This is a genomic window from Micromonospora cynarisoli (assembly GCF_030518815.1).
In the GTDB taxonomy this organism is placed as follows: domain Bacteria; phylum Actinomycetota; class Actinomycetes; order Mycobacteriales; family Micromonosporaceae; genus Micromonospora; species Micromonospora wenchangensis.
The window spans coordinates 2,749,522-2,806,296 of sequence record NZ_CP130426.1 but is presented as its reverse complement, the minus strand read 5'-3'; the positions used below and the strand labels follow the sequence as shown (position 1 = coordinate 2,806,296).

The following is a 56,775-nucleotide window of genomic DNA, read 5'->3' as shown; positions in this document are numbered from 1 at the left end:
GGCAACCCGGACGGCACCTGCACGGTGACCTACACGCTGGAGGTCGAGTTGTCGGTGGGCATGCTCGGCATGTTTCGCCGCAAGGCCGAGAAAATGATCATGGATGCGGCGTTGAAGCAGCTCAAGCGCCGGGTAGAAGCAACCGGTGCGGCGTAGCGACGCGACGGCCGGCGACACGACGGAGGAGCCGACCATGGGCGCAACGGAACCGGGCTCGGCCCGGGAGGAAGCGGAACGGCTGGTCGCCACGCTGCTCGCGACGGCCCGGCTGGCGTCCGCCGGCGGCGGCCCGGGTGCGGGACCGTGGGGTCCGCTCGGTGGGATCGTCTCGGGTGTCCTCGGTCACAGTGCCGGCGCGTCCCGGTCGACCGGCGGCAACCACCGGGCGGAGGGTTTCGCCACCGGATCGCCCGAGTGCTGCATCTGTCCGATCTGCCGGGCGGTCGCCGCCCTGCGCGATCCCAGTCCCGAATTCGCCGAGCGGCTCGCCACCGGGGCGGGGGATCTGGCGGCCGGCGTCGCCAGCCTGATGCGCGCGTTCGGCCCGCCCGGAGCGGGGGAAGCGACCCCCGGGGCGTCAGGTGACGCCGCCGCGCCGACCGGCCCTTCCAATTCCGGAGCCGATCATGTGTGGCGCGAGGCCACCCGCACCGGGCATGATTCTGCGTCGGCGCCGGAGCGGGACGTCTGGTCCGCCGCCACCCGGGCGGAGGACGCGGTCGAACCGGCCGCCGCCGCACCGCCCGTCGACGACGCCGGGCCGGCCGCGCCGGCCCAGCAGGTCCGGCCCGTGGCCGACGGTCCCGTGGTGCCCACCTCGCGCGCGCCGGCCGGCGCGGACGGGGACGCACCAGGCGACGGGGCCTGACCACCGGACATCCCGGCAGCGTACGGCCGGTTTCGGCCGATGCCGGGCAGCACAGCAGAGGGGAGTGGCCGCGGTGACGCTGACCATCGGAGTCGACGTCGGTGGCACGAAGGTGGCCGGCGGTGTCGTGGACGACACCGGCAGGGTGCTCGTGCAGGCCCGGCGGGACACCCCCGCGGACGACGTCGGCAAGACCCGCGACGTCATCATCGAACTGGTCACCGAGCTGTCCACCGGCCACCGGGTCGACGCTGTCGGGATCGGCGCGGCCGGCTGGATCGACGCGTCCCGCTCCACCGTGCTGTTCGCCCCCAACCTGGCCTGGCGCGACGAACCGCTGCGCGACTACGTCGGCGCCGCCACCGGGCTCCCGGTGATCGTCGAGAACGACGGCAACGTGGCGGCCTGGGCCGAGTTCCGGCACGGCGCGGCCCGCGACGCCGACGACTCCATGGTCATGTTCACCATCGGCACCGGCGTCGGCGGCGGCATCGTCCTCGGCGGCGAACTGGTCCGCGGCGCCCACGGCATCGCCGCCGAGCTGGGGCACATGCTCACCGTCCCCGACGGCCACCAGTGCGGCTGCGGCCGGCTCGGCTGCATCGAGCAGTACGCCAGCGGCAGCGCCCTGGTCCGGTTCGCCCGCGCCGGCGCCCGGCAGGAGCCGCAGCGCGCCACCGCCCTGCTGGAGCTGGCCGGCGGCGAAGCCGAGGCGATCACCGGCCCGATGGTCACCACCGCCGCCCAGGCCGGCGACCCGATCTCGGCCGAGGCGTTCGCCCAGATCGGCCGCTGGCTCGGCACCAGCCTCGCCGACATGGCGCAGATCCTCGACCCGCAGGTGCTGGTGGTCGGCGGCGGCGTGGTCGACGCCGGTGACCTGCTGCTCGGCCCGACCCGGCGGTCCTTCACCGACGCCCTGGCCCAGCGCAGCCGGCTCCCGGTGGCCGAGGTACGCCCCGCCGAGCTGGGCAACAGCGCCGGCGTCATCGGCGCCGCCGACCTGGCCCGCCGCCGATGAGCGCCGCGCCGACCGGGCCGGAGCCCACCGCCGTCCCCGAGCCGACGGCCGGCACCGACCCCGTGGCCGGCCGGGTGCCGCTGCGGGTGGTGTCGTACAACATCCACAGCCAGCGCGACGACACGGCGGCGCTGGCCAGCGTGGTCCGCGAGGCCGCCCCGGACGTGGTGATCGTGCAGGAGGCACCGCGCCGGTTCCGGTGGCGGCAGAAGTCCGCCGCGCTGGCCGACTCGTTCGGCCTGGTGGTGGCCGCCGGTGGGCTGCCCTCGCTGGGCAACCTGCTGCTGACCAGCCTGCGGGTCCGGGTGACCGGGACGCACTGCCAACGGTTCCCGCTCACCCCGGGCCGGCACCTGCGCGGCGCGGCGTACGCCCGCTGCCAGGTCGGCGGGGCCCGGTTCCTGCTGGCCGGCTCGCACCTGTCCACCGACCCGGCCGAGCGGCCCGGCCAGGCGGCGCTGCTGCGGCGGGAACTGTCCGCGAGCGACCTGCCGGTGGTCTTCGGGGCCGACCTCAACGAGGGGCCCGACGGCCCGGCCTGGGCCACCGTGGCGGCCGGCCTGACCGATGCCGCGATCGCCGCCGACGCGGCCGACCGGCACACCTACTCGTGCGCCAACCCGCGTCGCCGTATCGACGCCCTCTTCGTCGACCCCCGGGTCGAGGTGGTCGGCTACGACGTGGTGGACACCCCGACGACCCGCCGGGCCAGCGACCACTTCCCGGTCCTGGTCGACCTGCTGCTGCCGGTCGGCGACTGACCGGCCGGCAGCGTCCCCGGGCCGGCCCTCGCGGCCGCCCGGGGGCGGGTTCGCGTCGCGTCGCGACACCCCCGCGAGCCGGGCTGGACAACGGGTCGGGGGCCCGGAAGGATGCCGGTCGAACCGGCGTACCTGGCCGCACATAAGGAGATTCCCGGTGTCCCCCTCCACCGAGCACGGCCGGCCCGAACCGGAGCCCACGACGCTCCCCGCGAACCGGGACGGCCGCCCGGTCTCCGACCGGGGCGACACGGTCTGCGTGATCGGGGCCGGGGCCAGCGGCCTCACCGCCGTCAAGAACCTCACCGAACACGGCTTCGGCGTCGACTGCTACGAACGCGAGACCGGCGTCGGCGGCGGCTGGAACTGGCGGCACGACCGCAGCCCGGTGTACGCCAGCACCCACCTCATCTCATCGCGGCCGTTCACCCAGTTCCCCGACTTTCCGATGCCGGACTCCTGGCCGGACTACCCGCACCACAGCCAGCTGCTGTCCTACTTCGAGCGGTACGCCGACCACTTCGACCTGCGCCGGCACATCTGGTTCGGCACCGAGGTGGTGCGGGTGGAACCGGTCCACGGCGACCGGTGGGACGTCACCACCCGCAGCACCGGCGGGTACGGCCCGGAACGCACCTCCCGGTACGCCGCCGTGCTGGTCGCCAACGGGCACAACTGGTCGCCGAAGCTGCCCCGCTACGAGGGGCTGGAAGAGTTCCGGGGCGAGGTCATGCACGCCTCGTCCTACAAGGACCCCGCCCAGCTGCGCGGCAAACGGGTGTTGGTGGTCGGGGCCGGCAACACCGGCTGCGACCTGGCGGTCGAGGCGGCCCAGCAGGCGTCCCGCTGCTGGCACTCCACCCGCCGCGGCTACTGGTACGCCCCGAAGTACGTCCTCGGCCGCCCCGCCGACCAGGTCAACGACGCGCTGCTGGCGCTGCGGGTGCCGCTGCGGCTGCGACAGTTGCTCTACCACTGGACGCTGCGGCTGACCGTCGGCGACCTGACCCGGTTCGGGCTGCCGAAGCCTGACCACCGGGTCTACGAGACGCACCCGATCGCCAACAGCCAGCTGGTCTACTACGTCGGCCACGGCGAGATCACCCCGGTGCCGGAGCTGGCCCGGTTCCACCCCGGCGGGGTGACCCTCACCGACGGTCGGGAGATCGACCCCGAGCTGGTCGTCTTCGCCACCGGCTACCTGCCCCGCTTCGAGTTCCTCGACCCGGGCGTCCTCGGCGACGCCGACGGTTCGGGTCGCCCCCGGCTGTGGCTGCACGCGTTCCCGCCGGGCCACCCGACGCTGGCGGTGGCCGGGCTGTTGCAGCCCGACTCGGGGGTGTTCACCCTGGTGCACTGGCAGACCGTGCTGTTCGCCAGGTCGCTGCGGCTGCGCCGGGAGCAGCCGCAACGGGCCGCCGCGTTCGCCTCCCGGGCGGCGGCCGGCGCGGGGGAGCGGTACGCGGGGAAGGTCAAGGACAGCAGCCGGCACTGGTTCGAGGTGGGCCACGTCGACTACCTGCGCGCGGTGCAGCGCGCCCTCGACGAGCTGGAGGGCAAGTGACCGGCACGACCGATCGGCGGGTCCGGATCATGCGGGGCCGGGAGTGGGCCCACCCGGTCCGTCCGGCCCGCCGCGAGGTGCTCGGCGTCGACCCGGAGCTGGAGGAGGGGCGTCCGCCGCTGTTGTTCGTCCCCGGGTTCGGGCACGGGGCGTGGGCGTTCGCCGAACACTGGCTGGAGCACGCCGCCTCGCGCGGTTTCCCCGCGTACGCGATGAGCCTGCGCGGGCACGGCGGCAGCGAACCGGCGCCGGGGGCGACGCTGCGGGCGTACACCCACGACGTGGTCCAGGTGGCGGCGGGGCTGCCCCGGCAGGCGGTGCTGGTGGGGCACGGCGCGGGCGCCCTGGTGGTGTCGCACGCGTTGGCGCGGTACCCGGCCCGGGCGGCGGTGCTGGTCGCGCCGGTGCTCGGCGGCGCGGCCACGGCCGGCGCGGCGCTGCGGGCCAACCCGCTCGGCACGCTGCCCGCCCTGTTCGGTGGCGCGCTGCGGCTGCACCGTCGGCAACTGTTCAGCCGGGAACTGCCCGAGGCGGACGCCCGCCGGCACCTTGCCCGGCTGGGTCGGGCCGGCCGGCGGGCGCAGTGGCAGTTGCTCGCCGGCCGGGCGGCGGAGCCGGCGGTGGGTCGCCCGCCGGTGCTGGTGCTGGGCAGCCCGGACGACCGGGTCGTCCCGCCGGCCGCGCTGACCCGGGCGGCCCGCCGGTACGGCGCGGCCCCGCTGCTCTTCCCCGGCATGGGGCACGACCTGATGCTCGACACCCGTTGGCGGGAGCCGCTGGACGCGCTCCTGGACTGGCTGGTCAAGGAGCCGGCACGGAGCTGACCGTCGGCATCGCACCGGGCGGCGACCCGCCACCCGGTGCGGTGCCTGTCGGCGGTGTGGTCAGCCGCTGCTGCTGAGCCGGGTGAGCAGCGAGCCGGTGTCGTCCAGGGCGCTGAGGTAGGAGCGGGCCCAGGCCCGGATGTCGTGCCGGTGCAGGTGGTTGCGCATCGCCCGCATCCGGTCGCCGAGATCGGCGGGTCCGGCCCGCAGCGCCGACAACAGTCCCTGCTTGAGCCCCTCCAGGTCGTGCGGGTTCACCAGGTACGCCCGGTCCAACTCGGCCGCCGCCCCGGCGAACTCGCTGAGCAGCAACGCGCCGGTGTCGTCGACCCGGGCGGCCACGTACTCCTTGGCGACCAGGTTCATCCCGTCGCGCAGGGGGGTGACCGCCATGACGTCGGCGACCCGGTAGAGCGCCGCCAGCTCGGCCCGGTCGAAGGGCTGGGTGAGGTAGTGGATGGCCGGTTCGCCGACCCGGCCGAACTCGCCGTTGATCCGGCCGACCTCGCGTTCGATCCGGTCCCGCAGGATCTGGTACTGGCCGACGCGTTCCCGGCTCGGCATGGCGACCTGCACCAGCACCGTGTCCCGGACCTTGACGTCACCGCTGGCGAGCAGTTCGCTGTAGGCCTTCAGCCGCTGTTCGATGCCCTTGGTGTAGTCCATCCGGTCCAGGCTGAGGACGACCCGCTCGGGATCACCGAGGTCGTGCCGGAGGCGGCGGGCCCGCGCGGTGACGTCCGGCCGCGCGGCCAGCGCCGCCATCTCGGCGGTGTCGATCGAGACGGGGTACGCCCCGATCCGCACCACCCGGTCCTGCACGCCGATCCGCCGGTCGGTCGCCGGCAGGCCGAGGACCTTGGTGGCGAGTTGGGCGAAGTTGTGCGCCGCCTGGGCCCGCTGGAACCCGATCAGGTCGGCGCCGAGCATCCCGCGCAGCAGTTCCGCCCGGCGGGGGAGCTGCATGAACAGCTCCGGCGGCGGGAACGGCACGTGCAGGAAGAAGCCGATCCGCAGGTCGGGTCGCAGCTCGCGGAGCAGGCCGGGGACCAGTTGCAGGTGGTAGTCCTGCACCCAGACCACCGCGCCCGGGTCGGCCGCCTCGGCGGTCGCCTCGGCGAACCGCTGGTTGACCCGCTGGTACGCCTCCCACCAGCGGCGGTGGTACTCGGGCTGCTCCACCGCATCGTGATAGAGCGGCCAGAGCGTCGCGTTGGCGAAGCCCTCGTAGTGGTCGCGCAGGTCGTCGGCGCTGAGCGGGACGGTGCGCATGTGCACACCGTCCACGTCGGGCAGCACGGGTGCGGGTCCGGTGCCGCCGGCCCAGCCGACCCAGGTTGCCGGGGTCTGCCGGAGCAGGGGGTGCAGGGCGCTGACCAGCCCGCCGGGGCTGCGCCGCCACTCACAGGCGCCGTCGGGCGCCACGCTGTCGTCGATGGGGAGCCGGTTGGCCACCACCACCAGTGAACTCTGTCGCATCTCGGGCATTCCGATCGGCAGGGGACCGACCACGCGAGCAAGGAACAACCGGGCAGTCGGTGGGTGAAGTGACCTACAGCGGTATTCCTACTGACCGTAAGTTACACCACTGTTACGTCAGGCGTGAGGGCTGTGGTGTCCCGGGATGCGGGCGGGCGACGGCGGCCCCGGCGGGTGCCGCAGCGAGTCAGACGACCGCGCCGTCGTCGGGGTCGTGATCGTCCTCGTCGCCGGGGCGCAGCCGCCAGATCAGCGTGACGAACCCGGCGAGGATGCCGGTGAAACCGAGCAGGGTGACCACCGAGGCGTCCACCGGCAGCAACGACGGGTTGAGGAAGAGCACGAAACCGAGCACGATCCCCAGCACCCCGACCACCGCGTACTTCGAGATCCGGGGCAGCGGCGGAGGCGGCGGCGGGGTGTAGCCCTCCTCCGGGTCGTCCGGCAGGTCGGCCCCGAAGGTGTCCAGGCCGTCCAGCAGCGACGGCTCGTCCTGCTGCCGGCCCCGGGGGGTCACCGAGATGCCGGAGATGTCGGCCGCGTACGGCAACCGGCGTACGTCGGTGGCGGTCGGCCCCGTCGGCTCGTCCGCCCTGGTCGTCGGGCCACCCGCGCGGGCGGCCGGGTCGGCCCCGTCGTCGATGTCCTCGGACGCCGGCCAGGGGTGGCTGCCGGCGGCGGGCGCGGTGTGAAAGGCGGCGACGAGGCGTTCCCACTCGGCGTCGACGTCCGGCTCGGCGCGGGCCGGCTCCGGCGTCGCCTCCTCGGCGAGCTGGGTGAGATAGTCCCGGGCGGTGGTCAGGTGCGAACGGTCCACGTAGAGCCGGTCGACCGGCCGGGACGGCACGGTGGTGGTGCGGGTGATCGGGTTCAGGTCGGCGGAGGGCTGGAGGTAGGCGGCGATCCCGCCCGCGGCGAGCACGTCGAGCAGGTGCTCACCGACCCGCGGGTCGACGTCGCCCGCGACGGCGTACTCGCTCGCGTCGAGCCCGTTGTCCCGCCGTCCCCGGCGGGCGCCACCCGCTGACACCGGACATCCTCCTCCGCGCACCTGCCGGTGCGGTCGTGTCGGCGCCCCGTACGCCGTGCTCTGAATCGTGACACGTCGGCACCCCGTTCCGGGAGTGCGTTGTGGCGTGCCGCTCGTGGTTCGTCGGCTGCGCCGTCGGCGGCGGGGCCCGACGGCGGCCCTCCGGCCGGCCCCGCCGCCACCCCCGCGACCTGCCCGGACGTCCCCCTTCCGGGGCCGCCGGCGGTGGGCGGGGCGGGAATCCGGTGCCGTACCGGCTGGTAGTGCCGCTGACCGCCGGTCCACCGCATCCGCCGGGCGCACCGGTTCCGGCGCGCGGGGGCCGGAGCTGCCCGCCGACGGGCCGGTGCCCCGGGCCGGTGGTCGGCCCGGTCGCCGCCGCCCACCTAGCACCCGCCCCTCACCCGCAAGAAGTCACATTCCACGCGAAAGCGGAATACCCCTCGGGCGGTCCCGGGGGCGGGCCGCCGGCCCGGGTGGCGCGTCGCGAGCGGGTGATCGACTCCTGTGGGCCCGAACAGCGCTGTCGGGTCTGCGGGACACCGCATTGTCGGCCCAGGTGAGTCGATCACCGGCTCGGTCGGCTCCGGTCGGGCGTCGCGCGGGTGGCCAGCCGGAGCAGACCGGGCATGCCGTTACGGTCGGCGAAGTCACGTACCCGGTCGAGGGTGGCCGCCGCCTGCGCGGGCTCGGCCACGGTCAGGGCCGGCACCGACAGCGCGGTGGTCAGCACGTGGTCGGTGGTGTCGGGCATCCGGGCGTAGCCCTGCGCCGCCGCCGCGAACAACCGGGCGGCCCGCCGGGCGTCCCCGTCGCCGAGGGCCAGGGTGGCGTCGGCGGCCCGCCCGGCCGCCTCCACCCAGGGGGTGATCCGGGGCGACCGGGCGAGCATGTCGTGCACCAGCCGGGCGGCGTCCGGGCCGAGCACCGCGGCGACGTGACCCACCGCCGGCACCCACTCGGCGAACGGGATCATCCGGGTCCGGCTCCAGTCCTCATCCAGCTCCACCAGCAGTTGCATCGCCTCCTCCCGGCGGCCCCCGACGGCCCGGCAGAGCGCCGCGTGCGCCAGCGTCGACTGCAGCACCCGGTGGAAGCCACTGCGCCGCGCGGCGACCAGCGCGTGCGCCACCAGATCCTGCCCCACCGCCCCGCCGACGGCATCCGCCCCGCCGGTCGCGCCCGCGCCGGCCACTCCTGTCCCCGCGTCGGCCGCCCCTGGGTCCGTCGCGCCCGGGTCCGGTCCGTCCGGTGCCGTCGCGCCCGGCGTCGGCGTGCCCGGGTCCGACCCGTCCGTCGTCGGTGCGGAGTCGGCCCGCAGGGCGCGCATCCAGCCGGAGACCGCCACGATGTGCAGGTCCCACTCGGCGGTCGGCAGCCGGGTCGACTCGGTGCCCAGCTCCAGCGCCGCCACCCAGTCCCCGGCGTAGTACGCCCGCGCCCACTTGTCGGCGAAGCTGGTCGCCAGGCTGTGCCCGCCACCCGGATCCAGCGAACGCCCCTCGTCGACCAGGCGGGCCGACCGGGCCAGGTCACCCTCCTCCTGCGCCGCCCAGGCGAGGTTGTGCACCGCCCGGCGTCGGCTGACCAGCCGGTCCACCCGGCACTGTTCGGCGACCTCGGCCAGTTCCGCGTACGCCTGCTCCTCGCCGGCCATGTAGCGGGCCACGGCCAGGGTGATCCGGGCGTTGGCCCGTACCTCGGGCAGCCGCAGCCGCTCGGCCAGCTCGGCCGCCGCGGAGGCGGCGACGCAGGCCGGATCGGTCTCGGCGTTGAGCATCCGGACCCGGGCCAGTTCCAGCAGCGCCTCCGCCTTCTCCTCGGACTCCGGCAGCTCGGCGTAGATCGCGTTGGCCCGGTCCAGGCAGCGCAGCGTCTCGGACCGGTCGGCCCGGCTCCAGGCGGCGGTGGCGAGCAAAGTCCAGGCGCGGGCCGCGCCGGAACGGTCCCCGACGGCGGCCAACCGTTCGGTGAGCCCGGTCAACGCCTCGGTCCCCCCGTCGACCAGGAACGCGTCCCCGTCCCGGAAGAGGGCCAGCTGGGCGGCGAACAGCTCCAGCCCCGGGTCGGGGGCCCCGCCGACCTGCAACGCCCGGTCGACCAGCGTGGCCGCGTTCTCCAGCGCGTGCAACTCGTACGCCCGGCGGGCGGCCCGGTGCAGCGCGGTGCGGGCCGCCACCGCGTACGGCGTGGGGTCGAGGCCGACCGTCCGGGCGATCTCGTGGGCGGTCCAGCGGTGGTTGGCCAGCACCTCGGCCAGGTCCTGCTGCCCGGCCTGGGTGAGCTGGGCCAGCCAGTCGGCGGTGCGCTGGTGGCGCAGCACCCGTTCGGCCCGGGGTAGCCGCTGGTAGCACACGTCGCGGACCAGGATGTGCCGGAAGCGGTACTCCGGCTGCCCGGTCATGGTGGAGGTGGGCAGCTCGACGACCATGTCCCGGCGCTGCAACCGGTCCAGTGCCCGCTCCACCCACTCGACCGTACGGCCGAGGGCAGCCGCCACGGGCGCCGGCCAGAACTGGACCCCGACCACGGCGGCGGCCTGGAGCACCGCCCGGTCGGCCGGGTCGAGCAGGTCGAGCCGGTTGGCGATGACCGCCTGGACGGTGCGCGGCATGTCGGTGGTGCCGGCCGGATCGAAGGCGACGCTCGGCTCCAGCAGCCCGCCGTCCATCAGCATCCGGGCGTACTCCTGGGCGTAGAGCGGGTTGCCGTCGGCGAACTCGATGAGCGGTGCCCGCGACGCCGCCGGCAGGGTGGCCTGGCCGAGCAGCAGGGAGTAGAGGGTGTCGATGTCCGCGTCGTGCATCGGTGGCACCGAGATGGACATCGCGCCGCTGATCGTGCCCGTCCAGGCCGGCTGCCGCTCCCGCAGCTCAGGCCGCGCGGTCGCCACCACCAGCAGCGGTACGCCCCGGGCCGCCGCCCCGAGCTGCTCGACGAAGGTGAGCATCGCCTGGTCGGCCCAGTGCATGTCCTCGAAGACCAGCACCGTCGGGCCCCGCCCGGCGAGGGTGAGCAGGAACCGTCGCCAGGCCGCCTCGGTCTCACCCGGGTTGAGCCGTTCCCCGGTCATCCCCAGCAGCGGCCCGAGCGCGCCGGCCAACCGCATGGCGTGCGGGTCGTCGAGCTGGCGCAGCCGGTCGCGGAGCCGGTCGCGCAGCGGTTCCGGGTCGTCGGTGTCCGGTGCGCCCAGCCACCCCTTGACGATGTCCGCCAGCGCAGCGTAGGTGACGTTCTCGCCGAACGGCGGGCACTGCCCGACCAGCCAGGTGACCCGCTGACCCGGCAGGTTGGCGGCGTGCCGGGACAGCTCACGCAGCAACCGGCTCTTGCCCACCCCGGCCGGCCCGAAGACGGTCACCAGCTGGGAGGTGCGTTCGGTGACCGTCCGGTGCAGGGCGCTGACCAGCAGGCCCCGTTCGTGTTCCCGGTCGACCATCGGGGTCAGCTCGGCGGCCTGCGGGTCGGTCCGGGGCCGGGCCCGCACGGCGAGCCAGATCCGGCTCACCGTGGAACGTCCCCGCAGGGTGACCGGCGGCCGGTCGACGTAGTCCAACTCGTGCCGGGTGGCCGACCAGGTGCTCTCGTCGACGACCACCCCGCCGGTGGGGGCCAGCGCCTGCAACCGGGAGGCGGTGTTCACCACGTCGCCGGTGACGAACGCCTGACCGCCGTCGCGGGTGGCGGAGAGGTCGACCAGCGCCTCGCCGGTGGCCACGCCGACCCGGAAACCCAGCGGCGGGTGCGGGCCGGCGGCCTGCCGGGCCAGGTTCCGTTGCAGCTCCAGCCCGGCCCGTACGCAGCGCAGCGCGTCGTTGTCGGTGGCGACCGGGGCACCGAACAGCGCCATCACCGCGTCGCCGATGTACTTTTCCACCACCCCGCCGTACTGGTGGACCAGCTTGCGGACGGTGGCGAAGTACGCCTGCTGGAGGCTGCGTGCCTGCTCCGGGTCGGCCCGTTCGGCGTACGTGGTGAAGTCGACGATGTCGATGAACAGCACGCTGACCTGGCGGCGGTCCTCCTGCACGGTGACCGCGTGGTCGCGCAGCGGCTGCCCGCAGTTGGTGCAGAAATTGGCCTCGGGACTGTTGCCGTGCCCGCAGGAGGCACAGGTGAGCGTCAGCGCCTGTCCGCAGCCGCCGCAGAAGCGGTCGTCCGGGCCTGCCGCCCGAGAGCAGTGTCCACACTTGAGGTCGATGACGAACTCCGTACGTGAGGAGATCCCATTATCCCGCCGCGGAGGGCCAGTCGGGTACCCGACGTGCGGGCGGACCCTGCGGCTGGTCGGCCGCCACTAGTGTTCCTCACGAGGAAAACTCACTGTCAGGAGAGTGCCGTGCAGGTGCGATTGTCCGCCTACTGGACCGATCCGGACGGTACCGTCCGGTCCCCCGGGGAGACGGTCGACGTCGACGCGGTCACTCTCGCCAGAATGGAGGAGCAGGGCATGGTGGAGAATCCCGACAGCAAGACGACTTCGGACGCCGGCACGACCACGACCACCACGTCGAAGCCACAGAAGATCGGGCCCGGGCCGGGTACACCGCCGGACCAGATCGGGCCGGGGCCGGGCGCCCCGCCTGCGGACGACAGCGGCAAGTGAACGACCGGCGCGGCCGGCGGACCGAGGTCCGCCGGCCGCGCCGCTGTCCGTCCCCGTTCACCCGCCGGGGCGTCGCCGCCCGGGGAAACCCCTGGTCAGCGGTCGCTCATGCCGGCGCGTCGGCGCAGCGCCGCCACGTCGGTGACCACGATCCGACGACCTTCGGTACGCAGCCAGCCGCGGCTGGCGAAGGAACCGATCGCCTGGTTGACGCTCTGCCGGGAACCGCCTGCCATCTCGGCCAGCTGGCTCTGGTTCAGCTCGATGGTGATCATCGGGGCCTGGCTCTCACCGGCCAGCCGGACCAGCGTCTTGGCCACCCGACCGGGCAGGTCGAGGAAGACGTGGTCGGCGTTCTGCTCGGTGAGCCGCCGGATCAGGCCACCCAGCGAGCGCATCACCGCGTCCAGGATGCGCGGGTTGGAGTGCACCAGCTCCATGAAGGCCGGGCGGGACAGGGCGAGCGCCGCGCAGTCCTCGATCGCCTCGGCCGAGGCGGAACGGGTGGAGGCGTCCAGCAGGGACACCTCGCCCAGCACGTCCGGTGGTCGGACGACCGACAGCACCGCGCGTTCCCCGGTCGGCGCGGTGCGGAACACCGCCACCGCCCCCCGGCGGAGCACGATCAGCGACTCACCGGGATCGTTCTCGACGAAGAGCAACTGGCCTTTGCGATAGGTGCGCGGCACGGCCGCGGCGATCACCCGCTGGCGCACCTCCGGCTCCAGCCCGGCGAACATCTCCACCCCCGTGAGGGCGTCACCCGGCTCCGGCAGGCGCATGTCCACGGCCCCACCCCTCCCCGGTCACGGACCACAATTTTCGCTCACCGGGTGAACCCTGACGGCCACTGAAGAGGTGAACTGACACCGCTTCGGCGTCCGGTAGCGGTACACATCAGATCATGACGGCCCGGTCGCTTGCTGTACACCCCTCTAGACCTTTCCGTGACCCTGCGCAAGCTGCGGCGGACCACCGGGTCGGGGGTCGGCGGGGTGCCGTGCGGGCGGTGCCGTCGGTGCCCGCCCCGCCCGCCGACGGTCACCGGGGGTGGGCGAGGATGGACGGCGATGGTCTACCGCTATTTCTACGACTGCGAATTCATCGAGGACGGCCGGCTGGTCGACCTCGTGTCGATCGGCGTCGTCGACGAGTACGGCCGCGAGTTCTACGCGGTCTCCACCGAGTTCGACGACTCCCGCGCGGTGCCCTGGGTCCGCCGCAACGTGCTGGACAAGCTCCCCTCGCCGGCCGACCGGGCCTGGCGTTCCCGAGCCCGGATCCGGGACGACCTGCACGAGTTCCTGCTGGAGCCGATCCGGGACCGGCCGGGCGAGCAGCTGGAGCTGTGGGCCTGGTACGCCGCGTACGACCACGTGGTGCTGGCCCAGCTCTGGGGGGCGATGCCGGCGCTGCCCCGGGAGATCCCCCGGTTCACCAAGGAGCTGCGGCAGCTCTGGGACGACCTCGGCCGGCCCCGGCTGCCCGAGGCGGCGGCCGACCGGCACGACGCGTTGGTCGACGCCCGGCACAACCTGGCCCGCTGGCAGGCGATGACGGCCCGTCCGGGGTGATCCCGGCGTCGTCGGTCCGGTGCCTGTGGGTCCGGCCGTCGGTGCTGACAGCCCGTGACGATCGGCAGGTTTGACAGGTGCCGTCCGGGGCACCGGATCCGGGCGAGCCGATCAGAGGGAGTGCGCCATGGCCGACGACGCGACCACCATCACCGACGCCCGGCGGCGGGTGACCGAGCTGATCCGGGACGCCCGGATCTGCATGTTGACCACCATCGGGGTCGACGGCCGGATGCTCAGCCGGCCGATGGGGCTCCAGGCGGCCGAGTTCGACGGGGACCTGTGGTTCTTCGCCCACGCCGACTCGGCCAAGATGCGTCAGGTCCGGGTCAACCCGGAGGTCAACGTCGCCTTCTCCGACCAGCGTCACCACGCCTGGGTGTCGATCTCCGGCACCGCCCAGGAGGCGTACGACCGGGCGCGCGCCGAGCAGCTGTGGAACCCGGTGCTCACGGCGTGGTTCCCGGACGGGCTGGACACCCCCGGGCTGACCCTGCTCAAGGTGCACGCCAGCTCGGCCGAGTACTGGGACTCCCCGGGCGGCACGGTGGTCAATCTGCTCGGGTTCGCCAAGGCGGCGGTGACCGGGACGCCGCCGAAGCTGGGGGAGAACCACGAGATCACCTACTGACCGGTAGCCGCCCGGGCGGGCGGGACCGGCCGGGGCGCGGTGTCGGCGTACACCTGAGCCGACTACAGTGCGCACTGACGGCCCGCCCCGGGCCGGCAACGACGCCGATGGTCTGAGCGGACACATATCCTGGGGCTTATCCGGGCTTCACCTGACGTTCCAGGAGGATGAGCAGATCATGCGTATCGGCGTGCTCACCGGCGGCGGCGACTGCCCAGGTCTCAACGCGGTCATTCGGGCGGTGGTCCGTAAGGGCGTCGCTACTTACGGTCACGAGTTCGTGGGCTTCCGGGACGGGTGGAAGGGCCCGCTGGAGGGCCTGTCCAAGCCGCTCGGCATCCCCGAGGTGCGGGGCATCCTGCCGCGCGGCGGCACCATCCTCGGCTCGTCCCGCACCAACCCGTTCAAGATCGAGAACGGTGTGGAGCGGATCAAGGAGAACCTCGCCGCGCAGGGCGTGGACGCGCTGATCGCGATCGGCGGCGAGGACACCCTGGGCGTCGCCACCAAGCTGCACGAGCTGGGCGTCAACGTGGTCGGCGTGCCGAAGACGATCGACAACGACCTGGGTGCCACCGACTACACGTTCGGCTTCGACACCGCCGTGAACATCGCGATGGAGGCGATCGACCGGCTGCACACCACCGCGGAGAGCCACCACCGCACCCTCGTCGTCGAGGTGATGGGCCGGCACGCCGGCTGGATCGCCCTGCACGCCGGCCTCGCCGGTGGCGCCAACGTGATCCTGCTGCCCGAGCGCAAGTTCGACGTCGACCAGGTCGCCGGCTACGTCGAGAAGCGCTTCCAGCACCAGTACGCCCCGATCGTCGTGGTCGCCGAGGGCGCCCAGCCGCTGGACGGCCAGATGGTCCTGCACAACCAGGAGCTGGACGCCTTCGGGCACGTCCGGCTCGGCGGCATCGGCCAGTGGCTGGCCGAGCAGCTGGAGGCGAAGACCGGCAAGGAGGCCCGCACCGTCGTGCTCGGGCACATCCAGCGCGGTGGCACCCCGACCGCGTTCGACCGGGTGCTCGCCACCCGGCTCGGCCTGCAGGCCATCGACGCCGCCCACGAGGGCGACTGGGGCAAGATGGTCGCGATGCAGAGCACGGACATCGTCCGGGTGCCGCTGGCCGAGGCCACCCGCGAGCTGAAGACCGTCCCGATCGAGCGCTACGACGAGGCCGAGGTCTTCTTCGGCAGCTGATCGCACCCCACCCCCTTCCCCTCCGCCCTGCCGGAGGGGAAGGGGCACGGGACCGGACCAACGGGACGGAAGGGTGACATGGGGTCGGCGAAGCACACCGTCGCGGTGATCGGGGCGGGAAAGATCGGCGAGCTGATGCTCTCCGGGCTGTTGCGGTCCGGCTGGCCGGCGCAGCGGCTGCTGGCGACCGCCCGCCGACCCGTCCGGGCCGAGGAAATCGCCACCCGGTACGGCGTTCGGGTGGTCGACAACCTGACCGCCGTCGACGAGGCGGCGGTGCTGGCGATCGCGGTGAAGCCGCAGGACGCGGGCGTCCTGCTCGACGAGATCGGCCCGAAGGTGCCGGCCGACAAGCTGGTCGTCTCGCTCTGCGCCGGGCTGCCCACCAGCTTCTTCAGCCGTCGGCTGCCCGAGGGCACCCCGGTGGTCCGGGTGATGACCAACACCCCGGCCCTGGTCGACCAGGCGATGAGCGCCATCTCGGCCGGCGCGCACGCCACCGGCGAACACCTGGCCCTGGCCGAGGAGATGTTCGCCCCGCTCGGGGCGACCCTGCGGGTGCCCGAGTCACAGCAGGACGCGGTCACCGCGCTCTCCGGCTCCGGCCCGGCCTACTTCTACCTGCTGGTCGAGGCCATGATCGACGCCGGCATCCTGCTCGGCCTGCCCCGGCAGGTGGCGCACGAGCTGATCGTGCAGACCGCGATCGGCTCGGCCATGATGCTGCGCGACTCCGGCGAACACCCGGTCAAGCTCCGCGAGGCCGTCACCTCCCCGGCCGGCACCACCATCTCCGCCGTCCGCGAGCTGGAGAAGCACGGGGTACGCGCCGCGCTGCTGGCGGCGCTGGAAGCCGCCCGCGACCGCGCCCGCGAACTCGCCGCCCAGGCCGACTGAGCCGACCTGCCGTGTCAGAGGCGGGGGCCGACGGCATCCCCGATCTCGGCCCGCCGCCCGAACGCGTCGTCGTCGACGTGGAGCAGGTGCGCCGGCTCGTCGCCACCCAGTTCCCGCACTGGGCACATCTGCCAGTCGAGCCGGTCGCCGACGGCGGCTGGGACAACTGGACCTTCCACCTGGGTGTCGGCATGTCGGTACGCCTGCCGAGCGCAGCCGAGTACGTCGAGGCGGTCGACAAGGAACACCGGTGGCTCCCCCTGCTCGCCCGCCGTCTCCCGCTGCCCGTCCCCACCCCGCTGGCGAAGGGCGGGCCCGGCGAGGGCTACCCGTACACGTGGTCGGTCTACCGGTGGCTCGACGGCGAGACGGCGCGGGTGGACCGCATCGCCGACCAGGTTCGGTTCGCGGTCGACCTGGCCGAGTTCCTCGCGGCCCTGTGGGACGTCGACACTGCTGACGGCCCCCGCCCGGGCCGGCACAACTGGTACCGGGGCGGCACCCTGCGCACCTACGACGGGCAGGCCAACCGAGCGCTCACGGCTCTCGACGGCCGGATCGACGTCGGCCTGGCGGGCGAGATCTGGAGACGCGCCTTGAATGCGCGCTGGGACGGTGTGGAGCGCTGGTTCCACGGTGACCTCGTACAGGGGAACCTTCTACTCGACGACGGGCAGCTCGCGGCGATCATCGACTTCGGGACCTGCGGCGTCGGCGACCCGTCCTGTGACCTGGCCGCCGCCTGGACGCTGCTGACCGCCGACGGCCGGCGGGCGTTCCGACAGCGGCTGGCCGTCGACGACGCGATGTGGGCGCGCGGGCGCGGCTGGGCGCTCTGGAAGACCCTGGCCGGCTACGCTCACACGCCCGAGGACGGCGAGGCGGCGGCGAGCTTACGGAGGACCCTCGACGAGATCTTCGCCGAGCACACCGAGGACGACACATCAAAGGGGCCGCCTCCCGGATAGCCGTGGGAGCGGGTGGCGGCGCGGGTGACATAGCTCGCCGACCCACCCGCCGTACCGCCGTCATCGGCTTGCTGCCGTCGTGTCTTTGAGGTGCGACAGCACCTGACCAACCAGCCCGGGGGCGATGGCGAGGGTGGTCGTCGACGCGCTGGTGTACTCGTTCCCGCTGCTGTCGACGACCACGGCACCGGCCTCGCGGGCGATGGCGACCCCGGCCGTCATGTCCCACGAGTGATTGGACAGGGTGATGGCGGCGTCGATCTTTCCCGCTGCCAACCAGACGAGGTCCACCGCAGCCGACCCGCTCATCCGCACCCGTTGCACCTTCTCGGCGAGCCGTGCCATCAGCGCCAGCCGAAGCCGGTTCCTGTTCGCGGCATCCGCGCCGACGGCGAAGTCGCCCATCCCGACGACGGCCTCGCTCAGACTCGTGGTGGCGCTCACCGTGATCGGCCGGCCGTTCATGTGCGCGCCACAGCCCTCGGCGGCCCAGTATCGAGTGCCGAGGAAAGGCAGATCCACGACGCCGAGGACCGGACGTACGCCGTGGAGCAGGCCGAGGGAGATGCCGCACAGGGGAAGACCACGGACGAAATTGACCGTGCCGTCGACCGGGTCGAGCGTCCATTGCCACTCGCCGCTGCCGCTGGCCCCCTCCTCTTCCCCGAGGAAGGCGATGCCTGGTGTCACCTCGCGCAGGAAAGAGCGAAGGTCTCTCTCGATCGCGTAGTCGACCTCCGAGACGAGGTCACGATCGCCCTTGCGGGTTGAGGTGACCGGCGTCTGGCGACGCATGAGGGCGGCTGCCCGGTCGACAGCATCGAGGGCGATCGGCAGCAGGTCGCGGTGCGGGATCACAGTTGTCGGCCCCATTCCCACTGAGAGTCGAAGACCTGCTCGTCAGCCGACACCCACGTTCACCTCGCTGGCCCTGATGAGCTGTCCTGCGCCGATGAAGCGGCGGGCAACCAGCAGGCCCGCGTCGTGGGCGGCCGGACCGCCATGGCTCGCCGAGGCGTCTGTGACGAGCCAGGGGGTGAGATCGCGCTCGAAAGCGTCCACCGCTGACTTGAGCACGCAACTCTCGGTGGCGACACCGCAGAACACGAGGTCGGTCCAGCCCTCCCGGGTGGCGATGTCGGCTCCCTCGGTGGTGAAGTACGAGTAGATGCGCTTGTCGATCACGGCCCGTGCCCGGGCAGCGTGTGGCTGTAACTCGGGCACGATCTCCGTCTCCGGTGCGTGCTGCACCTTCGACCAGTGGATCAGCCGCTCGAAGGGGCTGCCCGGGTAGTTGTGGTATCGGGTGAAGACGATCGGGCGGCCCGTGGCCTCCCACCGCTCGACCAGCCTCACGACCGTGGGGATGACGTGCCGGCTCTGATCGTTGACGAAGCCGTTCTGCATGTCGATGACGATCAACGCCGCCCGAGTGCCGTTCATGCGCTGCCTCGGTCCCTCATCAACTCGGCCTCGCGCAGCGCCGCCTGGGCTTGTGCCAGGCGTTCCGGTAGGCCGCTGGTCGTGACGGCTGCCTGACGCATCAGGCAGTGCTGTGCCGTCTCCTGCGCTCGTGCGGTGGTGAGCCGGGAGTGGGCGCCCCTCAGAAAGCGCCAGCCGAACCGCTCCGACATGACGGGGTCTCGTCCTTCCTCTACTGCCCGCTGGATGTGCCGGCAGTAGGTCCACAGCATCTGTACGTCGATCTCAAGCGAGAGCAGTTCGTCAGCGGTGAGGGCCCGCTCCGGCGAGATCGCGTGGTAGGCCAGACCTGACCAGGCCGCGAAGCCGACGGACACGCCGGGGATTCCGAAGGGCTCGGCGGGGAACTGGTCGAATCCGTCAGCTAACAGACCCCGCTCCACCTGCTCGGAGACGGGCTGAGGTCGAGGCGTCGCGTGGCGGTCGACCAGGACCGACGGCAGGCTCAACAACCGAATCGCGTTGTCCAGATCCTCGCGACGACATCCCGGCTCGCGTAGGAGATACATCGACATCACGTATTCTGGCACCGCCACTTGTCCCTCAAGCTGATCCGACAATAGCTGTTCGATCTGGCGAGCCGCCCACGGCAGATCCTCTTTGTAACTGGCGTACCGCCAGACCGCGAGTTCCGCCAGGTTCGTGGGGGCGACTTCCTGTTCCAGGTGGAAGACCAGCACGCCACAGGCGAAGACGTGAGCCGTGCACCGACCGGTCGGATGCGGCACCGCCGTAGCGGACACAGGTAGCCAATCGTGCCGGCGCGAATCCACCTGCGGTAACCTGGCCAGATTCTCCGCTGCCTCTACCCCGATGAACGCCGGGATGAACTTGTGGGACTGGACACGGTAGCCGCCGGGGACTGCAGGAGCGGTACTCCCGCCCGCCGAAGCGCTGAACCGGCTCACCGCCTCATCACTGGCCCTACGTAGTGCGGTGTCGAGGGCGGCCTGCATCTCCGGTCGGGGCTGCGCCGCTTTCCGACCGACCTCCCACTTGCACACCGTGCGCCTGCTGACGCCGAGGTGCCCGGCGAAGTCGTCGACCGTCATTCGCAGGGCGTGGCGCAGCGCTCGGGTTTCCTGGCCGGTCCACTTCTGCACGATCGTCATCCACTCGCCCCCGATCGCGCCGAGGTCGGCCGTTTCGCACCTCGGCGGCTCGATGTCAGATCCGGCACAGCGTAGGCGCAGAGCGTAGTCGTTCCGGACGGCGGGTGACATCGTCCCCCGGTGGCCGGGGCGTGGCGCGGACGCGGATCCATCTGCCGACCGGGTCCGCCGGCTGACCGGCCCGTCGGGCCTTCGGACCGGCATCCGCGCGGCCCACCGTCCTATCGGCGTCGCCTGGTCTCCAGCGGCCATTCGAGGCTGACCGTCTCGGCGATGCCCTGCCGGTCGAAGTACTCCTGGAGCTTGCGCTTCTGCGCGGCGTACCAGGTGACCTGCGCCCGGTGGAGGTCGTCGGGGAGCATCCGGGCGATGCGTTCGTGCCGGGCCGCGATCGACACCGCCATCTCGACGGCGGCGCGGGCGTCGCTCGTGGCGTCGTGGGCGGAGCCGAGGGTCACCTCGTAGTACCTGCACAGCTCACCGAGCTGCCGGCCGACGTACCGGTACGGTTCGACCTCCTGGTGCAGGATCGAGGGGTCGATGATGACGGCGCGGTCCCAGTCCAGCGACGGCAGGGCGTGCCGGGCCAGCTCGGCGTGCAACGTCGTGACGTCGAAGTGGGCGCAGAAGGCGACGAGCGGCGTACCGTCGGCGATCACCTTCCCGACGGCCGTGCCCAGCTCGGCCAGCGCCGTCCCGGCCGGCATTCCGGCGCTGCGGACCAGTTCGTCGGTGATCCCGTGGATCTCGGTCGTGCGGGGCGGGATCGGCACCCCCGGGTTGACCAGCCACCGCCTGGTCGTGCCGTCGGAGTGCACCAGCGCGGCGGAGACGATGCGGGCGTCCAACGGTTCGTTGCCGGTGGTCTCGATGTCGAAGCCCACCACCGGCAGGTCGTGCCACCCACGGTGGGCGCCCGGCGGCGGCGCCGCTTCCACCGGCGCGCAGTCGTCGTGGTACGTGGTCCAGCGGGCGCCGAGCTTGAGCGCCTGTCCGGCCCCGGCCTCCACCCGGCCTCGGCAGGCGCCACAGGTGCCGGGGTACTTGTTGATCACGATGGGACTCCTGGTTCGGTCTCGCGGATGCGTTGGCGCGTGCGGTGACGGGACGACGAGGCGGCGGACCGCGCGCCTGAAGGTCATGATCCATCGGCCGTGTCGTCGACACCCGCCGGCCGGGCCCCCCTATGACCTATGTGGACGGTCGACGCTGGCCCTTCATCCACCGGCCCGGCCCGGCACCCCGGTTCGACCGAAGCTGGCGGACGGGTCGGTACGGATCACGCGGGTGCCCCATACTGGCCCCGTGTTCACTCTCGCCCAGGCGCGGTACCTGGTCGCCACCCTGCACCCCCGCATCGACGAGCTGATCGGCATCCGGGCCGACCTGGCCGAGCTGCGGGCCGACCTGGCCGGCCCGGGGATGTCGGCGCTGGGCGGCCGGGCCGAGGTCAAGGCCCTGGAGGCCCGGCTGCACGGTGTGCTGGAGGAGTTGAACTCGCACGACATCCAGGTCAAGGGGATCGCCCCGGTGCTGCTGGACTTCCCCGGCGAACACGAGGGTCGGGCGGTGCTCTGGTGCTGGCTGGAGGGCGACCCCGACGTGCGCTGGTACCACCGCGTCGAGTGCGGCTTCGCCGGCCGCCGCCCCCTCCGCTAACCCCACCCCGCCCACCCCACCCCACCCCACCCCACCCCACCCCACCCCCGTCTCCCCCCTCCCATCCCTCCCACCCCTCCCACCCCTCCCTCCGCGTCGATCATGGAGTTGTGGTGGGCGTCAAAAGGCGTATATCCCCGCGAATTCGGCACCACAACTCCAAGATCGCGCGCGATGCTCGGGGCGAGGCCAGGTCTGGGGCTGGGCGGACCAGGGCGAGGGCGGGGCCAGGCCATGGCGAGCCGGGCCGGGGGCTCGGCGGGCCGGGGCCGGCAGGCGGGCGGCTGGGGGCTGGCGGGGTGGGGGTCAGGGCAGGGTGGTCAGCATGGTGGGGGAGACGTTGCCGCCGCTGAGGACCAGGATCGTCCGGGTGCCCGGGGTGGCGGTCACCCGGCCGGTGCGCAGTGCGGCGAGGGTGACCGCCGCCGCCGGTTCGAGCAGCAGCCGGGTGGCCGCCATGAGGTCCCACCAGGCTGCCCGGATGTCCGCCTCCGTGACCTCCACCAGGTCGTCCACCAGGTTGCGGACGTGGGCCAGGGTGAGTCGGCCGGCGAACGGGGCGGCCAGCCCGTCGGCCATCGAGACCGGTCGGGTCGCCGGGGCGTCGCCGCCGGTACGCAGCGCGTGGCCGACGACGTTGGCGGTGGCCGGCTCGACACCGACGATCCGGGCGGTCGGGACGGCCCGGCGGACGGCGGCGGCCACCCCGCTGATCAGTCCGCCGCCGCCTACCGGAACGAGCACCAGGCCCGGCGGCGGGCCGTCGGCCAGCAGTTCCCGTCCCAGGGTGGCCTGGCCGGCGATGACGTCCGGGTCGTCGAACGGCGGCAGCAGGTGGTAGCCACGTTCGGCGGTGATCTCCTCGCAGGTGGCGAGCAGGTCGTCGGTGAGCACGACCTCTCCACCCCACCGGCGGACCGCTTCGATCTTGGTGGGTACCGCGTGCGGGGGCATGCAGACGACGGTGGGCAGGCCGAAGGCACGCCCGGCGAAGGCCACCGCCATGGCGTGGTTGCCGGCCGAGAAGGCGGTCAGCCCGGTGGGCGTCGCCTGCCGTTCGGCCAGGGCGATCAGCGCGTTCAGCGCGCCCCGGATCTTGAAGCTGCCGGTGTGCTGGAGGTTCTCCGCCTTCACCGCGACGTCGAGCGCGAACTCGTCGCCGAGCTGCGGGCAGGGCAGGAGCGGGGTCCGGACGATCCGTCCGGCGAGTCGGCGTTCGGCGGCCAGGATGTCGTCCACGCTGGTCAGTCGCACCGCCGGAGCCTAGCGGGCGGGGTGTGCGGGGCGGTGCCGGTGGGCGGGTCAGCCGGCCGCGGAGCGGGGGAGGGGGTCGACCGGCGGGTCGGCGACGGCGAAGACCACCACGTTGTCCCGGTAGTGGCCGACGCGCCTGTCGAAGTCGCCCCCGCAGGTGATCAGCCGCAGCTCCGGGCCGGGCGTCGGGCCGTACACGGTGGCGGTGGGGAAGGCGTCCTTGGGCGTACGTAGCGTGCCGGTGACCCGGAACGTCACCCGGCGGTCGCCCCGCCACACCTCGATCCGGTCGCCGGGGCGCAACTCGCGGAGGCGGGCGAAGACGGCCGGGCCGCGCCGTGAGTCCAGGTGACCGACGATCACCGCCGGCCCCGGGTCGCCCGGCGACGGGCCGCCGCCGTACCAGCCGGCCCGGGTGAAGTCAGCCGGTGGCACCAGGGTGCCGGCCCGGTCCAGCCCGAGGGTGGTGAGCGGGGAGTCGACGCCGATCCGCGCCACGCGTACCCGGGTGGGGGGTGCCAGGGTGGCGCGGGGGGTGCCGGCCCCGGTGGCGCAACCGGTCACGCAGCCGGGCTGCCAGGCCCCGGCCGCCGCGACCGGCCGGGGTGCTCCGGCCGGCCCGCCGAGGCCGGTCGCGGCGGCGACCACGACGCCGGCGCCGGCGGCGAGGCAGCACGCCGCGCCGGCCGCGACCAGGACGGTGGCCGGTGCGGGCCGGGCCCGGTGACGGCGGATCGCGAAGCCGGGCCGGGTCACCAGACCGGTCGCCGCCGACGCCGCACCAGCAGCGTCGTGCCGACCACCACGGCCCCGGCGAGCACCCCGCCGGCCATCATCGGGTACGCCCCGAGCCCGCCCGTGGCCAGGCCGCCGGCCCCCGCCGGCACCCCGCCCGCCGGTGCGGTCCCGCCACCTCGGGCGTCCTCGCGCAGCTCGACGGTCAACCCGCCCCGCTTGCCGTCGAGCACCAGCAGCGAGTAGACCCGTCCCCCGGTGAGGGTCACCCCGGCGTCGGTGCTCGGCCCGCTGCCGCCACCGAGGCGCAGCCGCCAGCGTCCCGGCTCGACCTGGCGGTAGTCGGTGGTGGTGGCGAACCGGACGGCGTCGGCGATGGCCGGTCCGTCCTCGGCGGCCACGTCGACCACCGGGGCCCGCACGGACGCCTGGACGACCCGCACCTTCGCCCGGCCGGTCGCTGGGGCGCTGAGGTCGTCGGCGAGCACCCGCAGGCCGAGGTCGGCGTAGCGGCCCACCCCGGCCACCGTGTACGCCTCGCCGGCACGCAGGGCCACCTCGGTGGTGAGCACCGGCGGCTCGCTGGCAGGGGCGCCGGCCTGCCGCATTGCCACCGCGTACCGACCGACGACCAGTGGCAGGTAACGGGAGACGACGCCGTAGCCGACGCCGGGGAAGACCTGCGGCGTCGTCGCGCCCGGGCCGGAGAGGTAGACGTCCACGGCCGGGGTGTCGGGGGAGAGGTGGGCGAGCCGGACGTAGCCGACGTCGCCGGCCGCCGCCCCGGCCGGCGTGCCGCCGACGGTGGCCAGTGTGGTGCCGAGCAGGAGCGTGCCGGCGGCGGCGAGCAGCCGGCGCGGCGTGGTACGGAGCTGGTGCATCTCGCCTCCGAGGGTGGTGTCGGTGCCGACCCCCAGCGTCCCGTGGACGGGACCCGATCGCAAGTTGGTCGGCCACCGTGTCCCGTCGTTTCCGATCAGCGTGGTGCGGTCCGGCGGCCCGTCCCCGCCATCCGGTACCGTCCGTTCGTGATCAACGTTCGACGGGCCGTGGTCGCCGACGCCGGTGAGATCGTTCGCCTGCGTGGGGTGATGCTGGCCGACATCGACCAGATGACGCCCGCGCCGGGGCCCTGGCAGCAGGCGGCCCGGGAGGTGCTGCACCGGCGGCTGGCCGAGCCGGCCGACCTGATGGCGGTCTTCGTCGTCGACGACCCCGACCGGCCGGGCGTCCTGGCGGCCTGCGCGACCGGGACCATCGAGCAGCGCCTCGGCGGCCCCGGCAACCCCGACGGCCTGACCGGGTACGTGTTCAACGTGGTCACCGAGCCGGTGCACCGTCGGCGCGGCTACTCCCGGGCCTGCCTGGAGGCGCTGCTCGACTGGTACCGGCAGCGCGGGGTCGGCAAGATCGACCTGCGGGCGTCGCCCCAGGGGGAACCGCTCTACCGGTCGCTGGGATTCGTGCCCACCGTCGGGCCGACGCTGCGGCTGAGCCTGCCCGTCGCGTCCGGGAGGCACTGACCGGTGTTCGCGCTGCCGTTGACCGACACCGCCGAGCTGCGTCCGCTCCCACCGTGGCACGCCGGGGAGTTCCTCACCCACCTGGACCGGGCCCGGGCACACATCGCCCCCTGGGTGGGCGCGTCCTTCGTGGCCACCGACCTGGATTCGGCCCGTACGGTGCTGCGCCGCTACGCCGACAGGTGGGCGGACGACGCCGGAGGTATCTGGGGGATCTGGGCCGACGGCACCCTGGTCGGCGGGGTGATGTTCGTGTCCTTCAGCACCGCGACCGGGGTGGCCGAGGCCGGCTGCTGGCTGGAGCCGGCCGCCGAGGGCCGGGGACTGGTGACCCGGGCGGCGACCCGGATCGTGGACTGGGCGATCCGGGAACGCGGCATCCACCGGGTCGAGTGGCGGACCAGCGCCGGCAACGTCCGCAGCATCGCGGTGGCCCGGCGGCTCGGCATGCGGCACGAGGGCACCCTGCGTCGGGTCGCCCCGGGGCCGGCGGGCCGGGTCGACGTCGAGGTCTGGGCGGTGCTGGCCGACGAGTGGCCGCCCGCCCGCTGACCACGGCGGGCCGCCCGCCGACCGGGTGGGCGGGACGGGCCTCGCGGCTGCCGTCCCGCCCGGTGCGGTGGGGCGTCGGTCAGGCGTCGGCGTAACGGCGGGCGGCGGCCAGGGCGTCCCGCAGCCGCTGCGCGTCGGTCGGCAGGCCCGGCTGCTCGAAGCCTGCCGCCGGATCGGCCGTGTAGAAGACGCCGTACGCGGCGGTGTCCCGCTGGAACCGCCAGCCCTCGGCCAGCGGGCCCACGTCGACCGTGTCGTACCCGACGGAGTCGATGAACGCGGTGGCCTCGGCCTTGGCCGCGTCGTCGTCCCCGGCGACCGGCAGCGAGGTGCGGTCGGCGGCCCCCGCCGGGCGGGCCAGGGCGAGCAGGTGCTTGAAGTAGATGTTGTTGAAGGCCTTGACCACCCGTGACTCCGGCAGGTGCCGCTGGAGCAGCTCGCTGGTGGTGGTCGACTCGTCGTCCAGCTCCGGGTAGCTGCCGTCGCGCTCCGGGTAGTAGTTGTTGGTGTCGATGACGGTCTTGCCGGCGAGCGGCGCGGCCGGCACGTCCCGGTAGGCGCGCAGCGGGATGGTGACCACCACCAGGTCACCCGCTGCCGCCGCCTCGTCCGGGGTGGCCGCCCGGGCCCGTATGCCCAGCTCCTCGACCAGGTCCTTGAGCGTCTCCGGACCGCGCGAATTGCTGAGCACCACGTCGTGGCCGGCGGTGACCGCCAACCGGGCCAGGGTGCTGCCGATGTTGCCGCTGCCGATGAGTCCCACAGTTGTCATGCCGGTGACCAACCGGGCCGCTCGGGTGCGTATTCCCGACCTGATCGACGGGTCAAGCGGTGGATGCCGACCGTCCACGTCGGCCGGACGGGTCGGCCGCGCGTCGTGGACGTCGCGCGTCGGTGAACCCCTAGTCACCCCTGTTGCCCATCGATAATCTTCCCTAAACAGCTGATCGAGTGATATCTATCTCACACCACCACTTCCCCACCCCCAGGAGTGCGACGTGCGGAGATCCCGACTCGTGACCCTCGCCGTGAGTCTCGCGGCATCCATCGGCGTTACCCTCGGCGCGGCGGTGCCCGTCCAGGCTGCCCCCGGCGACCGGTACGTGGCCCTCGGTGACTCGTACGCCTCGGGCGTCGGCGCCGACAGCTACACCTCCGAGAGCGGTTCCTGCCAGCGCAGCACCAACGCGTACCCGGCGCTGTACAACGCCAACATCAAGCCCGCCTCGTACAGGTCGGTGGCCTGCTCCGGCGCGACCACCACCGACGTGGTCAACAGTCAGCTCTCCGCGCTCAGCTCCACCACCACCCTGGTCAGCGTCACCATCGGCGGCAACGACGTCGGATTCACCTCGATCATGTCGACCTGTGTGCTCCAGGGGGAGACTCAGTGCGTCGCGGCGGTGCAGGCCGCCGAGAACAAGGCCCGCGCGGAACTGCCCGCCAAGCTCGCCACCGTCTACAACGGGATCAAGTCGCGTGCGCCGTCGGCCCGCGTGGTGGTCGTCGGCTACCCGGTCTTCTACCAGCTCGGCACGGTCTGCGTGGGGCTCAGCGCGAACTCCCGTGCGAAGATCAACGAAGGCATCAACCTGGTCGACGACATCACCCGTACCGCCGCCACCTCGGCCGGCTTCACGTTCGCCGACGTACGGTCCATCTTCGTTGGTCACCAACTGTGCAGCTACGGCGAGAAGTGGCTGCACGCGTTGAACTTCGTCAACCTCGGCGTCTCCTACCACCCGACGGCGGCCGGCCAGTCCGGCGGCTACTACCCGGTCTTCCGGTCCGCCGCCGGCTGACCTGAACCCGCGTCCCGCCGGCTCCACCGTGACCGTGTCGCCCCGCTCGGGTCGGCGCGGTCACGGCCGTCGGCCCCAACCGTCCCGGTCGGACCGGTGGGCGTCCCGGAACGGCCCGGCCCGGGCGACGCGACCCGGAAGGAGGGACGGATCTTCAGGCGGGGAGGACCTTCTCGATGGCGGCGCGCAGTTCGGCCGAGTCCGGGGCGACCGTCGGCGCGAACCGGGCGGCGGCCGTGCCGTCCGGGGCGACCAGGAACTTCTCGAAGTTCCACCGGACGTCGCCGGTGTGCCCCTCGGCGTCGGGGGTGTCGACCAGCGCCGCGTAAAGCGGGTGGCGGGCCGGGCCGTTGACGTCGACCTTCCCGGTCAGCGGAAAGGTGACCCCGTAGTTGACCTGGCAGAACTCGCCGATCTCGGCGGGCGTGCCGGGTTCCTGCCCGGCGAACTGGTTGCACGGCACGCCGAGCACCACCAGGCCCCGGTCGGCGTACTCGGTGGCCAGCGCCTGGAGGCCGGCGTACTGCGGGGTGAGGCCGCAGCGGGAGGCCACGTTCACGACCAGCAGCGCCCGGCCCCGGTAGCCGGCCAGGTCGGCCGGGCCGCCGGCCAGGGCGTCGATCTCGATGTCGAAGACGGTCATGCCGCGAGGTTAGCGTCCGGCCCCGTCACCCGGCTCACCGCCGCCGCGCCGCCCGACGTCACCTCGTGTTCGCCGCGACCACGCCGCGTGGCCGGATCGGCCCGCGCCGACGCCGGGTCGTCCCGTCGGTCGGCCCGGGTGCGGTCGCGTCGTGGTGTCGCAGGTCGGGGTGACTCCGGCCGGCGGTGATGAATCGACGGATGCGCATCTTGACGAAGTGATGACGGTGTGAGTAGCGTCTCCCCATCGATTTGGAAAGTTTCCTAACTGTTTGAGGAGGCGCCTCATGAAGAGATCGCTCCGCCGCGCCCTCTGGGCCGGCGCCGTCGTGGCGCTGACCGTGGCGGCGGTACCGGTGACCTCGGCGTTCGGCGCCGGAAGCGTCACCGCGACATTCGCCTCGGCCCAGGACTGGGGGACCGGCCACGAAGGGCGGGTCACCGTCGCCAACGGCTCCAGCGCCAGCATCAGCACCTGGCGTATCGAGTTCGACCTGCCGTCCGGCACCACCATCAGCAGCTTCTGGGACGCCGACGTCACCAGCAGCGGCAACCACTACGTGGCGGTCAAGAAGAGCTGGGCCGGGCCGCTCGCCCCGGGGGCCAGCTTCAGCTGGGGCTACAACGGCACCGGGCCGTACAAGGCGCCGCTGAACTGCACGATCAACGGCGCGTCGTGCGGCGGGGGCACCCCGCCCACCACCACGAAGCCGCCGACGACCGCCCCGCCCACCACCGCCCCGCCGACGACCGCGCCCCCGACGACCCCGCCGCCCACCACCACCCCGCCCAGCGGGGACAAGAAGGTCGTCGGCTACTTCGCCGAGTGGGGCGTCTACGGGCGCAACTACCACGTCAAGAACATCGCCACCAGCGGCTCCGCCGCCAAGCTCACCCACATCCTGTACGCCTTCGGCAACACCACGGGCGGCCGGTGCACGATCGGGGACAGCTACGCCGACTACGACAAGGCGTACACCGCGGCCGACAGCGTGGACGGCGTCGCCGACACCTGGGACCAGCCGCTGCGCGGCAGCTTCAACCAGCTGCGCAAGCTCAAGAAGATGTATCCGCACCTCAAGGTGATCTGGTCCTTCGGCGGCTGGACCTGGTCGGGTGGCTTCACCCAGGCCGCGCAGAACCCGGCCGCGTTCGCCGAGAGCTGCTACAACCTGGTCGAGGACCCGCGCTGGGCGGACGTCTTCGACGGCATCGACGTCGACTGGGAGTACCCCAACGCCTGCGGTCTGAGCTGTGACAGCAGCGGCCCGAACGCGTTCAAGAACGTGATCTCCGCGCTGCGGTCCAAGTTCGGCTCGTCGGCCCTGGTCACCGCCGCGATCACCGCCGACGGCAGCAACGGCGGCAAGATCGACGCCACCGACTACGCCGGTGCGGTGGGCAACCTCAACTGGCTGATGCCGATGACGTACGACTACTTCGGCGCGTTCAACGCCCAGGGCCCCACCGCCCCGCACTCGCCGCTCACCTCGTACACCGGGATTCCGCAGCAGGGCTTCAACTCCGACGCGGCGATCCAGAAGCTCAAGTCCAAGGGCGTACCGGCCAACAAGCTGCTGCTCGGCATCGGCTTCTACGGTCGCGGCTGGACCGGGGTGACCCAGGCCGCCCCGGGCGGCACGGCCACCGGCGCGGCCCCCGGCACCTACGAGGCGGGCATCGAGGACTACAAGGTCCTGAAGAACACCTGCCCGGCCACCGGCACGATCGCCGGCACGGCGTACGCCAAGTGCGGCAGCAACTGGTGGAGCTACGACACGCCGGCCACCATCGGCGGCAAGATGACCTACGCGAAGAACCAGGGCCTCGGCGGAGCGTTCTTCTGGGAACTCTCCGGCGACACCGGCAACGGTGAGCTGATCGGCGCTATCAAGGGCGGCCTCGGCTGAGCCGAGCGCCCGACGCACCACCGCGCGGGGAGGGACCGGCCACCGGTCCCTCCCCGCCCGGCTGTCCGGCCCGGTCGGCGGCGGTTCCGCCTGGCGAAACGCCGACCGGCCGGGCCGGCGCGGCCGTGACGGGTTGCCACCGGACGGGTGCGGTGTGGCAGACTCGCCGCTCGACATACGCACCGTCGACATCCGTACCCGGGGAGGACGCATGGGACGCAGGCTCCGCACCGCCGGCGTCGTACCGCTGGCCCTGCTGCCGTTCGCCCTGCTCGGCTGCGGCCTCGGCGGGGACGACGCGGCCGACGGCGGGCCCACCAGGGTGCCCGTCCAGGAGGCGTCGGCCAAGGCCCGCGAGCGGGTCCAGGCGTACCTCGACGCGATGGCCGCCAAGGACCCGGCGGCCGGTCGCAACCAGCTCTGCGCGACGATGCAGGCGGGTTTCGACGCCGCCGCGACCGGGCCGAACGGTGATTTCGCCGACCACTTCCAGGTGCCCGGGGCGACGATCACCGACATCCGCACCGGTGCCCGGGGGCAGGAGGTCAGCACCACGGTGACCGTTTCGGCGGGGTCGAAGAAGGTCACCCGACCGCTGCTGTTCACCGTCACCCGCGACGGCGCGGACTGGTGCATCGCGGGCGAGGAACCCGGCGGGCACAGCCCCGCGCCGTCGCCGACCCCCTGACTCCCACCTTCCGGAACCCCGCCCCTCGGGGGCGCGGCGTCCGGACCGTCGCCGTACGCTTTCTCCCATGCGCCATGAGTGGCATCAGCTGAGCTACCCCGCCGTGAGCAGCCCCGGGCTGCAGACCAGCCGCCCCACCGTCGACTCGGCCGAGGACGCCGCCCTCGGCCTCGACCGGTGGCGTGACCTGCCCCGTCAGCAGATCCCGCCGTGGTCCGACCCGGCCCAGGTCGCCGAGGTGTGCAAGGTGCTCGACACCGTGCCGTCGGTGGTCGCCCCCTACGAGGTCGACCAGCTGCGCCGCAAGCTGGCGCTGGTCTGCGAGGGCAAGGCGTTCCTGCTCCAGGGCGGCGACTGCGCCGAGACCTTCGCCGACAACACCGAGAGCCACCTGCTGGCCAACGCCCGCACCCTGCTCCAGATGGCGATCGTGCTCACCTACGGCGCGTCCCTGCCGGTGGTGAAGGTGGCCCGGGTCGCCGGCCAGTACACCAAGCCCCGGTCGTTGCCGACCGACGCCCGGGGGCTGCCCGCCTACCGCGGCGACATGATCAACTCGCTGGAGGCCGACCCGGCCGCCCGGGTCGCCGACCCGCAGCGCATGATCCGGGCGTACGCGAACTCGGCCGCCGCCATGAACATGCTGCGCGCCTACCTGGCCGGCGGCCTGGCCGACCTGCACGCGGTGCACGACTGGAACAAGGGCTTCGTCAAGAACTCCCCGGCGGGGGAGCGCTACGAGGCGATCGCCCGGGAGATCGACCGGGCCATCGCGTTCATCCGGGCCTGCGGGATGACCGAGGACGAGGCGCTGCGTACCGTCACCCTCTACTGCTCCCACGAGGCGTTGGCCCTGGAGTACGACCGGGCGCTCACCCGGGTCTCCGACCGCCGGGCGTACGGGCTGTCCGGGCACTTCCTCTGGGTCGGCGAGCGGACCCGGCAGCTCGACGGCGCGCACATCGACTTCATCTCCCGCATCGCCAACCCGATCGGCGTGAAGCTCGGCCCGACCACCCGGCCGGACGAGGCGATCGAGCTGTGCGAGAAGCTCAACCCGGACAACATCCCCGGTCGGCTCACCCTGATCAGCCGGATGGGCAACCACAAGGTCCGCGACGCGTTGCCGCCGATCGTGGCCAAGGTCACCGCCGCGGGGGCGAAGGTGGTGTGGCAGTGCGACCCGATGCACGGCAACACCCACGAGTCCTCCAACGGCTACAAGACCCGGCACTTCGACCGGATCGTTGACGAGGTGCTCGGCTACTTCGAGGTGCACCGAGGGCTGGACACCCACCCGGGCGGCATCCACGTCGAGCTGACCGGCGAGGACGTCACCGAGTGCCTCGGCGGCGCCCAGGGCATCGAGGACCTCGACCTGCCCGGCCGGTACGAGACGGCCTGCGACCCCCGGCTGAACACCCAGCAGTCGCTGGAGCTGGCCTTCCTGGTGGCGGAGATGCTCCGTGGCTGACCCCACGGGCGTCGGCTCGGTGGCCGACCTGCGTTCCGACACGGTGACCCGACCGACCGCCGGGATGCGGGAGGCGATGGCCGCCGCCGAGGTCGGCGACGACGTCTACGCCGAGGACCCGACTGTCAACGCGCTGGAGGCCGAGGTCGCCGCGCTCTTCGGGCACGAGGCGGCGCTCTTCGCCCCGACCGGGACGATGGCCAACCAGATCGCCCTGCAACTGGTCGTCCCGCCCGGTGACGAGCTGCTCTGCGACGCCGACGCGCACGTGGTGACGTACGAGGTCGGCGCGGCGGCGGCGTACGGTGCGATCTCCACGCGGACCTGGCCCACCCTCGGCGCGGGCCTGGACCCCGGCGTGGTGGAGGCGATGATCCGGCCGGACGGCTACTTCGCGGTGCCGACCCGGGCGATCGCCGTGGAGCAGACCCACAACCGGGGCGGTGGCGGGGTGATCCCGCTGGCGACCCTGCGGGAGCTGCGCCGGGTCGCCGACGCCGCAGGCCTCGCCCTGCACTGCGACGGTGCCCGGATCTGGCACGCGCACGTCGCCGACGGGGTGCCGCTGCACGAGTACGGCGCGCTCTTCGACACCCTGTCGGTCTGCCTCTCCAAGGGGCTCGGCGCACCGGTCGGCTCGCTGGTCGTGGGCAGCGCCGCGCAGATCGACCGGGCCCGGTTCCTGCGCAAGCGGATGGGGGGCGGGATGCGGCAGGTCGGGGTGCTCGCCGCTGCCGGCCGGTACGCCCTGGCCCACCACCTCGACCGGCTCGCCGACGACCACGCCCGGGCCGCCCGGCTCGCCGAGGCGCTCGCTCCGTGCGGGGTGCTCGCCGGTCCGGTACGCACCAACATCGTGCCGCTGGACCTGACCGGGCACCGGCTCGACGCGCGGGCCCTGGCCGTCGCCGCCCGTGCGGAGGGGGTGCTGCTGTCGGTGCTCGGCCCCCGCACCGCCCGCCTGGTCACCCATCTCGACGTCGACGACGCCGCCATCGACCACGCCGCCAAGATCCTCCCCCACCTCCTCACCCCCTGACCCGCCCCTCCACCTCCACCCCCGCACGCGGCCCGCGACTTCCGCGCCTTCCGGTGTTGATCAAGAGGTTTGCGTCGGCCTGAAGATCGAAGTTGACGTGAACCTCTTGATCACCAGGGGCATCGAGCCGGGGCGTCGGCCGAGGGCATCGGGCCGGAGGGCGTCGGGCCGGAGGCGTCGAGCGGGGAGGGCGTGCGGGGGAGGAAGCGGGGTTCAGGGGTGGAGGCGGGTCAGGGTGGCTATGTCGGTGGCGTGGCCCTCGTGCTTCTCCGTGGGGGTTTCCACGACGACGGGGACGCCGGCGGTCGCCGGGTGGGCCATCAACTCGGCGAAGGCCGGTTCGCCGATGTTGCCCTTGCCGATGTTCTCGTGCCGGTCCCGGGTCGAGCCGCACAGGTCCTTGGAGTCGTTGGCGTGGATCAGCTTCAGCCGGTCCGCCCCGACCGTGGCGACCAGGGTGTCCAGGGTTGCCGTCATGCCGCCCGCCACGGCCAGGTCGTGCCCGGCCGCCCAGGCGTGGCAGGTGTCGAAACAGACGCCCAGCCCCGGATGCCTGTCGACCGCGTCCAGGTAGGGGCCGAGGTGCTCCACCCGGGAGGCCAGTGACCGGCCGCCACCGGCGCTCGGCTCCACCAGCAGCAGCGGACCGCCGGCAGCCGTGGTCTCGTCGAGCAGCGGCAGCAGCGACTCGCGTACCTGCCGCAGGGCGGTCTCGGCGTAGCCGGCGTCGACCGCGCTGCCGGCGTGGAACACCACGCCCTGCGCCCCGATCGCCCGCCCCCGGCGCAGCGCGTGTGCCAGCGTCTGCGCCGACTTCTCCACCGTCGCCGCCGTGGGCGAACCGAGGTTGACCAGCAGCGACGCGTGGATGTAGACAGGTACGCCCCGACTGGCGCAGCCCTCGGCGAACAGCGCGTCCTGGGCCGGGTCGCCGGGCGGCAGCGCCCAGCCCCGCGAGTTGGAGACGTAGACCTGCACCACCCGGGAGCCGGTCGCGTCCACGTACGGCAGGGCCGCCCTGGCCAGCCCACCCGACGTCGGGGTGTGCGAGCCGACCGGCCGGTGGGCGCTCACAGGCAGCCCAGGGTGACCGGGGTGCCCGGGGGCACCTGCGAGTTCTCGCCCGGGTTCTGGAACCGGACGATGCCGTTGGGGTTGAACTGCGTGCTCACCGTGAACCCCGCGCCCTCCAACTGCTGCTTGGCCTGCTGGCAGGGCAGGTCGACCACCCGGGGGACGGTCACCTGCGGCGGGCCCTTGCTGACGTCCAGCTTGACCTTGGTGCCCTTCTCCACGCCCGCGCCGTCGGCCGGGCTCTGCCCGAGGACCTCGTCGCGCGGCTTGTCGGATTCCTTGTACGTCTCGACCGGTTCCAGGCCGAGTCGGGACAGGGCGGCGCGGGCGTCGTTGAGGCTCTTGCCGACCAGGTCGGGCACCGTGATCGGGGCGCGGCCCCGGCTGAGGATGACGGTCACCTTGGTGCCCGGCTTCACCTCGGTGCCCACCTTCGGATTGGTGTCCACCACCACCCCGGCCGGCAGGTTGTCGTCGTAGCGGGGGGTGCCCTTGGCGACCACCAGTTTCGCGCTGGTCAGGTCGGCCTCGGCCAGGTCGAACTCCTTGCCGACGACGTCCGGCAACGGGAAGCGTTCCGGGCCCAGGGAGAGGGTCAGCGTGATGGTGCCACCCTTGAGGATCTTGGCAGCCGAGCCCGGGTCCTGGGCGATCACCCCGTCGCGGGGGACCTTCTCGTCGTAGCGGGGCGTGGCGAAGGCGAGTTGGAAGCCGGCCCGGTCCGCCTGCGCCTGCGCGTCGGCGCGGCTCAGGTTCACCAGCTGCGGCGCGACCGTGTACCGGCCCACCCCCACCCACCAGCCGCCCATCGCGGCGAGCAGGCCGACCACCACCACGGCCGCCGCGACCGACAGCCGCCCACGCGGGGTGCCCATCACCCGGGTACGCAGCTCCGCCAGCCGGGACCCCAGACCGGTGTCCTCGGTGGCCCGCCGCCGGTGCGGGCGCTGCGGGGCGGCCGGCTCGGGCAACCGGGCCCAGGTCGGCCGGGCCACCGGGCTGACCGCCGCGACCACCATCGTCGGCTCGGCCACCGCGGGCAACTCCCCGGCCACCCGGCCCAGCACGGCGGTGTGCGCGTTCGGGTTGCCCAGGTCGTCCCGGGCCACCTGCACCTCGGCCAGCAGGGCGCCCGCGTCGGCCGGCCGGGCGCCCGGGTCCCGCCGGGTCGACCGCGCGACCAACTCGTCGAGCACCCGGGACAGGCCGGGCACCAGGACCGATGGGGCCGGTACGTCCCTGTCGACGTGCTGCCAGGCCACGTCGACCGGGCGGTCCCCGTCGTACGGCACCCGGCCGGTGAGCATCTCGAACAGCACGATGCCGGCCGAGTAGACGTCGGTACGGGGGTCGGCGCGCCCGTCGGTGACCAGCTCCGGCGCCACGTACGCGACGGTCGCCATCAGCTGGTTGCCGTCGCCCTCCTCGGCGCTGGCCTCCACCGCGCGGGCCAGGCCGAAGTCGGCGACCTTGACCACGCTGTCGACCAGGTTGGCCACCCCGCCGGTGGGCGCCTCGGCCACCAGCACGTTCTCCGGCTTGACGTCGCGGTGGACCAGTCCGGCCCGGTGCGCGGCGGCGATCGCGGCGAGCATCTGCTCCATGATCGCCAGTGCCTCGTCGGGGTTGAGTCGGCGGCGTTCGGCCAGCACCTCGCGCAGGGTGCGACCCCGGACGTACTCCATCACCAGGTAGGGCAGCCCCTGGTGGGTGCCCTGGTCGTAGACGGCGACCACGTTGGGGTGGGTCAGCCGGGCGATGGTCTTGGCCTCGTCGGTGAACCGGTCCGGGAAACCCGCCATCCGGGACCGCGCCTCCGCGGCCTGGGACGGGTGGATGATCTTCACCGCGACGGTACGCTCCAGGCGCTCGTCGGTGGCGGTGTACACGGTCGCCATGCCGCCACGGGCCACGCGACCGCGAATGCGGTAGCGCCCGTCGAGCAGCGAGCCCAGCAACGTGTCGGCGACCTGTATGTCCATCGGCAGGGAGTCTATGTGTCCTGAGGGTGAAGGTTGAACAGGATGCTACAGCCGGGGCCGGCACCGGTCGGTCCCGCCGCGCTCGCCCCCGGTCCGACGGGGTGCCGCTGCACGGGTGGCCGGGCGACGTGGCAGGGTGGTCCGGTGACCGAACCCGTACCCGCCGACCAGTCCGCCGGCAGCGACCTCGGCGGCCCCAGCGACCCGGCCGCCTGGCTCACCCTTCCGGACGTCGCCGAGCGGCTCGACCTGTCGATCAGCAAGGTCCACCAGATGATCCGGGACCGTGAGCTGCTCGCCGTCCGCCGCGACGGGGTGCGCCGGGTCCCCGCCGACCTGGTCGCCAACAAGACGGTGCTCAAGCACCTGCCCGGCGTGCTCACCCTGCTCGCCGACGCCGGCTACGACGACGAGGCCGCCCTGCGCTGGCTCTACGAGCCCGACGACACCCTCTCCGGTGGCACGGGCGCGGCCACCCTCGGCGGCGACCACGCCCGCGAGGTCAAACGCCGCGCCCAAGCCCTGGGCTTCTGACAGCCCCCGCTCCTTCCGGCCCCACCCCACCCGCCGCTGCACCGTGTTGATCAAGAGGTTTCGGTCATCCTCGGGAACGTCGGTGACGCAAACCTCTTGATCAACGCGCTCCTGCGGGGCCGGGCGGGGTGCGGGGCGGGTGGGATCAGTCGGCGCGGCGGGTGGCGGCGATGGCGAGGTCCACCAGGGCCTGGCGGGCCTCGGTGTCGAGGTCGACGCCGGCCAGGGCGGCCAGCGCGGTGTCGGTCAGGGTGACGATGCGCTGTTCGGTACGGGCCAGCGCGCCGGTGCCGCTGATCAGCTCGCGGAGCCGGGTCACCCCCTCCTCGTCCAGCTCCGGATCGCCGAGCCGACCGAGCAGCAGTTCCCGGCCGGCCTCGTCGGCGGCCTCCACCGCCGCCGCGACCAGGTAGGTGCGCTTGCCCTCGCGCAGGTCGTCCCCGGCCGGCTTGCCGGTCTGCGCCGGGTCGCCGAACACCCCGAGCACGTCGTCGCGGAGCTGGAACGCCTCACCGAGCGGCAACCCGTACGCCGAGTAGGCGGTGCGCACGTCGGCGGACGCGGCGGCGAGCGCGCCACCGAGCAGCAACGGCCGCTCGACGGTGTACTTGGCCGACTTGTACCGGGCCACCTTGCCCGCCCGGTCCAGCGAGACCTCCCCGGTCGCCTGGGTCAGCACGTCCAGGTACTGCCCGACGGTGACCTCGCCGCGCATCTCGTCGAAGACCGGCCGGGCCCGGGCCACCACGTGCGGGTCCAGCCCGGCGGAGTGCAGCAGTTCGTCGGACCAGACCAGGCAGAGGTCACCGAGCAGGATCGCCGCCGCGTCGCCGAAGGCGTCCGGGTCACCGCCCCACCCGTGGGCGCGGTGCCGGGTGGCGAACCGCCGGTGCACCGCAGGCTCGCCGCGCCGGGTGTCGGAGCGGTCCATCAGGTCGTCGTGGATCAGGGCGCTGGCCTGGAAGAACTCCAGCGCCGCCAGGGCGGTCACCACTTGGTCGGCGTCCACCCCGCCGGCCCCCCGGAACCCCCAGTACGCGAACGCCGGCCGCAGCCGCTTGCCGCCCCCGAGCACGAACCCCTCGATGGTCTCGGCGATCGGCGTCAGGGCGTCGTCGATGCCTGCCATCCAGCTGCGCCTACCGGCCAGGAACTCGGTCAGCGCCTTGTCGACACGCTGCCGCAGGCCGGCACGGTCGACGGGGGAGACGGGAGCAGCGTGGGTCACGCCACGACGCTAGCCGGTCCCCGCCGCCACCGCCTCACCAGCGCCTCGGCGCGTCACCCCGGTCTGCGCCCCGGCCGGGGCCGACCGGACGGTCGGGGTGTCCAGCCGGACGGGACGCCGACGGTGCCCGACACCGCGCCGGCCCACCGTCGCTCCGGTGACGGACCGGCCCGTGCGGACGCCGTTCGGCTCGTCCACGGGGCGCTCGGCCCGTCGGCCCCGGTGCGGCGTTCCCGGCCCGGCGCGCCGGACCCGGTGCGGCCCGCCGGCCGATCGGGGCGTCGCGTCCCCTCGTTCTACCCCCGGGGTACGACGTCGCCAGGCGAGGCAGCCCACGCCGAGTTTCGGCGGGTGTCGATGCTCCGGTGAGAAGTGCGTGGGGTCGGGCGGTGACGCCCGCTAGAGTCGTCACGTGGCGCTCGGTCTTCCCTCCGTCCTTCCCAATCCGCAGCCGGCGATCGGGGAGCTGATCCGCGACCGCCAGCCGACGTTCTCCTTCGAGTTCTTCCCGCCCAAGACGGCGCAGGGGGAGCGGCTGCTCTGGCAGGCGATCCGGGAGCTGGAGCCGCTGCGCCCGTCGTTCGTGTCGATCACCTACGGGGCCGGCGGCTCGACCCGGGACACCACGGTCGCGGTGACCGAACGGATCGCCACCGAGACCACGCTGCTGCCGATGGCGCACCTGACCGCCGTCAACCACTCCGTCGCCGAGCTGCGCAACGTGATCGGGCGGCTGGCCGGCGTGGGGGTGCGCAACGTGCTCGCCGTCCGGGGCGACCCGCCCGGCGACCCGGGCGGTGAGTGGGTCCGCCACCCCGAGGGCGTCGACTACGCCGAGGACCTGGTCCGGCTGGTGCGCGAGGCCGGCGACTTCAGTGTCGGGGTGGCCGCCTTCCCCTACAAGCACCCCCGCTCGGCCGACGTGGCCAGCGACACCGCGCACTTCGTCCGCAAGTGCCGGGCGGGCGCGGAGTTCGCCATCACCCAGATGTTCTTCGACGCCGACGACTACCTGCGGCTGCGCGACCGGGTGGCGGCGGCCGGCTGCGACACCCCGATCCTGGCCGGGGTGATGCCGGTGACCCAGATCGGTACCATCGAACGCTCGGTGCAGCTGTCCGGCGCGCCGTTCCCGCCCGCGCTGGCCGCGCGGTTCGAGCGGGTCGCCGACGATCCGGAGGCGGTCCGCCGGCTCGGCATCGAACAGGCCAGCGAGATGTGCGCCCGGCTGCTCGACGAGGGGGTGCCCGGCATCCACTTCATCACCCTCAACCGTTCGCCCGCGACCCGGGAGGTGTGGCGCAGCCTGCGGGCCGACGCCCGGGTGTGAACGCGCCGGCCCCGACACCTCGACCGCGCCGCGACGGTTGACCGATGGTGGGCACACAGCTGAAGTGGGACGAGTACGCGACCGCGTGGGCGCGGTTGCACGGGGGCTTCGACCCCCGGGTCGCCGCGCCGGTGGTCCGTGCCTGGCTGCGCTTCGCGTACCACGTCGGTTACGTGCTGGGTCGGCTGCGGGTGACCCCGACCGCGGTGACCGTCGGTGGGGTGCTGCTCTGCCTGTGCGTGCCGCTGTTCAGCGCCCGGTCGGGGCAGGGGCCGATCGTCGGCGCGTTGTTCGTGCTGCTCGCCTCGGTCGCCGACAGCGTCGACGGGGCGGTAGCGGTCGCCACCGGCCGGACCACCCGGCTCGGCTACGTCTACGACTCGGTCGCCGACCGGCTCGGTGAGATCGCCTGGCTGGCGGCGTTCTGGCTGGTCGGAGCGCCGGGCGCGCTGGTGGTCGCGGCCGGCGCGCTGTCCTGGCTGCACGAGTACGTGCGGGCCCGCGCGGTCGCCGCCGGGATGCGGGAGATCGGCGCGGTCACCGTGGGGGAGCGGCCCACCCGGGTCTGCGTCGCCCTGGTCGGGCTGCTGCTGGCCGGGCTGACCGGGCTGATCGACCTCGACCTGGCCGCCGGCACCATCACCATGGCCACCGCCGTCTGGGTGCTGCTGGCCGGCTTCGGCCTGGGCCAGTTGCTGTCCACCGTCCGCCGCGCCCTGATCGACGTCGACTGACCCGCCGGCTCCTGGCACCGTCCGGCGATGATCGACTCAATGGCGGCGAGGTAGCGGTATCCCGAGCGCCGGATACCGCTCTTCCGCCCCACCGGCGACGCGGCCCACCCGGGGGTTACCAGGCGGGGCCGATCTCGTCGGCGACGATCTGCGCCGACAGGGTGACCATCGGCAGGCCGCCGCCGGGGTGGGTGGAGCCGCCGACCAGCCACAGCCCGTGCGCCGGGCCCCGGTTGGCCGGGCGGAGCAGCCCACCGGCCGTGCCGTAGATCGACCCGCCGGGCGCGGCGGTCGCGGCGTCCAGGTCGGCGGGGGTACGGATCTCGCGGAACACCAGCCGGTCCCGGACGTCGACCCCGCGCGCGGCGAGCACGTCGAGTATCCGGTCGGCGTACGCGTCGGCGAGCCCCGGCCGACGCCAGTCCACGGCGTCCGGGGCGGTGCCGTGGCGGGCGGCGTTGACCAGCACGAACCACGCCTCGTGCCCGGCCGGGCGGACCATCGGGTCGTCGGCCACGGTGACGAAGACCGTCGGGTCGGCCGCCGGTCGGGCCCGGACCCCCCGCCCGGGTGCGCCGAAGACGGCGTCGAACTCGGTGTCGTAGTCGGTGGGGAAGAAGACGGTGTGGTGGGCCAGCCCGGAGTCGCCGCGTACCCCGAGTAGCAGCACGAAACCGGCGAGGCTGCGGTCGGTGAGCGCGGCCAGCCGGCCCGGGTGCGGCAGCAGGTCCCGGTAGACGGTGAGCGCGTCGGCGTTGGCGACCACCACGTCGGCGGGGACGGGCGCGTGGACGCCGGCGAGGCGTACCCCGTGCACCCGACCCCCGGCGGCGTCGATGCGGGTGACGGTCTCCCCGGTGCGGACCGTCACGCCCAGGTCCAGGCAGCGGGAGAGCAGCGCGTCGGCCAGGGTGCCCAGCCCGCCGCGCAGGTACCAGCCACCGAAGGTCAGCTCGGCGTAGGGGACGGCGACCAGCGCGGCCGGGGCGCGGCGCGGGTCCGCGCCGGTGTAGGTGGCGTACCGGTCGAGCAGCATCCGCAGCCGGGGGTCGGACAGGTGACTGCGGCCCAGCCCGCGCAGGGTACGGCCGGGCCCGATCGCGGCCAGGTCACCCAACCGCCAGGCCAGCGCCGCCAGGTCGCGCGGCGGGTCGACGGTACGCCGCAGGATGTCCCGGTGCGACGCGGTCCACACCCGGGCGGCCCGCCGCCACAGCCGCCGCCAGTCGGCGGCGGCCCGGTCGCCGAGGGCGGCACCGATGCGGGCGGCGAACTCGTCCGGGTCGGCGCACGAGTCGAGGGTCGGCCCGCCGCCGGGGAAGACGTGCCGCACGATCGGGTCCAGCGGGGTCAGGTCGAGGTACTCGTCGAGCTTCGCGCCGGTGGCCTCGAACAGGTCGTGGAAGACCTGCGGCAGGGTGAGCAGGCTCGGCCCGGTGTCGAAGTGGAAGCTGCCGGCCGGGGTGTCGTGGACGTACCGGCCGAGCTTGCCGCCGACGGTGTCGGACCGTTCGAAGACGGTCACCTCGTGCCCGCTGACGGCCAGCCGGGCGGCGGTGGCCAGCCCGCCCACGCCGGCGCCGATGACCACGATCCGTGCCATGCCGCGCCTCCTAGCTGACCGGGCGGCCACGCCAGGACAGGCGACGCCGCTTCCGCAGATGGTACGACCGCAGGGTCAGCCAGCCGAGCACCACGACCGAGCCGGGGTGGGCCAGCGCGTCGGGCCAGGCCCGGCCGGCGGTGGCGCGGGCGCTGGCCACCCGCCCGGCGACTCCCGCCGCGTACCCGGACAGGGCCAGCCCGGCGGCCGGCGGTGAACCCGCCACCAGCGCCGCCACCGCCAGCAGCGGCGGCGCGGTGTAGAGCAGGAGCAGCGCGGCGACCACGGCCGCGGCGGCCACCGGGTGACCGAAGGTGGCCCAGAGCGACTTGGTGTAGCCGTCACGCAGCTGCGGCCAGGTCTCGTACATCCGGCAGGCGGCCAGCCGGGAACCGTCGGCCAGCGCGATCCGGCCGCCTGCGCGTTTCACCGCCCGGGCCAGCTCGATGTCCTCCAGCACCCGGTCGGCGACCGCGGCGTGCCCGCCGGCCCGGTCGTAGCCGGCCCGGTCCACCAGCAGGAACTGCCCACCGGCGGCGGCCAGCGACGGCCGCGGCGAGCGTTCCATCGCGCGCAGCGGCAGGAAGGTCAGCCACAACCACTGCAACAGCGGCTGCACCAGCCGGTCACCCACCGTCCGCACCAGGATCCTCGGGTACGCCGACAGCAGCGTCGCCCGCGCCGCCCGCAGCCCGGTCACCGCCGCCGCCACCGCGTACGGGGTGAGCACCACGTCCGCGTCGACGAAGGCGTACACGGTGGCGGCCGGCCCGGCGTGCCCGGCGAGCTGGTGGCAGGCGTACGGCTTGCCCAGCCAGCCCGGTGGCGGGGCGACCCCGGTGCGCAGGGTGACCCGGGGGTCGTCGCCGACGACCGCGCGGACCACGTCGGCGGTGCCGTCGGTCGAGCCGTCGTCGAGCACCACGATCCGCAGCCCCGGCACTCCCTGCTGGGCGAGCAGCGCGCGCAGGCACGGGGTGACCCGGTCGGCCTCGTCGCGCAGCGGCAGCAGCACCGCCACGGTCTCGTCGACCCCGACCGGCCCGTCGACGGGCCGGCGCAGGAAGTACCGGGCGTTGACCCAGGTGTGCGCGGTCAGCGCGGTCACCGCGACGGCCAGCACGAACGCGACGACGGTCACCGCCGCGCCCCCACCGACCCGGCCGGGTGCGGTCGTCGTCGTCCCGGCATCGGGCGCCGGTGCGGGGCGGGTCGACCGGCCCGGATGCCGCTCATGCCGGGGTGTCGACGCCGGTGCGGGCCGGTGCCGGCCGGCCGGCGGGCCGCCGGCGGGCGCGCAGCAGGGTCACCGCCAGCGGCACCGCCACCACCGCCATGCCGGCCGCGCCCCAGAGCGCCGAGGCGGGCAGCCGCAGGAAGACCGCGTGCGCCAGGACACTGGAGAGGTACGTCCACAGGTAGAGCGCGAACATCGGGTCGTCGCGGGAGCCGGTGACCGCGACGGCCGGCCCGGCCAGCGGGCGCAGCGCGCTCATCAGCAGCACCGCGAACAGCAGCCAGCCCAGGTAGTTGCTGACCGGGATGCCGGGCAGCCCGGGCAGCGCCGGGGTGGCGTCGCGCCACACCCAGTAGCCCTCGGCCACCATCTGCGGGTCGAGGAAGAGGTCCCAGCCGGCCAGCCCGACGGTGGCCAACGCCACCCGCCCGACGTGTCCCGCCGCAGTGGGGACGCCGGGCGTCCGGCCGGCGGGCGTGGTCAGCCGGACGGCGGCCAGCCAGGCGGGCCAGGCCATCCAGGTCCAGGCCAGCGGGATGATCAACGGCACCCCGGCCAGCTTCGGCCCCAGCTCGCCTGAGTAGTCGTAGCTGCCGAACGGGAAGCCCGTCGCCACCCCCAGCGCCTCGATGGCGAACCCGCCGCCGGTGGCCACCGCGACCAGCGCCGCCGCCGTACGGGGGCCCCGGGTGAGCAGCGCGTGCCCCACCGCGAGCAGGTAACCCAGCACGACCGTGGCGACGGTGAGCCGGGCCCGGGTGACCCCGGTGCTGAGCGGGTAGCAGATCTGGATCAGCACCAGCAGGGCCAGCAGCAGCCACGGGACGTGCCGGCGGGTCACGACGCGGCCGGCCCGGACGTGTCGGGACGGGGCAGCGGCAGGTCCCGGCCGAGCACCCCGAACGGTCGTTCGTCGCCGGGGAAGCGGAAGTGCCGCAGCACGTCGACGAAGCCGAACCGCCGGTACAGCCGCCAGGCCCGCGACGTCCGCTCGTCGGCCTCCGGGGTGGACAGCAGGGTGGTGCCGCCCTCGGCGAGGCTGAGCAGGGCGGTGAGCTGCCGGGCACCCAGGCCGTGCCCCTGCGCGGGCGGTCGGACGTGCAGCTCGACCACCTCGAAGCAGTGGGTCAGCCAACGCCGTCGGGCGTCCGGGTCCAGCGCCCGGTAGACCTGGTCGTGCCACCACTGTCCACCCGCGCCGAGGTAGCCGTACCCGAAGCCGGCCAGGTGGCCCTCGGTGGTGAGGCTGGCGACGGCGCGGAACCCGGGCCGGCGGGCGTGGGTGGCGATGTAGCCGCGTCGGGCCTCCAGCAGGTCGCTGCGGTAGCCCATCGCCTCCCCGTACACCGCGACCACGTCGTCGAGCCGCCGGACGAGATCCTCCGGCGTCCACCGCACCAACCTCATGCGCGTCCTCTCACGGTTGCGGACCACCGTCGGCGACCCATCCCAGCACCGACCGGTCACCGACCACTGCGCGCACCTCGAAGCGCGCGAACAACTCCTCCGCGTACCACCCCTCGGTGGGGGTGCGGGTGATCGCCGCGCGGTGCTCGGGGTGACGGTACGCGAACGCCACGAGGTCCGTCGGGTCGCGCCACACGCTGACCGTGCCCTGCCAGCCCAGCGGCGCCTCACCGACACCGAACCGGGCGAGCAGCCCCGGCGCGGCGTGCAGCGCGGCGGCGACCGGCGGGACGGCCTTCCAGAAGGTGAGCGCGCGGCGGGGCCGCAACCGGGCCCGGGTCAGCGCCAGCACCGGCCCGTCGGCCCGGCCGCCCGCCGGCTCGCCGAACGGCCGCCGGCCCGACCACTCGCCCCGGCTGGTCACCGGGCGCAGCTCCAGCCGGGCCGACGCGCGGGCGATCCGGGCCCAGGAACGGCCGACCGGGGAGGTGTCGAAGCCGGCCGCCGCGGCGGGGGAGCCCCACACCACCAGCGCCGCCCACCGGGTCAGGTCGGCGTCCCCCGGGCCGAAGCCGGTGCCGGTCCCGGTGCCGAGCAGCTTGCCGAACCGTACGCCGGGGGTGCGCCGCAGTTGCCACGGATGCCGGGCCATCCGGGCCAACGCCCGCCCCACGGCGACCCGGGGCACCCGCCACACGTGCAGGGTGACCAGTTCCGGGGTGGTGTTCACGCCACCTCGGCGGGGGTGCCGCCGGTGATCCGCAGCAGCTCCGGGTAGGTGGTGGGGAAGACCGCCTGCGGTACGCCACCGGCGGCCCACACCTGCGGGTACCCGGCCAGGGCGGTGTCGACCAGGGTGCGCAGCGGCCCGGGGTGGCCGACCGGGGCGACCCCGCCGATCACCTGTCCGGTGTGCGTCCGGACGAAGTCGGGGGTGGCCCGGCGCAGGTGGGTCACCCCGAGCCCGGCGGCCAGGCCGGCGGTGTCCACCCGGTGCGCGCCGGAGGTGAGCACCAGCAGCGGCGTGCCGTCGGCGTCGAAGACCAGCGAGTTGGCGATGGCGCCGACGGCGACGCCGAGCGCCTCGGCCGCCGCGGCGGCGGTGTGTGCCGCCTCGGGCAGCAGGCGGACCCGGCTGGCCGCGCCGGAACCGTCCCGTGCGCCCGCGTCGTCGAGCGTCCGCTGCACCGCCTGCACGTTCGGGTGTGACTGCATGCGGCCCATTCTCCCCGGCCCGCCCCGACGCCCCGCACCCGGCCGGCCGCCGGGTGGGGCGAACCCGGTGGCAGGTCGTACGCCACACGTTGCGTTTTCGTCGGGGGCAGGGTGTACTGTCAGAGCAGTTAGAACGAGTGTTCGATTCACTCGCACACCCGTTCCAACGCCCCCGGGGCGGTGTTTCGCGGCGTCGGCCCGGGCAGGTGCGGTTTCGCGGACCGCACCGGGTTCCGGGCAGTCGCGAGCCCGGTCCCGTCAAGGCAGGTCGTCGCCCGCCGCCCTCGACCCCCGGGCGGCGGGCGACGAACCCGCCGGTTCGCCGGCCGGGTGTGGTGTGGGGAAGCATCCACACCCGGCCGGCCCCCAGCGGTGCGTCTTCCTCCGCACCACCCGCCCCGGGCGTCGCGCCGGTGGAGCTCCTCCACCGGGCGTCCCGCCCGACCCGGTCACGCGGAGGAGACAGTCATGCCGACCAACCCGGCCCAGGCGCCGACGGTGCCCGCGCACGTGCTGCCGCACCGCACCCCGACCCAACTCCTCACGGTGGCCCGACGCGGGCTGGCCGAGGCCGCCCAGACCCGCCCCGACGGGCTGCGCTACGCCGCCGCCCACCTGGCCGCGCTCCGCGCCGCCGCCGCCCTGCTGGCCGCCCGGGCCCGGCCCGCGCCCGCCCGCCGCCGCCGGATCACCAGCGTCTGGGTGCTGCTCGCCGGTGTCGCCCCCGAACTGGACGAGTGGTCCCGCTACTTCGCCGCCGCCGCCGGCAAGCGGGCCGCCGCCGAGGCCGGCATACCCCGGGTGGTGAGCGCCCGGGAGGCCGACGACCTGCTCAGGGCCGCCGAACAGTTCGTGGCGGTGGTGGAGCAGGCGCTCGGAGTGACCCACCAGCCCGCCCTCGACGGTCTCGCCGCCTGATCCGGCCGTGCCCGGGTCCCCGCCGGGCACCTGATCCGGCCGGTACCGGCCCCCGCTGAGCACCTGATCCACGCAACGACATGACGGGGGGTTGGTCCGATGGCGGGCCGCATGGTGGTCGGTTCCGCCGCACTGGCCGATCTGGTCCGCCCGGCGAGCGCCCCGGACCCGGCCGGCAGCCACCTGGTACTCCCGGTGGCACCCGAGTTGACCGGCCTGCTGCCGCACCGGGGGCTGCGCCGGGGCAGCACGGTCGCCGTCACCGTCGGCCAACCCCGGCGCAGCGGCGGCACCTCTCTGGTGCTGGCGTTGCTCGCCGAGGCGTCCCGGGCCGGGTCGTGGTGCGCGGTGGTCGGGGTGCCCACCTTCGGGGCCGGCGCCGCCGCCGAGGTCGGCATCGCCCTGGACCGGCTGGCCCTCGTCCCGCATCCCGGTCCGGAGTGGCCCACCGTGGTCGCCGCCCTGATCGACGGGGTCGACGTGGTGGTGACCGCCGTCCCGCACACCGTCTCCGCCCCGGTGGCCGACCGGCTGGCCGCCCGGGCCCGGCAACGCGGCTGCGTGCTCGTCCCGTACGGGCGGTGGGCCGGTGCGGACGTCACGCTCCAGGTGGTCCGGGGGGTCTGGGAGGGGCTCGGACCGGGGCGGGGCCGGCTGCGCCGACGCGAGGTCACCGTGTCGGCACGTGGACGCGGAGCGGCGGCCCGCCCGAAGGAGATCACGATGTGGCTGCCCGGCGACGGGCTCACCCGGGTGGTGCCCCGCGCCGCGCCGACCGTTCCCGCCGCACCCGTCGGGCCCCGGCCGGGCGGATTCACCGTGGTCGGGTCGGGGTGACCGGCGCGTCCGTCCGTACCCTGCTGCTCTGGTGCCCGGACTGGCCGGTGCTCGCCGCCGAGATCGTCGACGGGGTGCCCGCCACCGGCCCGGTGGCCGTGCTGCACGCCAACCGGGTGGTGGCCTGCTCCGCGCCGGCCCGCAGCGCCGGGGTACGCCGGGGACTACGCCGCCGGGAGGCACAGGGGCGCTGCCCCGCGTTGACCGTCGTCGACCACGACCCCGGCCGGGACGCCCGTGCCTTCGAACCGGTCGTCGCCGCCGTGGAGGAGGTCGCCGCCGGGGTGGAGGTGGTCCGCCCCGGCGTCTGCGCGCTCGCCGCCCGGGGGCCCGCCCGTTACCTCGGCGGTGAGGAGGCCGCCGCCGAGCGGATCGTCGAACAGGTCGCCGAGTCCTGCGCGGTGGAGAGCCAGGTCGGGATCGCCGACGGGGTCTTCGCCGCCGGCCTCGCCGCGCGTACCGGTCAGGTGGTGCCGCCGGGCGGGACGCCGGGCTTCCTGGCCGGGCTGCCCGTCGAGGCGGTCGGCCGGCCGGCCCTGGCCGACCTGCTGCGCCGGCTCGGCGTACGCACGCTCGGCGAATTCGCGGCGCTGCCCGCCGGTGACGTGCTGGCCCGGTTCGGCTTCGACGGGGCCCTCGCCCACCGGCTCGCCGCCGGGCACGACCACCGCCCGCTCGCCGTCCGGCAGCCCCCGGTCGACCTGACCGTCACCGCCCACCACGACGAGCCCCTCGACCGGGTCGACGCGGCGGCCTTCGCCGCCCGGATGCTCGCCGAACGGTTGCACGACCGGTTGGCCGGGCACGGGCTGGCCTGTACCCGGCTCGGCATCGAGGCGGTCACCGCGCACGGCCAGGAACTGCACCGGGTGTGGCGGCACGACGGGTTGCTCACCGCCGCCGCCATCGCCGACCGGGTGCGCTGGCAGCTCGACGGCTGGCTCTCCGGCAGCACCGGTCGGGCGGGTGCCCGGCCGGCCCGACCGACCGCCGGGATCGTCCGGCTGCGGCTGGTGCCCGACGGGTTGGTGGCCGGGGGCGGGCTGCAACCCGGCCTGTGGGGGGAGGTCGGCGAGGAACGGGACCGGGCGCACCGGGCGTTGAGCCGGGTGCAGGGCATCCTCGGCCCGGAGGCGGTGGTCACCGCCGTGCTGGGCGGTGGTCGGTCCCCGGCCGACCAGACCCGCCTGGTGCCCTGGGGGGACGAACGCCTCCCCGCCCGTCCCGGCCCGCCCCCACCGCCGGGTGTCGCTGAGGCGTTGCCGGGCGTCACCGGGCCGGTCGTGACGCAGCCCGGTGGCGCGGAAAGGGCGCTCACGCCGCCTCGTGATGCCGGGCGGACGGGGGCGCGGTCCGGTGGTGCCGGGCGGGGCGGGCCACGGCGGTCGGGTCCCGTACCGCCGTGGCCGGGGCGACTACCGCCACCCGCGCCGGCCGTGGTGCTGCCCGTCCCGCTCACCGCCACCGTGCACGACGCCACCGGGGAACCGGTGCTGGTCAGCGCCCGGCTGGCGGTCAGCGCCGCGCCCGCCCGGCTGGCCGTCGACGGCATCGCCCCCACGGAGATCGTCGGCTGGACCGGCCCGTGGCCGGTGGACGAGCGGTGGTGGGCCCCTGCCGAGGCCCGTCGTCGGGCCCGGTTCCAGGTCTGTCTGGCCGACGGTGCCGCCCTGCTGCTGGCCGTCGAGGCGGGCCGGTGGCTGGTGGAGGCGATCTATGACTGACCGGTGCTCCGTGCCGGGGCTGGTCCCGTTTGCGCTGGCCTCGTCCGCCTCGGTGGGACCTCTCCGGGCTGGACCCGGGTCGGTCGGCTGTGTGTCGGCCGGGTCCGGTCGGTGGCGCTTCCGCTGCCGGTCGGTGCGGCGTTCCGTCCGGGGTCGCCCCGTGTCCCGACGATGTTTCCGGGTGAGCGGTATGCCGCCGAGGCATAAATATGACTCAGCGGCATACCGCTCTCCGGGAGAACCATCCCTGTCGGCGTCGACCCTGCCCCGCCACGCGACCGGCTGTGGGAAAGCGACAGGCACCGCCGGGGTAACCGGCACCGCTGGAGCGATCCGCACCGTGGGGGCGACCGGATGAGCTTCCACAATCCGAAGCTGCCCTGGTCGGAGCTGGAGCGGGTGCTGTCCGGCCGGTCCACCGCCGGCGGCGGCGCAGGCCACCGTCCCTGTGACGACCACTCCCGTGACGACCGCCGCCAGGACAACGCGCCCCGGGGTGACGGAGGCAGCAGCGGAGCGCCTCATGGTGGCGGAGCCGGCGGGGGGCGGGGCGGGCGGCGGCGCGGGGAACGGCACCTGCACGTGGTGGACCCGCTCGCCGAGGCCGACGGCGGCGACTCGCCGGCCTGGACCCGGCACCGCGAGCGGTACGCACCGCCGCAGCTGACCCGCCCGGACGACCCGGTGCCCTACGCCGAGCTGCACGCGCACACCAACTTCAGTTTCCTCGACGGGGCGAGCCACCCGGAGGAACTGGCCGAGGAGGCCGTCCGGCTGGGGTTGACCGCACTCGCGGTGACCGACCACGACGGGTTCTACGGGGTGGTCCGGTTCGCCGAGGCGGCCCGTACGCTGCACCTGCCCACGGTCTTCGGCGCGGAGCTGTCGTTGGGGCTGCCCGGCCCGCAGCAGGGCGAACCCGACCCGCAGGGCCGGCACCTGCTGGTGCTCGCCCACGGCCACGAGGGGTACGCCCGGCTCGCGTCGGTCATCTCCCGGGCGCAGCTGCGCGGCGGCGAGAAGGGGCGGCCGGTCTACGGCGAACTGGAGGAGGTCGCCGCCGAGCTGCGCGACCACGTGCTGGTGCTGACCGGCTGCCGCAAGGGGCACGTGCCGGCGGCGCTGCTCACCGAGGGGGTCGACGCGGCGGCCCGGGAGCTGGACCGGCTCACCGCGCTGTTCGGCGCGGAGACGGTGGCGGTGGAGCTGACCGACCACGGGCACCCGGTCGACGCCGACCGCAACGACGCGCTCGCCGAGCTGGCCGCCGCCGCCGGGCTGCCCACGGTGGCCAGCAACAACGTGCACTACGCCAGCCCGGGGCGACGGCGGTTGGCGACCACCCTGGCCGCCGTACGGGCCCGCCGCAGCCTGGACGAGATCGACGGTTGGCTGCCCGCCGCCGCCACCGCCCACCTGCGCAGTGGCGCGGAGATGGCGGCCCGGTTCGCCGCGTACCCGGGTGCGGTGTCCCGGGCCGCCGAGTTCGGCACGGAACTCGCCTTCGACCTGCACCTGGTCGCGCCCCGGCTGCCGGCGTACCCGGTGCCGGCGGGGCACACCGAGATGAGCTGGCTGCGCCACCTGACGCTGACCGGGGCGCACGAGCGCTACGGCCCGCCCGGGGCGCACCCGGAGGCGTACGCGCAACTGGAACACGAGCTGCGGATGATCGACGAGCTGGGCTTCCCCGGCTACTTCCTGGTGGTCTACGACATCGTGGCGTTCTGCCGCGCGCAGGACATCTACTGCCAGGGCCGGGGGTCGGCGGCGAACTCGGCGGTCTGTTACGCGCTGCGGATCACCAACGTGGACGCGGTGCGGCACCGGCTGCTCTTCGAACGGTTCCTCGCCCCGGAACGCGACGGGCCGCCCGACATCGACGTGGACATCGAGTCCGACCGGCGGGAGGAGGTGATCCAGCACGTCTACGCCCGCTACGGCCGGGAGCACACCGCCCAGGTCGCCAACGTCATCTCCTACCGGCCCCGCTCGGCGGTGCGGGACGTGGCGAAGGCGTTCGGCTACTCGCCCGGCCAGCAGGACGCCTGGAGCAAGCAGATCGACCGTTGGGGTTCCGTCGCGGCGGTCGACGTCGAGGACATCCCCGAGCAGGTGGTGGCGTACGCCAACGAGTTGCAGACCTTCCCCCGGCACCTGGGCATCCACTCCGGAGGGATGGTGATCTGCGACCGGCCGGTGATCGAGGTGTGCCCGGTGGAGTGGGGGCGGATGCCCGGCCGCAGCGTGCTCCAGTGGGACAAGGACGACTGCGCGGCCGTCGGGCTGGTCAAGTTCGACCTGCTCGGCCTGGGCATGCTCTCCGCCCTGCACCACGGCTACGACCTGATCGGGTCCAGGCTGGACCTGGGTGACATGACGTTGGACGACCCCGAGGTCTACGACATGCTCTGCCGGGCCGACTCGGTGGGCGTGTTCCAGGTGGAGAGCCGCGCCCAGATGGCCACCCTGCCCCGGCTGAAACCGCGCGAGTTCTACGACCTGGTGGTGGAGGTGGCGCTGATCCGGCCCGGCCCGATCCAGGGCGGCTCGGTGCACCCGTACATCAGGCGCAAGAACGGCCAGGAGCCGGTGACGTACCCGCACCCGCTGATGCATAACGCGTTGGAGAAGACCCTCGGGGTGCCGCTGTTCCAGGAGCAGCTCATGCAGCTCGCCATCGACCTGGCCGGCTTCGACGCGGCCGGGGCCGACCAGCTGCGCCGGGCGATGGGGGCGAAACGGTCGGTGCAGCGGATGGCGCAGCTTGCCGACCGGCTCTACGCCGGGATGGCCGAGCGGGGCATCACCGGCGAACTGGCCGACGACGTCTACCGCAAGCTCACCGCGTTCGCCAGCTACGGCTTCCCGGAGAGCCACGCGATGAGCTTCGCCTACCTGGTGTACGCCAGTTCCTGGCTCAAGCGGCACCATCCGGCGGCGTTCCTGGCGGCCCTGCTCAACGCCCAACCGATGGGGTTCTACGCGCCGCAGACCCTGGTCGACGACGCCCGGCGGCACGGGGTCGAGGTCCGCCGGCCGGACGTCAACGCCAGCGGGACGGGGGCGGTGCTGGAGTCCACCCCGGAAACCCGCTGGGGGAGCGTGCCGGGGGAACCGCCGCACGCCTGGGGGCTGGGCGGTCCGGCGGTGCGGCTCGGGCTGGGCGGTGTCCGTACCCTCGGCGACGACGTGGCGAGGCGGATCGTGGCGGAGCGGACGGCGCACGGGGCGTACCGGGACATGCCGGATCTGGCCCGGCGGGTCGGTCTCACCGCAGGCCAGCTGGAGGCGCTGGCCACCGCGGACGCCTTCGCCTGTTTCGGGCTGACCCGGCGGCAGGCGCTCTGGGCGGCCGGCGCGGCGGCCCAGGACCGGCCGGGCCGGCTGCCCGGCACGGTGACCGGCGCGGCCGCGCCCACCCTGCCCGGGATGGAGGCGGTGGACCGGCTCGTCGCCGACGTCTGGGCCACCGGGCTGTCCCCGGAGACCCACCCGGCCCGGTTCGTCAGGGACCGCCTCGACGCGCTGGGTGCGGTGCCGATCGCCCGGCTGGGGCGGGTGGCGCCGGGTCGGCGGGTCCGGGTCGGCGGGATCGTCACCCACCGGCAACGGCCGGCGACGGCCGGCGGGGTCACCTTCCTCAACCTGGAGGACGAGACCGGAATGTTGAATGTCACGTGTTCGCCGGGGCTCTGGCAGCGCTATCGTCGAATCGCCCGCACCAGCAGCGCCCTCGTGGTCCGTGGTCGGTTGCAGCGGCACGAGGGGGTCACCACCCTCACCGCCGACCGGCTGGACCCGATCACGCCGCCGGTGGAACCCGCCTCCCGTGACTTCCGGTGAAGTGATCCACATTACGGTTTTCCGGGCCGGGAGACAGGAGAATTCCGGCACGCGCGGGCAGAGCGGCCCGCGCGCGGCAAGGGGGAAGACCAGTGACGATGGACAGTACGTACACCGGTGGACTGGCGAACGCCCGGCGCACCCGGCTGGGTGCCGGCTGGACGCCCGCCCAGGACGCCGAGCCGCGCGAGTACCAGGTGACCGAGGGTCCGGTGGCGAACATCCGCCGGTCCCGTGCCGAGGAGGACCCGGCCGGCGGCGGGGAGATCTGAGCCGGCGACGGCACCGCCGACGGGGGGTCGGGTGGCGTGGGTGACTAGGCTCGACCGGGTGGAACAGAGCACCCGCAGCCGGTTCGCCGAGCCGCCGTTGACCCCCCGTACCGCCGTCATCTGGTCGGTGCTCGCCGCCGAGTTGCAGCGGCGGGCCGACGACACGCTGACCGTGCTCGACGTGGGCGGCGGCACCGGCGGGTTCGCCGTGCCGCTCGCCCAGGCCGGCCACCGGGTGACCGTGGTCGACGCCAGCCCCGACGCGCTCGCCGCGCTCACCCGTCGGGCCGCCGAGGCCGGCGTCGCCGACCGGGTCCGTGCCGTGCAGGGCGACGGCGACGCGTTGACCGGCCTGGTCGAACCGGCCACCGTCGACCTGGTGCTGTGCCACGCCGTGCTGGAGGTCGTCGACGATCCGACGCCTGTGGTGGCCGCGCTGGCCGCCGCGCTACGTCCCGGTGGCGCGGCGAGTGTGCTGGTCGCCGGGCGGGCCGCCGCTGTGCTGGGGCGGGCCATGAACGGCCACCTGGACGTCGCCGCCGTGCTGGCCGCCGCCCCCGACGGCGCCGCCGGGCCCCGGGACACCCTGCGCCGCCGCTTCGACGCCGAGGAGGCCACCGTCCTGTTGCGCGCCGCCGGCCTCGCCGTCGAGGAGATCCACGGGGTACGCGTCCTCGCCGACCTGCTGCCCGCCACCGTCGCCGACGGTCAGCCGGGTGCCCTGGTCGAGCTGGAGAAGGCGCTGGCCGGGCGTCCGCCCTACCGGGACCTCGCCGCCCAACTGCACCTGTTCGCCCGTCGCCCGGCATGACCGACCTGCCCCCGGTCGAGACGACCGTGCCCCCGGCCGCTGAGCCGGTGGACCGGGCGGCGGGACCCGTGCCTCCGGCGGACCCGCTCGCGGTGGTGCCGCCGCGCTACGGCGGGGGCAGCCTGGCCGACGTGCTGCCCAGCGTGCTGGCCGTGCTCGGCGTGCCGGGCGCGGTCGACCTGCTCGGGCTCGTCCCCGGCCTGGCCGGGGTACGCCGGGTCGCCGTCCTGCTCGTCGACGGCCTCGGCTGGTACCAGCTTCCCACCGCCGCCCGGTACGCCCCGACCCTGACCGGGCTGGCCGCGACGGTGGGCCGCCCGTTGACCTCCGGCTTCCCGTCCACCACCCCGACCAGCCTGGTGACCCTGGGGGCGGGCGCGGCCCCCGGCGCGCACGGCGTGCTCGGCTTCACCGTCCGGGTGCCCGGCACCGACCGGGTGCTCAACCACATCGACTGGCCCGGCGATCCGGACCCGCTGCACTGGCAGCCGGTGCGCACCCAGTGGCAGCGGGCCCGTGCCGCCGGGGTCGCGGTGAGCGTGGTGAGCCGCCCCGAGTACGCCGGCAGCGGGCTCACCCTGGCCGCGAACCGGGGCGGCGACTACCGGGGCGCCGCCGGGGCGGACGCGCTGGCCCGGACGATGCTGGCGGCGCTGTCCGCCGGGGCCGGCCCCACCCTGGTCTCCGGCTACCACCCCGACCTGGACCGGCACGGTCACCTCAGCGGGGTCGACTCGGCCCCGTGGCGGATCGCCGCCGCCGAGGTCGACGCCCTGCTCGCCCGCCTCGTCGACGGGTTGCCGGCCGACGCCGCGCTGCTGGTCACCGCCGACCACGGTCAGCTCGACGTGCCGGCGGAGCACCGGTTCGACCTGGACACCGACCCACGGCTGCGGGCCGGCATCCGGGTGGTCGCCGGTGAGCCCCGGGTGCGGTACCTGCACGTCGCCCCGGGGGCGGTCGACGACGTGGTGGCCGCCTGGTCGACGGTGCTCGGGCCGGCCGCCCGGGTCGGCACCCGGGAGGAGATCGTGGCCGAGGGGTGGTTCGGCCCGGTCGCCGAGGAGCACCTGTCCCGGGTCGGTGACGTGGTGGTGACCTGCCGCGAGACGTACGCGGTGCTGGCCACCCGGTCGGAGCCGCCGGCGGTGTCCCGGCTGGTGGCGTACCACGGGGCGGACACCGCGGCGGAGATGACCGTGCCGCTGCTGGTGGTCCGGGGCTGACCGCGGCCACCGCCCGCGGGGCGGGCGGGCGGACTGTCGTACCGGGCGGTTAGCCTGCCGGAATGGGTCGGAGCCAGTCGTTGCCGCGCGGTGGTGACCCGCGCTTCGGGCCCGACGCCGACGACTCGGCCAGCCCGATCCTGCACGTCGACATGGACGCCTTCTTCGCCTCGGTCGAGGTGCGCCACCGGCCCGAACTGCGCGGCCGGCCGGTGGTGGTCGGCGGGGTCGGGCCGCGCGGCGTGGTCAGCTCCGCCAGCTACGAGGCCCGCCGCTACGGCGTGCGCAGCGCCATGCCCACCGCGCGGGCCCGCGCGCTCTGCCCCGGCGCGGTCTACCTGCCCCCCGACTTCGCCCGCTACCGGGCGGCCTCCGACGCGGTGATGCGGATCTTCCGGGACGTCACCCCGCTGGTCGAGCCGCTCTCCCTCGACGAGGCGTTCCTCGACGTGGCGGGTGCCCGCAGGCTGTTCGGCCCGCCCGCCGCCATCGCCCGGCGGATCCGGGCCCGGGTGACGGCCGAGCAGGGGCTGACCTGTTCGGTCGGGGTGGGCCCGAGCAAGTTCGTGGCCAAGCTCGGCTCGACCCGGGCCAAGCCGGACGGCCTGCTCGTGGTGCCGGCCGGCCGGGTGCTGGAGTTCCTCCACCCGTTGCCCGTCGACGCGTTGTGGGGGGTGGGGGAGCGGTCCGCCGAGACGCTGCGCCGGCTCGGCCTGCGGACCATCGGCGATCTGGCCGAGGCACCTGCCGGGATGCTGCGCAAGGCGCTCGGCGCGGCGTCCGCGACCCACCTGCACGAGTTGGCCTGGGGGCGGGACCCGCGCCCGGTCAGCCCGGAGCACGTGGAGAAGTCGATCGGGGCCGAGGTGACCTTCGACGTCGACGTCGTCGACCCGCAGCAGATCCGACGGTCGTTGCTGGCCCTCAGCGAGAAGGTGGGCAGCCGGCTGCGTGGGGCCGGTCAGGTGGGCCGGACGGTCTCGCTCAAGGTGCGGCTGTCGGATTTCCGCACCGTCAACCGGTCCCGGACGCTCGGCGTGGCCACCGACGTGGCCCGGGAGATCTTCGACACGTCCTGGGGCCTCTGGACGGCTCTCGAACCGGGTGAGCCGGTCCGGCTGGTGGGTGTGCGGGTGGAGGGTCTGGCCGGCGCGGTCGACACGCCACGACAGCTTGCCCTCGGCGCACCCGAGCGGGGATGGCGGGAGGCGGAAACCGCCGCCGACGCTGCGGCTGCCCGTTTCGGGCGGTCCGTCATAGGTCCGGCCAGTCTGCTCGGCAAACGTGATCCCCGCTCCGGCGAAAATAGCAGTCGGCCATAGGTCGTCCCGCTTTCCGACGCGCGACCCCCCTCGTAGACTTGGCGGCAAGCAGCCGGTTGGCTGCCACGGTCTGTCGGCCCGACCGGGCCGACCAACGTGACCGGGGAGGAGTGCCGTGCCGCTCTCGGAGCACGAGCAGCGGCTGTTCGAGCAGATCGAGCGGTCGCTTGCCG

At 74.2% G+C, this 56,775-nt stretch carries 54 protein-coding genes (2 of these 54 cut by a window edge); 32 read left to right on the top strand and 22 right to left on the bottom strand.

Translation table 11 applies throughout. The annotated features are described in order from the left end of the window. From Q2K16_RS11515 to Q2K16_RS11490, 6 genes are all read left to right on the top strand, one after another. Positions 1-156: the 3' portion of an SRPBCC family protein gene (locus tag Q2K16_RS11515; protein ID WP_302745274.1), read on the top strand. It extends 297 nt beyond the left edge of the window; 156 of the gene's 453 nt are visible here — the last part of the coding sequence; its start codon lies off the left edge, out of view; it ends in the stop codon at positions 154-156. Between the two features lie 37 nt (positions 157-193). Next, positions 194-868: a hypothetical protein gene (locus Q2K16_RS11510; RefSeq protein WP_302745272.1), complete on the top strand. Its 675-nt coding sequence runs from the start codon at positions 194-196 to the stop codon at positions 866-868. Positions 869-941: 73 nt separating this feature from the next. Then, a complete protein-coding gene (locus Q2K16_RS11505; protein ID WP_302745270.1) occupies positions 942-1,889 on the top strand; it encodes an ROK family glucokinase in 948 nt (315 codons plus the stop codon). A gap of 74 nt (positions 1,890-1,963) precedes the next feature. Continuing rightward, on the top strand, positions 1,964-2,650 hold the full coding sequence (locus tag Q2K16_RS11500; protein WP_302746444.1) for an endonuclease/exonuclease/phosphatase family protein: 687 nt from the start codon (positions 1,964-1,966) through the stop codon (positions 2,648-2,650). A 157-nt stretch (positions 2,651-2,807) separates the two neighbouring features. Continuing rightward, complete coding sequence (locus Q2K16_RS11495; RefSeq protein WP_302745268.1) at positions 2,808-4,214, top strand: flavin-containing monooxygenase; 1,407 nt, start codon at positions 2,808-2,810, stop codon at positions 4,212-4,214. A gap of 29 nt (positions 4,215-4,243) precedes the next feature. Then, positions 4,244-5,038, top strand: coding sequence for an alpha/beta hydrolase (locus Q2K16_RS11490; protein ID WP_302746443.1), 795 nt, complete (start codon positions 4,244-4,246; stop codon positions 5,036-5,038). Between the two features lie 60 nt (positions 5,039-5,098). On the opposite strand, the gene Q2K16_RS11485 is transcribed toward Q2K16_RS11490, so the two are convergent. The 3 genes from Q2K16_RS11485 to Q2K16_RS11475 all read right to left on the bottom strand — a co-directional run bounded on the left by Q2K16_RS11485 (position 5,099) and on the right by Q2K16_RS11475 (position 11,748). Further along, complete coding sequence (locus Q2K16_RS11485) at positions 5,099-6,517, bottom strand: alpha,alpha-trehalose-phosphate synthase (UDP-forming) (RefSeq protein WP_302745266.1); 1,419 nt, start codon at positions 6,515-6,517, stop codon at positions 5,099-5,101. Between the two features lie 187 nt (positions 6,518-6,704). Then, a complete protein-coding gene (locus Q2K16_RS11480; RefSeq protein WP_302745264.1) occupies positions 6,705-7,547 on the bottom strand; it encodes a DUF308 domain-containing protein in 843 nt (280 codons plus the stop codon). Between the two features lie 568 nt (positions 7,548-8,115). Next, entirely contained in the window at positions 8,116-11,748 is a 3,633-nt protein-coding gene (locus Q2K16_RS11475; protein ID WP_302746442.1) for an AAA family ATPase, read from the bottom strand. A 138-nt stretch (positions 11,749-11,886) separates the two neighbouring features. On the opposite strand from Q2K16_RS11475, the gene Q2K16_RS11470 reads away from it, so the two are divergent. Next, positions 11,887-12,153 carry a hypothetical protein gene (locus Q2K16_RS11470; protein ID WP_145921027.1) on the top strand — a complete coding sequence of 89 codons (267 nt, stop codon included), beginning with the start codon at positions 11,887-11,889 and terminating at the stop codon, positions 12,151-12,153. 95 nt (positions 12,154-12,248) lie between these two features. Here the strand turns inward: Q2K16_RS11470 and Q2K16_RS11465 are convergent, their stop codons facing one another. Continuing rightward, positions 12,249-12,941 (bottom strand): Crp/Fnr family transcriptional regulator, encoded by a 693-nt coding sequence (locus Q2K16_RS11465; protein ID WP_302745262.1) that lies wholly within the window; start codon positions 12,939-12,941, stop codon positions 12,249-12,251. A 282-nt stretch (positions 12,942-13,223) separates the two neighbouring features. On the opposite strand from Q2K16_RS11465, the gene Q2K16_RS11460 reads away from it, so the two are divergent. From Q2K16_RS11460 to Q2K16_RS11440, 5 genes are all read left to right on the top strand, one after another. Next, positions 13,224-13,727 carry a polyadenylate-specific 3'-exoribonuclease AS gene (locus Q2K16_RS11460; RefSeq protein WP_088644696.1) on the top strand — a complete coding sequence of 168 codons (504 nt, stop codon included), beginning with the start codon at positions 13,224-13,226 and terminating at the stop codon, positions 13,725-13,727. Between the two features lie 127 nt (positions 13,728-13,854). Beyond that, positions 13,855-14,358: a pyridoxamine 5'-phosphate oxidase family protein gene (locus Q2K16_RS11455; protein WP_302745261.1), complete on the top strand. Its 504-nt coding sequence runs from the start codon at positions 13,855-13,857 to the stop codon at positions 14,356-14,358. A 178-nt stretch (positions 14,359-14,536) separates the two neighbouring features. Next, the gene (locus tag Q2K16_RS11450; RefSeq protein WP_088644698.1) at positions 14,537-15,565 is read left to right on the top strand and encodes a 6-phosphofructokinase; all 1,029 of its coding nucleotides are present in this window, start codon (positions 14,537-14,539) and stop codon (positions 15,563-15,565) included. Between the two features lie 78 nt (positions 15,566-15,643). Then, on the top strand, positions 15,644-16,462 hold the full coding sequence (gene proC, locus Q2K16_RS11445) for a pyrroline-5-carboxylate reductase (RefSeq protein ID WP_302745259.1): 819 nt from the start codon (positions 15,644-15,646) through the stop codon (positions 16,460-16,462). 11 nt (positions 16,463-16,473) lie between these two features. Further along, positions 16,474-17,430: an aminoglycoside phosphotransferase family protein gene (locus tag Q2K16_RS11440; RefSeq protein ID WP_302745257.1), complete on the top strand. Its 957-nt coding sequence runs from the start codon at positions 16,474-16,476 to the stop codon at positions 17,428-17,430. 60 nt (positions 17,431-17,490) lie between these two features. On the opposite strand, the gene Q2K16_RS11435 is transcribed toward Q2K16_RS11440, so the two are convergent. From Q2K16_RS11435 to Q2K16_RS11420, 4 genes are all read right to left on the bottom strand, one after another. Continuing rightward, the gene (locus Q2K16_RS11435; protein WP_302745255.1) at positions 17,491-18,288 is read right to left on the bottom strand and encodes an inositol monophosphatase family protein; all 798 of its coding nucleotides are present in this window, start codon (positions 18,286-18,288) and stop codon (positions 17,491-17,493) included. 42 nt (positions 18,289-18,330) lie between these two features. Further along, positions 18,331-18,873, bottom strand: coding sequence for a cysteine hydrolase family protein (locus Q2K16_RS11430; protein ID WP_302745253.1), 543 nt, complete (start codon positions 18,871-18,873; stop codon positions 18,331-18,333). Next, a complete protein-coding gene (locus Q2K16_RS11425; protein ID WP_302745252.1) occupies positions 18,870-20,024 on the bottom strand; it encodes a helix-turn-helix domain-containing protein in 1,155 nt (384 codons plus the stop codon). The genes Q2K16_RS11430 and Q2K16_RS11425 overlap by 4 nt, the downstream gene beginning before the upstream one ends. Before the next feature lie 221 nt (positions 20,025-20,245). Beyond that, positions 20,246-21,079: an exonuclease domain-containing protein gene (locus tag Q2K16_RS11420; RefSeq protein ID WP_302745251.1), complete on the bottom strand. Its 834-nt coding sequence runs from the start codon at positions 21,077-21,079 to the stop codon at positions 20,246-20,248. Positions 21,080-21,329: 250 nt separating this feature from the next. Here Q2K16_RS11420 and Q2K16_RS11415 point away from each other — a divergent pair, with 250 nt between their 5' ends. After that, the gene (locus Q2K16_RS11415) at positions 21,330-21,683 is read left to right on the top strand and encodes a DUF2203 domain-containing protein (protein ID WP_302745250.1); all 354 of its coding nucleotides are present in this window, start codon (positions 21,330-21,332) and stop codon (positions 21,681-21,683) included. A gap of 306 nt (positions 21,684-21,989) precedes the next feature. On the opposite strand, the gene Q2K16_RS11410 is transcribed toward Q2K16_RS11415, so the two are convergent. Genes Q2K16_RS11410 through Q2K16_RS11400 form a run of 3 tightly spaced genes read right to left on the bottom strand, consistent with a single transcriptional unit; the run spans position 21,990 to position 24,553 of the window. Beyond that, entirely contained in the window at positions 21,990-22,937 is a 948-nt protein-coding gene (locus Q2K16_RS11410; protein WP_302745249.1) for a threonine ammonia-lyase, read from the bottom strand. Between the two features lie 48 nt (positions 22,938-22,985). Then, entirely contained in the window at positions 22,986-23,693 is a 708-nt protein-coding gene (locus tag Q2K16_RS11405; RefSeq protein ID WP_302745248.1) for a class F sortase, read from the bottom strand. Continuing rightward, positions 23,690-24,553 (bottom strand): DUF4397 domain-containing protein, encoded by an 864-nt coding sequence (locus Q2K16_RS11400; protein WP_302745246.1) that lies wholly within the window; start codon positions 24,551-24,553, stop codon positions 23,690-23,692. Before Q2K16_RS11400 ends, Q2K16_RS11405 begins: the two co-directional genes overlap by 4 nt. 147 nt (positions 24,554-24,700) lie before the next feature. Between Q2K16_RS11400 and Q2K16_RS11395 the strand changes: the two genes are divergently transcribed. Continuing rightward, positions 24,701-25,195, top strand: a complete 495-nt coding sequence (locus Q2K16_RS11395) for a GNAT family N-acetyltransferase (RefSeq protein WP_302745245.1) — start codon at positions 24,701-24,703, stop codon at positions 25,193-25,195. Between the two features lie 3 nt (positions 25,196-25,198). After that, positions 25,199-25,747, top strand: a complete 549-nt coding sequence (locus Q2K16_RS11390) for a GNAT family N-acetyltransferase (RefSeq protein ID WP_302745244.1) — start codon at positions 25,199-25,201, stop codon at positions 25,745-25,747. Between the two features lie 79 nt (positions 25,748-25,826). Here the strand turns inward: Q2K16_RS11390 and Q2K16_RS11385 are convergent, their stop codons facing one another. Next, a complete protein-coding gene (locus Q2K16_RS11385; RefSeq protein WP_302745243.1) occupies positions 25,827-26,519 on the bottom strand; it encodes an NADPH-dependent F420 reductase in 693 nt (230 codons plus the stop codon). 226 nt (positions 26,520-26,745) lie between these two features. On the opposite strand from Q2K16_RS11385, the gene Q2K16_RS11380 reads away from it, so the two are divergent. Then, positions 26,746-27,549 (top strand): SGNH/GDSL hydrolase family protein, encoded by an 804-nt coding sequence (locus tag Q2K16_RS11380; protein WP_302745242.1) that lies wholly within the window; start codon positions 26,746-26,748, stop codon positions 27,547-27,549. Positions 27,550-27,703: 154 nt separating this feature from the next. Here the strand turns inward: Q2K16_RS11380 and Q2K16_RS11375 are convergent, their stop codons facing one another. Beyond that, positions 27,704-28,192 carry a glutathione peroxidase gene (locus Q2K16_RS11375; protein WP_302745241.1) on the bottom strand — a complete coding sequence of 163 codons (489 nt, stop codon included), beginning with the start codon at positions 28,190-28,192 and terminating at the stop codon, positions 27,704-27,706. Positions 28,193-28,478: 286 nt separating this feature from the next. On the opposite strand from Q2K16_RS11375, the gene Q2K16_RS11370 reads away from it, so the two are divergent. The 4 genes from Q2K16_RS11370 to Q2K16_RS11355 all read left to right on the top strand — a co-directional run bounded on the left by Q2K16_RS11370 (position 28,479) and on the right by Q2K16_RS11355 (position 33,302). Continuing rightward, positions 28,479-30,101 carry a glycosyl hydrolase family 18 protein gene (locus Q2K16_RS11370; protein WP_302745240.1) on the top strand — a complete coding sequence of 541 codons (1,623 nt, stop codon included), beginning with the start codon at positions 28,479-28,481 and terminating at the stop codon, positions 30,099-30,101. A 211-nt stretch (positions 30,102-30,312) separates the two neighbouring features. Next, the gene (locus tag Q2K16_RS11365; RefSeq protein ID WP_302745238.1) at positions 30,313-30,789 is read left to right on the top strand and encodes a hypothetical protein; all 477 of its coding nucleotides are present in this window, start codon (positions 30,313-30,315) and stop codon (positions 30,787-30,789) included. A 67-nt stretch (positions 30,790-30,856) separates the two neighbouring features. After that, positions 30,857-32,263 (top strand): class II 3-deoxy-7-phosphoheptulonate synthase, encoded by a 1,407-nt coding sequence (locus Q2K16_RS11360; RefSeq protein WP_145921014.1) that lies wholly within the window; start codon positions 30,857-30,859, stop codon positions 32,261-32,263. A gap of 19 nt (positions 32,264-32,282) precedes the next feature. Continuing rightward, positions 32,283-33,302 (top strand): threonine aldolase family protein, encoded by a 1,020-nt coding sequence (locus tag Q2K16_RS11355; protein WP_302746441.1) that lies wholly within the window; start codon positions 32,283-32,285, stop codon positions 33,300-33,302. A gap of 213 nt (positions 33,303-33,515) precedes the next feature. On the opposite strand, the gene Q2K16_RS11350 is transcribed toward Q2K16_RS11355, so the two are convergent. Beyond that, positions 33,516-34,376, bottom strand: a complete 861-nt coding sequence (locus Q2K16_RS11350) for a deoxyribonuclease IV (protein ID WP_302745236.1) — start codon at positions 34,374-34,376, stop codon at positions 33,516-33,518. Continuing rightward, positions 34,373-36,358, bottom strand: a complete 1,986-nt coding sequence (gene pknB / locus Q2K16_RS11345; RefSeq protein ID WP_302745235.1) for a Stk1 family PASTA domain-containing Ser/Thr kinase — start codon at positions 36,356-36,358, stop codon at positions 34,373-34,375. The genes Q2K16_RS11350 and pknB overlap by 4 nt, the downstream gene beginning before the upstream one ends. Before the next feature lie 144 nt (positions 36,359-36,502). On the opposite strand from pknB, the gene Q2K16_RS11340 reads away from it, so the two are divergent. Continuing rightward, positions 36,503-36,892, top strand: coding sequence for an Rv2175c family DNA-binding protein (locus tag Q2K16_RS11340; RefSeq protein WP_302745234.1), 390 nt, complete (start codon positions 36,503-36,505; stop codon positions 36,890-36,892). A 145-nt stretch (positions 36,893-37,037) separates the two neighbouring features. Here the strand turns inward: Q2K16_RS11340 and Q2K16_RS11335 are convergent, their stop codons facing one another. Next, positions 37,038-38,120, bottom strand: a complete 1,083-nt coding sequence (locus tag Q2K16_RS11335) for a polyprenyl synthetase family protein (RefSeq protein WP_302745233.1) — start codon at positions 38,118-38,120, stop codon at positions 37,038-37,040. Between the two features lie 412 nt (positions 38,121-38,532). Between Q2K16_RS11335 and metF the strand changes: the two genes are divergently transcribed. Together metF and Q2K16_RS11325 are read left to right on the top strand one after the other, a co-directional pair. Then, a complete protein-coding gene (metF, locus tag Q2K16_RS11330) occupies positions 38,533-39,450 on the top strand; it encodes a methylenetetrahydrofolate reductase [NAD(P)H] (RefSeq protein WP_088643011.1) in 918 nt (305 codons plus the stop codon). A gap of 44 nt (positions 39,451-39,494) precedes the next feature. Then, positions 39,495-40,184, top strand: coding sequence for a CDP-alcohol phosphatidyltransferase family protein (locus Q2K16_RS11325; RefSeq protein WP_302745232.1), 690 nt, complete (start codon positions 39,495-39,497; stop codon positions 40,182-40,184). Between the two features lie 115 nt (positions 40,185-40,299). Here the strand turns inward: Q2K16_RS11325 and Q2K16_RS11320 are convergent, their stop codons facing one another. The 6 genes from Q2K16_RS11320 to Q2K16_RS11295 all read right to left on the bottom strand — a co-directional run bounded on the left by Q2K16_RS11320 (position 40,300) and on the right by Q2K16_RS11295 (position 45,646). Next, positions 40,300-41,787: a phytoene desaturase family protein gene (locus Q2K16_RS11320; protein ID WP_302745230.1), complete on the bottom strand. Its 1,488-nt coding sequence runs from the start codon at positions 41,785-41,787 to the stop codon at positions 40,300-40,302. Positions 41,788-41,797: 10 nt separating this feature from the next. Then, positions 41,798-42,928, bottom strand: a complete 1,131-nt coding sequence (locus Q2K16_RS11315; RefSeq protein WP_302745228.1) for a glycosyltransferase family 2 protein — start codon at positions 42,926-42,928, stop codon at positions 41,798-41,800. A gap of 91 nt (positions 42,929-43,019) precedes the next feature. Next, positions 43,020-43,865: a carotenoid biosynthesis protein gene (locus Q2K16_RS11310; protein ID WP_302745226.1), complete on the bottom strand. Its 846-nt coding sequence runs from the start codon at positions 43,863-43,865 to the stop codon at positions 43,020-43,022. Continuing rightward, positions 43,862-44,431, bottom strand: coding sequence for a GNAT family N-acetyltransferase (locus tag Q2K16_RS11305; RefSeq protein ID WP_302745224.1), 570 nt, complete (start codon positions 44,429-44,431; stop codon positions 43,862-43,864). Before Q2K16_RS11305 ends, Q2K16_RS11310 begins: the two co-directional genes overlap by 4 nt. A 10-nt stretch (positions 44,432-44,441) precedes the next feature. After that, positions 44,442-45,161, bottom strand: coding sequence for a monooxygenase (locus Q2K16_RS11300; RefSeq protein WP_302745223.1), 720 nt, complete (start codon positions 45,159-45,161; stop codon positions 44,442-44,444). After that, positions 45,158-45,646: a YbaK/EbsC family protein gene (locus Q2K16_RS11295; protein WP_302745222.1), complete on the bottom strand. Its 489-nt coding sequence runs from the start codon at positions 45,644-45,646 to the stop codon at positions 45,158-45,160. The genes Q2K16_RS11300 and Q2K16_RS11295 overlap by 4 nt, the downstream gene beginning before the upstream one ends. A 468-nt stretch (positions 45,647-46,114) precedes the next feature. Here Q2K16_RS11295 and Q2K16_RS11290 point away from each other — a divergent pair, with 468 nt between their 5' ends. The 9 genes from Q2K16_RS11290 to Q2K16_RS11250 all read left to right on the top strand — a co-directional run. Next, positions 46,115-46,564: an SAV_6107 family HEPN domain-containing protein gene (locus tag Q2K16_RS11290; protein ID WP_302745221.1), complete on the top strand. Its 450-nt coding sequence runs from the start codon at positions 46,115-46,117 to the stop codon at positions 46,562-46,564. Between the two features lie 99 nt (positions 46,565-46,663). After that, positions 46,664-47,401, top strand: coding sequence for a VOC family protein (locus Q2K16_RS11285; RefSeq protein ID WP_302745220.1), 738 nt, complete (start codon positions 46,664-46,666; stop codon positions 47,399-47,401). Further along, on the top strand, positions 47,398-49,125 hold the full coding sequence (locus Q2K16_RS11280; RefSeq protein WP_302745219.1) for a DNA polymerase Y family protein: 1,728 nt from the start codon (positions 47,398-47,400) through the stop codon (positions 49,123-49,125). The genes Q2K16_RS11285 and Q2K16_RS11280 overlap by 4 nt, the downstream gene beginning before the upstream one ends. Before the next feature lie 354 nt (positions 49,126-49,479). Beyond that, positions 49,480-52,971, top strand: a complete 3,492-nt coding sequence (locus Q2K16_RS11275; protein WP_302745218.1) for an error-prone DNA polymerase — start codon at positions 49,480-49,482, stop codon at positions 52,969-52,971. Between the two features lie 98 nt (positions 52,972-53,069). Then, complete coding sequence (locus Q2K16_RS11270) at positions 53,070-53,243, top strand: hypothetical protein (RefSeq protein ID WP_228544392.1); 174 nt, start codon at positions 53,070-53,072, stop codon at positions 53,241-53,243. 40 nt (positions 53,244-53,283) lie between these two features. After that, entirely contained in the window at positions 53,284-54,054 is a 771-nt protein-coding gene (locus tag Q2K16_RS11265; RefSeq protein WP_302745217.1) for a methyltransferase domain-containing protein, read from the top strand. Continuing rightward, the gene (locus tag Q2K16_RS11260; protein WP_302745215.1) at positions 54,051-55,280 is read left to right on the top strand and encodes an alkaline phosphatase family protein; all 1,230 of its coding nucleotides are present in this window, start codon (positions 54,051-54,053) and stop codon (positions 55,278-55,280) included. Before Q2K16_RS11265 ends, Q2K16_RS11260 begins: the two co-directional genes overlap by 4 nt. Before the next feature lie 62 nt (positions 55,281-55,342). Next, the gene (locus tag Q2K16_RS11255; protein ID WP_302745214.1) at positions 55,343-56,602 is read left to right on the top strand and encodes a DNA polymerase IV; all 1,260 of its coding nucleotides are present in this window, start codon (positions 55,343-55,345) and stop codon (positions 56,600-56,602) included. A 115-nt stretch (positions 56,603-56,717) separates the two neighbouring features. After that, on the top strand, positions 56,718-56,775 hold the 5' portion of the coding sequence (locus Q2K16_RS11250) for an SCO2097 family morphological protein (RefSeq protein WP_088643026.1). The gene runs 338 nt beyond the window's last position; 58 of the gene's 396 nt are visible here — the first part of the coding sequence; it begins with the start codon at positions 56,718-56,720; its stop codon lies off the right edge, out of view.

Bases quoted from the DNA above. Each gene is read 5' to 3' on its own strand.
- Q2K16_RS11510 (WP_302745272.1), top strand. From the start codon at position 194: ATGGGCGCAACGGAACCGGGCTCGGCCCGGGAGGAAGCGGAACGGCTG.
- Q2K16_RS11490 (WP_302746443.1), top strand. From the start codon at position 4,244: ATGCGGGGCCGGGAGTGGGCCCACCCGGTCCGTCCGGCCCGCCGCGAG.
- Q2K16_RS11485 (WP_302745266.1), bottom strand. From the start codon at position 6,517: ATGCGACAGAGTTCACTGGTGGTGGTGGCCAACCGGCTCCCCATCGAC.
- Q2K16_RS11460 (WP_088644696.1), top strand. From the start codon at position 13,224: ATGGTCTACCGCTATTTCTACGACTGCGAATTCATCGAGGACGGCCGG.
- Q2K16_RS11455 (WP_302745261.1), top strand. From the start codon at position 13,855: ATGGCCGACGACGCGACCACCATCACCGACGCCCGGCGGCGGGTGACC.
- Q2K16_RS11450 (WP_088644698.1), top strand. From the start codon at position 14,537: ATGCGTATCGGCGTGCTCACCGGCGGCGGCGACTGCCCAGGTCTCAAC.
- proC (WP_302745259.1), top strand. From the start codon at position 15,644: ATGGGGTCGGCGAAGCACACCGTCGCGGTGATCGGGGCGGGAAAGATC.
- Q2K16_RS11430 (WP_302745253.1), bottom strand. From the start codon at position 18,873: ATGAACGGCACTCGGGCGGCGTTGATCGTCATCGACATGCAGAACGGC.
- Q2K16_RS11425 (WP_302745252.1), bottom strand. From the start codon at position 20,024: ATGACGATCGTGCAGAAGTGGACCGGCCAGGAAACCCGAGCGCTGCGC.
- Q2K16_RS11400 (WP_302745246.1), bottom strand. From the start codon at position 24,553: ATGCACCAGCTCCGTACCACGCCGCGCCGGCTGCTCGCCGCCGCCGGC.
- Q2K16_RS11385 (WP_302745243.1), bottom strand. From the start codon at position 26,519: ATGACAACTGTGGGACTCATCGGCAGCGGCAACATCGGCAGCACCCTG.
- Q2K16_RS11375 (WP_302745241.1), bottom strand. From the start codon at position 28,192: ATGACCGTCTTCGACATCGAGATCGACGCCCTGGCCGGCGGCCCGGCC.
- Q2K16_RS11370 (WP_302745240.1), top strand. From the start codon at position 28,479: ATGAAGAGATCGCTCCGCCGCGCCCTCTGGGCCGGCGCCGTCGTGGCG.
- Q2K16_RS11365 (WP_302745238.1), top strand. From the start codon at position 30,313: ATGGGACGCAGGCTCCGCACCGCCGGCGTCGTACCGCTGGCCCTGCTG.
- Q2K16_RS11360 (WP_145921014.1), top strand. From the start codon at position 30,857: ATGCGCCATGAGTGGCATCAGCTGAGCTACCCCGCCGTGAGCAGCCCC.
- pknB (WP_302745235.1), bottom strand. From the start codon at position 36,358: ATGGACATACAGGTCGCCGACACGTTGCTGGGCTCGCTGCTCGACGGG.
- Q2K16_RS11325 (WP_302745232.1), top strand. From the start codon at position 39,495: ATGGTGGGCACACAGCTGAAGTGGGACGAGTACGCGACCGCGTGGGCG.
- Q2K16_RS11320 (WP_302745230.1), bottom strand. From the start codon at position 41,787: ATGGCACGGATCGTGGTCATCGGCGCCGGCGTGGGCGGGCTGGCCACC.
- Q2K16_RS11305 (WP_302745224.1), bottom strand. From the start codon at position 44,431: ATGAGGTTGGTGCGGTGGACGCCGGAGGATCTCGTCCGGCGGCTCGAC.
- Q2K16_RS11295 (WP_302745222.1), bottom strand. From the start codon at position 45,646: ATGCAGTCACACCCGAACGTGCAGGCGGTGCAGCGGACGCTCGACGAC.
- Q2K16_RS11290 (WP_302745221.1), top strand. From the start codon at position 46,115: ATGCCGACCAACCCGGCCCAGGCGCCGACGGTGCCCGCGCACGTGCTG.
- Q2K16_RS11285 (WP_302745220.1), top strand. From the start codon at position 46,664: ATGGCGGGCCGCATGGTGGTCGGTTCCGCCGCACTGGCCGATCTGGTC.
- Q2K16_RS11275 (WP_302745218.1), top strand. From the start codon at position 49,480: ATGAGCTTCCACAATCCGAAGCTGCCCTGGTCGGAGCTGGAGCGGGTG.
- Q2K16_RS11270 (WP_228544392.1), top strand. From the start codon at position 53,070: ATGGACAGTACGTACACCGGTGGACTGGCGAACGCCCGGCGCACCCGG.
- Q2K16_RS11260 (WP_302745215.1), top strand. From the start codon at position 54,051: ATGACCGACCTGCCCCCGGTCGAGACGACCGTGCCCCCGGCCGCTGAG.
- Q2K16_RS11255 (WP_302745214.1), top strand. From the start codon at position 55,343: ATGGGTCGGAGCCAGTCGTTGCCGCGCGGTGGTGACCCGCGCTTCGGG.